The sequence below is a fragment of the Companilactobacillus halodurans genome, from assembly GCF_009600995.1.
Lineage (GTDB): Bacteria > Bacillota > Bacilli > Lactobacillales > Lactobacillaceae > Companilactobacillus > Companilactobacillus halodurans.
In genome coordinates this window covers 1-57,671 of the sequence record NZ_VDFO01000008.1, presented here as the reverse complement: position 1 = coordinate 57,671, position 57,671 = coordinate 1, and the positions used below count along the sequence as shown (strand labels likewise).

The following is a 57,671-nucleotide window of genomic DNA, read 5'->3' as shown; positions in this document are numbered from 1 at the left end:
GTCATAAAACAGCCACGACTTTGGAAAAATCGATTAATCATCAATTAAAAGATTTATACATGCCTAATGCTAAATTTGGAGTATCGTTTGTTTCCGGTGATGAATCATTGGCTGATAATGGGATTGATCAAATTCAATTCGATTTGAAGACTAATGTTGGTGAAGACTACAAGCCATTGGTTAAAGTTGCCTCTGGCGGTGAGCTTTCTCGAGTGATTTTAGCTTTCGAAGCAATTATTGCCGAAAAGATGAATGTGGAAACGATTGTTTTTGATGAAATAGATACTGGTGTCAGCGGCCGTGTTGCACAAGCCATTGGCGATAAAATCTATAAAGTTTCACAATCATTGCAGGTTCTTTGCATTACGCACTTGCCTCAAGTGGCAGCAATGAGCGACTTACAATTTGAGATAAAAAAAGAGACCGTTAAGGATAAAACTGAAACAAAAGTTTCATTACTTAACGATCACCAAAGAATTGAAGAGATATCATTGATGTTAGCAGGGACTAAGGTAACTGACTTAACCAGAGAACATGCCCAAGAATTGTTGGAATTAGCTCAAGGCGAACAAAAACGCTTAGATTAAATTGATCGACTTAACTAAATTTAACGAAACGATGCTAAAAAGCTTGGAATTGACCTGAAAAACGTATTTATTTTGATTAACTTGTGAAATAAATTTGCCTTGAACTTGTTTGTCGTTTAACATTGTAATAACGACAGAATAATTTTTTTGGAAACTTTGTTCTGCAAAAATTTCTAATTGCATTAAAGGCATTTGCTTTATTTTGATTTTGGGTGCAGTTTTGATGTTAAAATCAAAATTGTTATTAATAAAATTGGTTGTATTGTTGATTAAATTTGCAGTGAAACGATTACGTAATTGTCTTGCTTGCATTTTTAAGCCCCCGAACACTTGTTTGTACTTACATTATACGAACCTGTGTTCGAAAGAGCAACTTTATTTTGTTATTTCTTAAGTAATTTTTATCATGTAAAAGCCTAAAGTCTTGAAAAACATATGAATTTATTGCATGATAGATAACATATTATAAATAGATAGTAGGGATATTTTAATTATGTCAAGGGGAATGTTAATCGTTTTATCAGGTCCATCTGGAGTAGGTAAAGGAACTGTTCGCAAAGCAATGTTAAAGAATTCTTCAATTAAATTTGATTATTCTGTTTCGATGACTACTCGCCAAATGCGTCCCGGAGAAGTCGATGGAGTCGATTATTATTTCCGAACAAATGATGAATTTGAAGAAGAAATAAAAAATGGCGGAATGCTTGAATATGCTAAATACGTTGATCATTACTATGGAACTCCTTTAAAGTACGTCAATCAAAAGCTAGATGCTGGAATTGACGTTTTATTGGAGATTGAAGTTAATGGTGCAATGCAAGTCCGTGAAAAGATGCCCGATGGCGTGTTTATTTTCCTTACGCCACCTGATTTGACTAGCTTAAGAGATAGAATCACTCATCGTGGAACTGATGATGAAAAGACTATTGATAAGCGCATGGAAAAAGCCAAAAAAGAAATTCAAATGATGACAAGCTATGACTATGCCGTCGTTAATGATAAAATACCTAATGCAGTTGAAAAAATTGAAGGTATAATTAGAAGTGAACACTTAAGAGTGCCACGTGTAATTGATAAATATAAAAAAATAATAGGAGATTGATAAGTTATGATTATTTATCCATCCATTGATAAACTTTTAGATCGAGTTGATTCTCGTTACTCACTAGCAGTTTTAGCTGCTAAGAGAGCTCACCAATTAGAAGCTGGCGATATTGAATTATTGAACAAGTATGAATCACCAAGAACAGTTGGTCGTGCTTTTGAGGAAATTGCTGATGACAAGATTGAAATAGATCCTAATTCAATTCTTCTTGAAAAAGAAGCCGAAAAGGTTGAAGAAGAGAAAAAAGAAGAAAACGAATAAAATTATTCCTTCACTGATTTTCGAATTAGTGGGGGCTTTTTTATTCTTAAGTGAAAAATTTAAATAGGTGGTTTTTATGTCAGTAGCTGAAGTGATTGTTGATGTACCTACTATGCAAACTAATCGACCATTTGAATATCAGATACCAGAAGCATTAGAAGATGTAGTTGTTGCCGGTATGAGGGTGGAAGTCCCATTTGGTCGAGGTAAAAGAAGAATACAAGGATTTGTCATGAAGGTTAAAGATACTAGTGACTTTCAAGGCAAATTAAAACCTATTATACGTGTGATCGATTTAAAGCCAGTTTTATCTAAAGAAATGTTGGACTTATCTTATTGGCTAGCTGATCGGACGTATTCTTTTCAGATATCCTGTTTACAGACTATGTTGCCAAGCGTAATGCGGGCTAAATATAAAGAATATGTGATTCCATTAGATGATGCTAAAAACGATTCTGAAGTGGAAAATTTGCTAAATGGAGCCCAAACTCTAGAGATAACTAATCAAACTGATGAAAAAACTGTCAGGAAAATTAATAAACTACGAAAGGCAAAAAAAGTAGATATTCAATATGTTGTGGAAAATCACGCTTTACAAATAAAGCGTCAGGCTGTGACGACAGATTTGAATGTGATTCAACTCCATGAACAAAAGAGTAAATTACGTGCTAATGCTAAAGCACAAATAAAATTGCTCGACTTTTTAGCCAACCATTTAGGAGATCTTCCAGTCGAATTTAATGTTTTGCAAAAAGAATATGGAATTTCAAGAGCAGCAATCAAGACAGCTGAAAAAAATAATTTAGTTAAAGTAGTTGAAGTCACTAAATTACGTAAACCAGTTGGAATAAATGCTAAGAAAACTACAAATTTAGATTTAACTCCTGAACAAAAAACTGCCGTCGATAAAATTAATAGCTCGATTGTTAAAGAAGACCCACAGACTTACTTGATTGAAGGAGTCACAGGGAGTGGTAAGACAGAAGTTTATCTCCAGGCAATTGAAAAAGCTATTAAAAAGGGAAAAACGGCTTTGATGCTAGTTCCAGAAATTTCCTTAACGCCACAGATGGTCAATCGAGTGGTTGGTCGTTTCGGTGATCAAGTGGCGGTCCTACATAGCGGTTTATCTAGTGGCGAGCGTTATGACGAATGGACTCGGATTGAAAATCATCGTGTAAAAGTGGTTGTTGGCGCTAGAAGTGCCGTTTTTGCTCCCTTAGAAAAAATCGGTTTGATTATAATTGATGAGGAACATGAGGCTAGTTATAAACAAGACGATAATCCTAGATATCATGCAAGAGACGTAGCGTTGTGGCGAGCACAAGTCAACAAATGTCCAGTGGTCTTAGGAAGTGCGACTCCGTCACTAGAATCAAGAGCCAGAGCGCAAAAGGGCGTTTATCACTTGATTAGGATGACCAAGAGAATCAATAACCAAAATTTGCCACATGTACAAATCGTCGATATGCGGGATGCTGAAAATTCTGCAGTTAAAGGTGATTTTTCACCAGCCTTAAAAGAACATCTACAAGAAACTTTAAATCGGCATGAACAAGCAATCGTTTTGTTAAATCGTCGCGGTTATTCATCATTCATGATGTGTCGTGAATGTGGATTTGTTTTGAAGTGTCCCAATTGTGATGTTTCGCTGACTTATCATAAAGATTTACGTCGAATGAAGTGTCATTATTGCGGTCATGAAGAACCCGTACCAAATTCTTGCCCCAATTGTGGCAGCAAGAAGATTGGCTTTTATGGGACTGGCACACAAAATATTGAACAACAACTGAATGATTTGTTTCCTGAAGCAAGAATTTTACGAATGGATGTCGATACGACTAGAAGAAAGGGTGCTCATGCAAAAATTCTAGCCAAATTTGGCCAACATCAAGCTGATATTTTGTTGGGCACGCAGATGATTGCTAAAGGCTTAGATTTTCCAGATGTTACCTTGGTTGGAGTAATCAATGCTGATACGACTTTGAGTTTGGCAGATTTTCGAGCCAGTGAGAGGACCTTTCAACTTTTAACGCAGGTCAGTGGTCGAGCCGGTCGAGCTCAAAAGCCTGGTAAAGTAGTAATTCAAACGTTTAATCCTGATCACTATGCAATTAAGGATGCCGCCAAGCAAGACTACGAAACATTTTTCAAACAGGAAATGTTTATCCGTCATCAATCCAATTACACGCCATACTATTTCACGACTTTGATTAGTGTTGCTAATCAAGATGAAGGAAAAACTTTGAAACAGAGTTATTGGTTAAAAAAGCAGCTCCAAGGGGCATTGTCTAAGGATGCGATTCTTTTGGGACCTAGTCCGACGATGATTTCAAGAAAACAAAATAAATATTATTATCAAATTATTGTAAAATATAAACATGAGCCAAATTTACATCAACGATTGCTTGAAATTCTAAATGAAACGCAAGCTGATGCTAAACAAGGATATACAATTGCAATTGATAACGAACCACAACATATTGATTAAGCGAGGGTGATTGAATGACAAAAGTAATATTTTTAGGAACACCAGAATTTTCCGCTACTGTGCTTCGGGGACTTCTTAAAGAAGGGTATGACGTTATAGCGGCCGTAACGCAACCAGATAAGCCAGTTGGACGCAAACAAAAACTTCAAAAGAGTCCAGTTAAATTAATTGCTGAAGAAGAGAATATTAAATTATATCAACCAGCAAAATTGCCTGGTAGTCCAGAAGTTGAAGAGTTAAAAGAATTGAAGGCTGATTTGATTATCACAGCTGCTTACGGACAATTCTTGCCTACAAGTTTTTTGAATTCAGCTAAAGTTGCGGCAATCAATGTGCATGGCTCACTTTTGCCAAAATATCGTGGTGGCGCTCCAATCCAATGGTCGCTCTTAAATGGTGATAAGGAAACAGGGATTACCATTATGTACATGGTCAAGGGAATGGATGCCGGCGATATTATCAGTCAAGAAAAATTGCCAATTTCAAAAGACGATGATAATGGCAGTTTGTTTGAAAAATTAGCTATTGTTGGTCGTGAATTATTGCTAGATACGATTCCTAAGATTTTAAGCAATGATATTACGCCTATTAAACAAGATCCAGATAAGGTTGTTTTCTCACCCAATATCTCCAAAGAACAAGAAAAAATTGATTTTACTAAATCAGCACAACAAGTTTTCAACCAAATTAGAGCTTTAAGCCCTGATCCGGGTGCTTGGACAATGTTAGATGGTCAACGGACTAAGTTATACAAGACTGAAGTCGTGGACATCGATACTGACCAAGATGTTGGAACCGTTTATGATTTGGGCAAGAAGAAACTTATTATTGTTGCAGGTGACAAAAATGGCGTTTCAATTAAAAAGATTCAACCAGCCGGTAAAAAAGAAATGGATATTGCCAATTATATGAACGGATTAGGCAAAAACTTAGAAAAAGGACAACAAGTTATCAATGAAAAATAATCCCCGTGAATTAGCTGTGGAAGCATTAACTAGAATCTTTCAAAATAGAGCTTATTCAAATATCGAAATCAATAATATTTTAAATAAGGCCGATTTGTCAGATGCTGATAGTCGTTTGATGACAAATATTGTTTATGGCGTGATTCAAAATAAATATGTTTTGGAATATCAATTGGAACCATATTTGAAAGATAAGAAATTAGACTTGTGGCTAGATTTATTATTACAAACTGCGATTTACCAACTGGTTTACTTAGATAAAATTCCAGCTCATGCGGTTTTAAATGAATCGACTGAAATTGCTAAAGTAAAAGCCAATCGTGGTGCCGGTAATTTAGTTAACGCGGTTTTACGTAATTTTCAACGTAATGGCTATAAACAATTGCCAAAAAGTAATTCAGTTTACGATTTAAGTCGCTTATATAGCGTGCCACGTTGGTTAGTAAGTCAATTTATTGAGCAGCAAGGCTTAGCTAAAGCTAAAGAAATTTTGAAGTCGATCAATCAAGCTTCCAGCGTCTCGATTCGCGTTAATACTAATAAGACAACTGTGGCGGATTTGAAAAAGATTTTAAATGATAAAGGATTTGAAGTTCATCAAAGTAAAATTTCTTCAGTTGGACTAGTTTGTGATGGCGGCAATTTGGTCAATACGGATGAATTTAGGGATGGACTATATACGATTCAAGATGAGAGTTCAATGTTGGTTGCTCCAGCATTAGATATCAAGCCTGACAGTCACGTACTAGATGCCTGTGCTGCTCCTGGTGGCAAGACTACTCATATTGCCAGTTATATTAAAGATGGCGAAGTTACAGCTTTGGATATTCACAAACACAAAACTAAGTTGATTCGTGATAATAGCCAAAGAATGGGTTATAGCGATATTATTAGTACCGGAGCAATCGATGCTCGAAAAGCCAAGGATGTCCTCAACACAAAATTTGATCGAATTTTAGTTGATGCTCCTTGTTCTGGGTTAGGTTTGATTAGAAGAAAACCTGAATTAAGATACTTCCGTCAAGAAGAAGATCTTTTAAACTTACAAAGAGTACAGTTGCAAATTTTGGATAGTTTAGTTGATTTATTAGAAGTGAATGGAAAATTAGTTTTCAGTACTTGTACTTTTGATGAAGAAGAAAACGAAATGGTCGTAAAGAAATTCTTAGCAAAGCATGATAATTTTGCGATAGAGCCAGTTAAGCATGAAGCTGTGCTGGATAAATCAGTTAAAGATGGTATGCTCAAGGTATTACCTAGCGATTACTTTACAGACGGATTCTTTATAGCAACATTCGTTAGAAAAAATTAAAGAGGTAAGGTTGGAACTGATGGAATATGCGTTATTAACTGATGTTGGAAAACTCAGAGAAAACAATCAAGATTATGTGAATGTCTTTAAGAACAAAAAGGGCATTGTTTTTGGAATCGTGGCTGATGGTATGGGCGGACACCGTGGTGGTGACGTTGCTTCTGATATGGCTGTATCCCATTTAGGACATAACTTTGAAGAATCTGAAGTAGACAACATCGATGAGCTTCGCGAATGGATCATTCGCGAATTGAGTAAGGAAAATGACAGAATCGTTTCCGTTTCGAATCAGTTCGATGATTTGAGCGGAATGGGGACCACTATGGTTGGCGTTTTCTTTGTTGGTGGCAAAATGATGGTCGTAAATGTCGGTGATTCAAGATGTTATATCTATACTGACGGCGATTTGAAGCAATTGAGCGTCGATCATTCATTAGTTCACGAATTATTGGAGACAGGTCAGATCAGTCCTGAGGAAGCTAAGAACCATCCTCAGAAAAATATTATTACTCAAACATTAGGCGTTTCTCAAACTGTACAGCCGCGAGTTAAAGACTTCGACTTAGTAGAAAATGCTATTATTTTGTTATGTACCGATGGTTTGACTAACATGGTACCAGAACCAGAGATTAAAAAGATTCTCTCAGAAAAAATAAGTTTGGAAGCTAAATGTCATCTGTTAGTTGACAAAGCTAACTCTGCTGGTGGAAGAGACAATATCACCGCCTTACTCTTTTCTACAAAAGATAACGGAGGTAATCATTAGATGGAAAAAGGTTACCTAGTAGGCGGTCGTTATGAGATTCTAGGTACACTTGGTGAAGGCGGAATGGCTAATGTTTATTTAGCCAATGACACACTGTTAAATCGCAAAGTAGCAGTTAAAGCGTTGCGATATGATCTTCAAGATGACGAATCAGTTAAACGGAGATTTGGGCGTGAAGCCAAGGCAACTAGTGGTCTCTCGAATCCAAACATAGTAAATGTTTTAGATGTTGGTAATGACAACGGAGTGCAATACATTGTAATTGAATATGTCGATGGACCTAATTTGAAGAAATATATCCGGATGCATTTTCCAATTCCGTATCACGAAGTTGTCGATATAATGAAGCAAATTTGTATGGCAGTTTCAGATGCACATGAGCACGGAATTATTCATCGTGATTTGAAACCAGAAAATATTCTGGTCGAAGAGAAAAAAGATCCGATACAAGTCAAAGTGTCTGATTTTGGAATAGCCCTAGCTTTAAGCGAACGTTCGATTACGCGTACGAATTCGCTTTTAGGTTCAGTGCATTATATGTCGCCAGAACAAATCAAAGGACGCTCAGCAACCGTTTTGTCCGATATCTATGCTTTAGGAATAATTTTATTTGAATTATTGACCAAGCATGTACCTTTTACTGGTGACACAGCCGTAACAGTCGCATTGAAGCATTCTAAAGAAGAAATGCCTGACTTGAAAAAAATTGATCCTAATATTCCCCAGCCGCTGGAAAACGTTGTCTTAAAAGCAACAGCTAAAGACCCAGATCAACGTTACCAATCGGTCAAGGAAATGGGTGAAGATCTTAGCACTTGTTTAATGCCAGAACGTTCCCAAGAACCTAAATTTATCCCAACTCCAATAAATGATTTAGAGGAAACTCGAGTAATGGAGCCTTTGGATGAATCAAAGGATGAATCTACTTCGCAAGAAGAGCGTCCCAAGAAGAAAATGAGTCGTAAGAGAAAGATTGTTTTATTAGCGTCACTTGTGCCAATAGTATTGATATTGTTTGTGATAGCGATGGTAATTAAAAGCAATCAAGAGACGACAGTCCCTGATTTATATAATTTGACAGTCAAACAAGCTGGAGTCATGTTGAAGAGCTCGAATCTGTCGACCGGCGATGTTTCAAAAGAAAATGATGATGATATTGAAGCAGGTCATGTCATCAAATCAATTCCGGTCAAAGGTTTAAAATTGAAAAATGGCGCTAAAGTTAATTTGGTTGTTAGCTTGGGTGCTAAGTACTATAAAGTCCCTAAGCTGGTTGGTAAACAATATGACGACGTTTCTGATAATTTGGAAAAACGTGGTTTTAAAGTCAAATTGAAATATAAAGCTACGAATGATTATTCTGCAGGAACAATTATTAAGCAAAGTATTCCTGGTGGCAAAAAAGTCGTTACCAAGAATAAATCTTTGACATTGACGATAGCTAAAGTTAAAACCGTCAAACCGAAGATGGTCAAAGTACGTGATTTGACGGGTTATAATTTAAAGAGCATTCAAGATTATGCAGATGAAGCTGGTTTGACCTTGAGTACTTCTTATGAATATTCAGATGAAACTGAGGAAGGAATCTTGATAAGTCAAACTCCTTCCGCAAATAGTACTATTGCTAAAGGTGGCACATTATCAGTCGTTATTTCTAAGGGCCAAGATGAAAGCAAGTCTAATTCAAGCGATAAAGATAGCGACAGTGACAGCGATAGTAATAGCAGTAATGACAGCAATAATAGCAATAGTTCGTCAAGCACGACGACGGTAAATAAAGAAATCACGGTTCCTTTTGATAGCAATGGCGATAATGAAGTGACGATTTATATTTCTGATGCGACCCACAGTATCAATACGCCGTATAAGTCAATGACGATAACAGCAGATACACCAGTAACATTGAGTTTCAATTTAAGAGATGGACAAACTGGATCCTACGTAGTTGAACGTGATAACAAGACAGTTCTAGGCGGTTCAGTAAATAGGTGATGTATGGAAAAAACAGGTAGAATTATAAAATCAATCAGTGGATTTTATGATGTCTTAGATGATGAAAGTGAAGAACTGATTCGCACGCGTGCCAGAGGCAATTTTAGAAAACGTAAGATTAAGCCTTTGGTCGGCGACAAAGTTAAATTTGATGCCACCGGCGATTTAGGCTATATTTTAGAAATTTTGCCTCGTGACAACAGTTTAGTTCGTCCACCAATTGCTAATGTCGATCAAGCAATCGTGGTTACTTCATCAGCTGAGCCTAATTTTTCGAGTAATTTATTAGATAAAATTTTGCTTAATATTGAGCATAACGGGATTACACCTTTGATTTATTTAACGAAGGCTGATCTCTTAACAAATGAGCAATATTTAGAATTAAAACAAACTTTATCGGGTTATCATGAGGCAGGATATCAAGTATTTGATGACCAAGACAGTTATAATGAAAAGCAGGTCGATAAACTCAAACAAACTTTTGCTAATAAAGTGACTGTTTTTACAGGTCAATCAGGAGCTGGCAAATCAACTTTGTTGAATCATATTGATAAAGATTTGGGACTAGCTACAGCTGCAATCTCACAAACCTTGAATCGTGGGAAACATACAACTAGACAAGTTTCACTATTCGATATTTTTGACGGATTAGTGGCTGATACGCCCGGATTTTCATCGATTGACTTACAAACAATCACTCCAGAAGAGTTACCAACGTTATATCCTGAGTTTTTGAGATACAGTGGCGAGTGCCAATTTAGAGGCTGTCGTCATGTTAATGAACCAAATTGTAAGGTTAAAGAAGAACTTGCCGAGGGTAAGATAATGCAGAGTCGTTATGACAATTATCTATACTTTTTAAACGAAATTAATTCGTACAAAAAAAGATATTGAGGAGTTGAATTATATGACAGTAAAGATTGCACCATCAATTTTATCTGCAGATATTATGAATTTAGAGCGTGACGTGAAAGCAGCTGAACAAGCTGGAGCAGACTTATTCCATATTGATATTATGGACGGTCATTTTGTTCCAAATATGTCCTTTAGTCCTAGCGTGGTCGAAGGGATGTGTAGAGTCACTGATAAACCATTAGATGTACATATGATGATTGAAAATCCAGATGCATATGTTAAACCAATGGTCGATGCTGGTGCCGATACGATTTTAGTTCATGCTGAAAGTACGCAACATATTTACCGTTCAATTGATTTAATCAAGAGTTATGGCGTTAAAGCTGGAGTAGTCGTTAATCCGGGAACGCCTTTAGAAACAGTTAAAGAGTTATTCCCAGTGATTGATCAGATTCTTGTTATGACAGTTAATCCAGGCTTTGGCGGTCAAAAATTTATTCCTAATATGATTAAGAAAATTCAACGTTTGGATCAACTTCGTCAAACAGCAGCCGACGACGATTTTGAGATTGAAGTTGATGGTGGAATCAATGCTGACACAATTGCTAAATGTTCCAAAGCAGGAGCAGATATTTTTGTAGCCGGCTCATATCTTTTCAATGGTCAAGATGGACTGAAGGATAGGATCGACAACTTGAAGAAATTGGCAAAGAAAGAGGAATAATGAAACGAGTTAATATCCTCTTAGGCGGTCCTGAAAGTGAGTACCCTGATGAATTGAGCCAAAGTATCAAAGCTATTCCTGGACCATGGGTTGGTGCCGATCGTGGAGGCTTGCATCTTTTGGCTAACGGCATCATTCCAGAAATTGTTATCGGCGATTTTGACTCGATTGGGAAAAAGGAACAAAAACTCTTACGTGATAACGTACCTGATTTTGAGAAATTTCCACCAGAAAAAGATGATACCGATTCAGAATTATGTTTGTTAGCAGTTAGGGAAAAATTCAATCCTCAAGAATATTATGTTTATGGTGCCACGGGCGGAAGAATTGACCATTTTTTAGTTAATTTGTTCTTGCCCTATGACCCAAGATTTTTAGACTTTTTTGATAAATTGTATTTTAAAGCAGCTACGAATACGATTAGATTCTTTCGTCCCGGTCGCTATACGATTTATCACGAAAATAGCATGCAGTATGTGGCTTTCGTAAACCTGGGACCAGTGACGCATTTGAATTTGTTCGATGCTAAATATAAATTAAAAGATTTCAGCGCTGGTCACCCAATCAGTTGGGCCAGTAATGAATTTGTCAAAGGAACGATTGATTTCAGCTTTGAAAGTGGAATTGTCGCTGTCATCCAAAGTAAAGACAAAAAATAAAAATAAGTATTTCATAATCGTTTAATTTTTTTCGATATGAAATACTTATTTTTTTATTTCATAAGAGAATTGCTCTGTGAAATTTTCATGAACTTAAATAATGATAGAGGATTGTTAACCTCACAATTTGTCCTGTGTTTATAATTATTACACAGAGAACATTACTAGAAGATAAAAATGGAGAGAGGGAGCAATCTATTATTCTATATAATATTTTTCTTTAGTTATGTAATTATTTGCTTAATAATTTCAACAATTAAAACACTGGCGGGGCGTTTAATAACGGGGAAGAAAAAACATTCAAAAAAACTTTTTAGATAATTTTTTAAAAATCTTAGATCCAACAAAATGGATTTATTTATTTTTATAGAGAAACTAATAAATTTATCTATAAAACTACTTAATTAAAAAATTAAAAGTTTTTTTGAATTATTATTGACAAGATGAGTTTATAGGCGTAGATTTATCATCAATCAAACGATTAAAACTTATTTAATTTCATTAGGCGTTGAAGAGAAGAGTAGATCAATTATTAGTTTAGATAGTGACCGCTATTTAGTGAAAAGGCGGGACGAAAGTTGATTGAAGATGAGCTTGGAGTCTTACTGAGGTGAAAGCCAAAGTACGCAAGGATGCGATATCATCCCGGACATGTTAGTGTCGTTGAGGTATCTTGTATGAGCAAGATATGAATTAGGGTGGTACCACGGTGATCGTCCCTACATTGCAGAGTTAGTTTGTGTGCAGTGTAGGGGCGATTTTTGCGTTCTCTTAGTGGTTTCACCACTTAGAGAACGCAAACGGGGGCGTCTAACTGACGCCCGTGAATCATATTTCATAAAATCCATTTCCTTAATTTTAAGCACTTCAATTCAACCACCAAACCAATTCCTACCAACCAAGAACTACCACAAAAATACCACAAAAAAGCTGGTGGGAATTAACCAATAGAAATTAAATAAACCACATCAAACGAGGAGGCTTTACATGTTTGAGTTTTGGCTGATGCCAAACTGAAAAATTAGAGTTTGATTAGAACAATCGAGGGGGAGAATCATGAAGAATTCAAAAAGGATATTATTTTCAATCGTTTTAGCATTATCGGTGTTCTTATTAGTTGGCTGTGGCAAACAAGCTAAAGCAACTGAGGAAGGTAATGTGGTGATTGGTTCGCAAGGCTCAGACTTAAATATCTGGGAACATATTGCTAAGAGTCCACAAGCTAAAGATTTAGGCTTGAATATCAAGACCAAAGAGATTACTGATGGAGCTCAATTAAACAAAGCTACTACCGAAGGTGAAGTTGATGTCAATGCCTTTCAATCCTGGTCTTATTTCCAAGCTTACAATAAGCAAAATCCTAAAGGTAAATTAGCAGCTTTAGGTACAACTTACTTGGAACCTTTAGGAATTTATTCAAAGAAATATAAGAAAGTGAGCGATATTCCTGATGGTACGACCATTGCTATCGCTAATAATCCAGCCAATACATCACGTGACTTATTGTTATTGCAAAAAGCTGGTTTGATTACCTTGAAGAAGAATTTCAATGCTTTAGGCAATACCAAAGATATCACTGCTAATCCTAAGAATTTGAAATTCAAGGAAATCGATGATACTACCGGACCAAGAGTTTTGAATGATGTGCCAGTTGTTTTGATTTCTAACACAGTTGCTCTTGAAAGTGGTTTGCATGTTTTGACTGATTCGATTTATCACGAAAAAGTTGACCAAAGCACTCAAGATAACATCAACATCTTGGCAACAGCCAACAAGAATAAGAACAACAAAACTTATCAAAAACTTGTTAAGTTGTACCACAACAAGAAGATTCAAAAGTATATTCAAAGGAAATACTACGGAACAAAGATTGAGGTTAATAAATCAATCTCAGATTTAGATAAATAAAAATTTAGGAGATATTAATTATGGCAAAAGTTGAAAGTTTTACATTGGATCACACAAAAGTAAAGGCACCTTACGTTAGATTGATTACTGAAGAACATGGAGAAAAGGGCGACGCTATTTCAAACTTTGATTTGCGTTTAGTTCAACCAAATGAAAATGCAATTCCTACCGCTGGCTTACATACGATTGAGCATTTACTAGCTGGACTACTTAGAGATAGATTAGATGGCGTGATTGACTGTTCACCATTTGGCTGTCGTACAGGTTTTCACTTAATTACTTGGGGTGAACACTCAACAACCGAAGTTGCCAAAGCTTTGAAAGGCTCACTTGAAGAAATTGCCGATAAGGTTGAATGGAAGGACGTTCAAGGAACAGACAAGTACAGCTGTGGTAATTATCGTGACCACTCACTATTCTCAGCTAAGGAATGGTCAAAGAAGATTCTTGACGAAGGTATCTCTAACGACCCATACGAACGTCACGTAATCTAGTCAAAAGAAGGTAGAACAATGAGTCTATTTACATCCTTAGAAAAAGAAATTGTTCTTGTCACAGGTGGTTTTCAAGGGATTGGTCGACAAGTCGTTGAAACCTTCCAAGATGAGAAAGCAATTGTGATAGCGGCTGACTTAGCCTACCAAAACACGCAATTGGAACAGAAGAATGATCAAGAATATCAAATCAAGTTAGACGTCAGCAATGAAAAAAGCGTTCAGAATCTCGCTGAACAATTGAAATCGCAAAATCTAACTCCAAATATTTTGGTAAACGTTGCCGGAATTTCAACTATGGACTATTTGGTCGATAGTAAAACTTCTGACTTCGATAAGACAATTGCTGTCAATACTCGTGGGACTTATCTAGTGACCAAATATATCGTCAAATTGATGGTCGCAAAGAAACGTCCTGGAAAAGTTGTTTTGATTGCTTCACAAGCCGGTAAGAATGGTTATCGAGCTATGTCAGCCTATGTAGCTTCAAAGCATGCCGTTTTAAGTTTGACCAAGACCTTAGCGATTGAAGTTGCTAAAGACCAAATCAACGTCAATGCTGTCTGTCCCGGAATCATCGAAACTTCCATGAAGCACCGTGAAAGAAAAGATGGAGCAAAGATTCGTGGGTTATCACCAGATGACATTGAAAAAGAAGACAATAGTCAAGTTCCACTGGGAAGAACTGGAACTCCTCAAGATGTCGCTAACGTAGTGTTGTTTTTGGCTAGTCCACTGTCAGATTATATGACAGGACAAGGAATCAACGTTACTGGCGGCATGACGATGAATTAAAGATTTTTACTTATAAAATTCAAAAGTACGCACAGGATGCGAGTCATCCTAGATAATAGAATTTATTGAAATATTTTGTGAGAACAAAATATAGGGTGATGTCGCATAAAATGCGTCCCTATATCGTAGATTAACGATGTAGGGACGCATTTTTTTCAAATTTTTCTACCACGATTAAATTTTTGAAAAAGCAGAATATAAGGGGAAACTAGGGATGAAGAATTCAAAAAGGATATTTTTAGTAATTGGTTTAGCATTATCGATTATTTTATTGGTCGGCTGTGGCAAACAATCGAAGGCAGCTTCAGAAACAGGCACGGTCACGATTGGTTCGCATACTTCAGATTTACAGATTTGGGAACATATTGCTAAAAGTCCTCAAGCTAAAAAACTAAATTTGAAGATTAAAACTAAAGTAATTTCTGACGGAGCACAATTAAATGCTGCCACAAGCGATGGTCAAGTCGATGTCAATGCTTTTCAGTCGTATTCATACTTTGAGGCCTATAACAAACAAAATCCTAAGGGTAAATTAGCAGCCCTTGGAACGACTTATTTGGAACCAATGGGGATTTATTCAAAGAAATATAAAAAAATTAATGATATTCCTGACGGTACAACGTTCGCAATTCCTAATGATCCGGCTAATACTTCGAGAGCCTTGAAATTGCTGGAAAGTGCTGGTTTAGTCACATTAAAGAAAAGCTTCAATGCTTTTAGCGATATGAAAGATATTAAATCTAATCCGAAGAATTTGAAATTTAAAGAAATTGATGATGGTACAGGACCACGTGTTTTAAATGACGTACCGGTTGTCTTAATCGGAAACAGTATCGCTCTTGCTGGGGGATTGCACGTCTTGCAGGATTCAATTTATCATGAAAAGATTGACCAAAGCACTAAAGTAAATGTTAATGTTTTAGCGACAGCGCAGAAGAATAAAAATAATCCCACTTTCAAGAAATTAGTCGAGTTATACCACGATAAGGAAATTCAGAAATATATTAGTAAAAAGTATTATGGAACTAAAGTCGACGTTAATAAATCAATTTCATATTTGAATAAATAGGTTTGAAAACATTAAGAATTTAGTTATTCAGAAATAAAAAATGAGCAACTTCCAAACCTTTTGGCTTGTAGGTTGCTCATTTTTGTAAAAGCTTTTAAATCATTTTTTCAAAATTTATTAAGCTAATTCGTTAACGATAGCTTTGTTGAAGGCATCCAAATCATCAGGTGTGCGACTTGTGATCAAATGACGGTCGATAACAACTGGTTCGTCTTTGACGATTCCACCAGCATAGTAAAGGTCTGTTTGAACTGTTTCATATGAAGTCAAAGTTCTACCTTTAACGAGACCTGTTTGCATCAACAATTGTGGGCCGTGGCAAATTGAGAAGACGGCTTTGTCAGTCAACATGAACTTCTTAGCTAATTCTACGAAACGGTCATCGCTACGTAGATTGTCAGGTGAGAAGCCACCAGGAATCAAAAGTGCATCGTAATCGTCAGCCTTGATGTCATCGATACCTTTGTCAGTTGTAAATTCAGTACCGTGCTTACCAGTTAATTTTTCATTAGCGTTAGCACCAACTAAAGTAACTTCGTTACCTGCATCTGTTAAAGCCTTGGCAGGGGATGTATATTCGATATCCTCGACATCGTTTGCCATTACTGCAATAATTTTACTCATTATTCATACTCCTTCATTAATCAATAATTATAATTCTACTAGTAGTTAAAGGGATGAATCAAATATTTTACCTTATAAATAAAATTATTGTTAATATTAGAGGCGTGTGAGAGATAATTTGATGTTTTTGGTAAATCGATTAAGGAGGAAAAATATGACAGAATTCGATACGAAATTAGTTCATGGAAAACCACAAGATGATAATAATACAGGGGCGGTCAATGTCCCAATCTATAACTCTTCAACTTATATTTATCCATCGGTGGAAGCTGATGTGAAATATGATTATGAACGTTCAGGTAATCCAACTAGAAATTACTTGGAGGAGCAAGTGGCGCAATTAGAAGATGGTTATGGAGGATTTGCCTTTTCATCTGGTTCAGCAGCAATTCACGCTGTTTTAGCAATCTTTAAACCTGGCGACCACTTGATTATTGGAAAAGAGATTTACGGTGGCACTTTTAGAATCATCAATGAATTTTTTAAACGCTGGCAAATTGAATTTACTGCTGTGGATACACAAAATCCTTCAGAAATTGAACAGGCTATTAGACCAAATACTAGAGCAATTTATTTCGAGAGTTTTACCAATCCACTGTTACACGTCACAAGTGTCAAGAAAACGGCAGCAGTCGCCAAAAAGCATCAATTGTTAACGATTGTTGACAATACTTTCTTATCGCCTTACTTGCAACGTCCCTTAGATTTAGGAGCTGATATTGTGATTCATTCGGCTACTAAATATCTCAGTGGCCATTCGGATGTCATTGCCGGTATAGCTGTTGCAAAAGATAAAGCGATTGCTGATCGAATTTATTTCAATCAAAACAGTATCGGTTCGACTTTATCGCCGGAAGATTCCAATCTGGTTCGTCGTGGGATTCAAACATTAGCCGTTAGAATGGATCGACACCTCAGTAATGCTAAAAAAATCGTCGAATTCCTTCAAAAACGACCAGAAATTGAAAAAATTTACTATCCAGGCATCAGCGGCACGAAAGACCATGAAATAGCTCAAAAAGAGGCTGATGGCTTTGGTGGGATTGTCTCATTCGAGTTAAAAGAAGGATTAGATACAACCAAGTTTGTTGAAGGGACAAAATTGATTCAGTTAGCAGTCAGTTTAGGGGCTGTCGAGAGTTTGATTGAGTTGCCATATAAAATGACTCATGCAGAACTTTCGCCTGAAGAACAATTAAAGGCTGGCATCACGCATCAATTAGTTCGTCTATCAGTTGGAATTGAAGATCCTAAGGATTTGATTTCTGATTTAGCTCAAAGTTTAGACAAATTATAATTTAAAGTATGAAACAAAAAAGGCACTCGCAATTTAAAAATTGTGAGTGCCTTTTAATATTTAATCAGTTGGTGGTCGTCTGCCATCAACTAAAATTCGAGATGCTTCATCAAATTTGAAATGGATTCTTTGTGATTCCGGTTCAAAGTTATCCACCGCAAAGCTGCTCTTGAGAATTCTGATTTGAGGAGAATTCCTAATAAAAATTAAATCTTGGCCAATCATTTCTGAAGAGCTTTTAACAGCCAAATCATTTTTATTGAGAGTTTTCGTAGAATCGACAGTCAAATTCTTGAAGAATAATTGTGAGTGACGTCTTAATTCCAATTTATGAGCCACAAAAGAATTTCTCAAAAAGACGGTCGAATTCTTTTGGAACAACAATTGAAAGAAAGTACTGTCCGCAAATAATTGACTGTTCTCAAGCGAAAGTCCAATGGCTTTAGTTTTAGCACCGGTCAAAATATTGGAGTCTTTAAATGAAAAGGAGGCATTTTGACCATAGATTGTATCCCAATCATCAGAAGTATTGCGGTCAATAGTGATGTTATTGCCGTATACCTTAGCTCCATCATAAGCAGATAGGGTATTATCAGAATCTGCCGTATAATTAATGGTGAGATTTTTAAAAATTACCAAGCAGTCGGCGCCAATTGTAAAGCTGCAATATAATTTAACGGCACCTTTAGTATTTGATTTGCCGACAATGGTTATATTTCGTCTAACGGTACAAATAAAGGGATTATTTTTTGAAAAATATTCTCCAGGCATTAATTCGATTATGTCGCCATCTCGAGCATTGACGATAGCTGAAGAAAGCAGTTCATCAGTGTTATTTTGATTGCCAATTGTGATTTTCATAAAAATCCCTCCTTGATCTACTACTATTGTAAAATAAAAGAGACCAACAACTTAAGTGTTAGTCTCTTTTAAATTATTAAGTGATAATTATACACGAGTAACTTTTCCTGATTTCAATGCTCTAGCTGAAACCCATACACGTTTTGGCTTACCATCAACCATGATACGAACTTTTTGCAAGTTTGGCTTCCAAGAACGTTTTGACTGGTTAAGAGCGTGTGAACGTTTGTTACCGAACACTGTTTTACGGCCTGTAATAATATCTTTTGCCATGGGACCGACCTCCTTTGGCTACATGTTTTTTCTTTAAAATATCACCTGACTAATTTACCATAACTAGAAACCTAAATCAATAGAATAATTAGGGATTAATCTGCTTTTCTGTGGTTTAAATCTTTAATTAGAATTGTTGCTATGATAGAATTTTATTGTTTATGATAGATTTAGGTCCAAAGAATAGGAGGATCCAGAAATGGCAGTTACAATTAAAACAAAACATGGTGAAATTGATGTTTCAACAAATACTGTTGCCACAATCGTTGGTGGCGCTGCATCTGATATCTACGGTATCGTAGGGATGGCAAGCAAGAATCAATTGCGTGATGGCATGAATACAATTTTGAACCGTGAAGATTTTTCTAGAGGTATAGTGATCCATCAAGAAGATGGTAAACTGGCCGTTGATGTCTACATAATCGTTGGATATGGCATTAAAATATCTGAAGTAGCAAAAAATTTAAAAGAAAAAGTAAAATACAACCTAGAAACAATGCTTGGTACACCAGCTGGCACTGTTAATGTTTACGTTCAAGGAATTAAAGTTTTGGACGATATTGAATAGATAAAGCTGGTTGGAGGGGAAACTTTTGAGCAAAGAAACAATTACAAAAAAAGAATTTTCAGATATGGTGCGAGTTGCATCCCATAGACTGGAAAAGAATGCTAAGTTTGTTAACTCATTGAACGTCTTTCCGGTTCCTGATGGCGATACCGGAACTAATATGAGTTTGACAATACAAAGCGGTTTTAAAGCTGTTAATGAATCAGAAAGCGATCACGTCGGTACTTTGGGAAAAGCTCTGGCAAAGGGAGTTTTGATGGGTGCTCGTGGTAATTCTGGAGTTATTACATCACAAATTTTCCGTGGCTTTTCAAAAAGTATCGAGAAAAAGGATAGCTTAACGGCTATGGATTTAGCTAAAGCTTTTGACGATGGGGTCAAGACGGCTTATAAGGCTGTTATGAAACCAGTTGAAGGAACTATCTTAACAGTCGCACGTTTTGGTGCCGAAGCTGGAATGAAAAAAGTTAAAACGACTAACGATTTAGTTGAAGTGATGAAGGCAGTTGTTAAGGGTTCTAAAGCCGGTTTGGAGAAAACTCCATCATTGCTTCCAGTTTTAAAGGAAGTTGGCGTAGTTGATTCAGGTGGACAAGGATTAGTCTTTATCTATGAAGGCTTCTTAGAAGGCTTGAGTGGCGAAAAGGCCAGTGACGAAGAATATATCCCTGATGAAAGAGATATGACTGAGATGGTCAATGCTACGCATCATCAATCAGTTCAAGGTCAATTCAATACCGATGAAATCAAAAATGGTTTCTGTACTGAAATGATGGTTGAATTGGGTAAAGATGCTACGACTGATGAAAAATTCGATAATGATACATTACGCAATTATTTAGATAAAATTGGTGATTCATTAATTGTTGTCTCTGATGATGAAGTCGTCAAAGTCCACGTTCACACTAACTATCCTTATAAAGTTTGGGAAGCTGGTCGAAAATATGGTGCTTTAACTAAAATCAAGATTGATAATATGAGATTGCAACACGAAACAATCGTTGATGAAGATGAGCCAGTAACTCCAGAAACTAATGCACAGCCAATTGATTATGCGGTGATTGCAGTTTCATCTGGTGAAGGTCTAACTAAATTGTTTGAGAGTTTAGGCGTAACTAGCGTTATCAGTGGTGGTCAAACAATGAATCCATCAACGAATGATATTGTTGATGCAATCAATAAATCTAATGCTAAGCGTGCTTTGGTCTTGCCAAATAATGGAAATATCATTATGGCTGCAAAACAAGCGGTTGATTTAGTTGATATTCCAGTTGCTATCGTTGGTTCTAAGACAATTTCACAAGGAATGACAGCTATGCTTTCATTCAATCCTGAAGCTGAACTAGAAGAAAACGAAGAAAACATGGAAGATTCATTGGACACGGTTAAGAGTGGTCAAATCACTCAAGCTATCCGTGATACTGAAATCGACGGTTTGAAGATTACTAAAGGTCATTACATGGGCATCGTTGACGGCAAGATTTTAGTTGATGATGAAGACATCATTGATGGTACTGAAAAAATGCTCGATCAAATGATCGATGAAGACAGTGAAGTTATTACGATTTTGGTGGGTCAAGATGGTGATAAGAAAGATGCACAAAAAGTTGCTGATTACTTAGATGATAAATATTCAGACTTAGAAACTGAAATTCATCAAGGTGACCAACCCGTATACCCATACTTAGTTTCGGTTGAATAATAAGGAGGAGGCTGTGATGAAACGATTCGTTTTGTCATGGTCTTTTTATTTTCTAAGAGCTTTTTAGAGAAAAGGAGGGAAAATGTATGGATCTAAGAAAAGTGTCACTCTCGGTTTTGCCCGGTGTTGGTCCAAAGAGATTAGAATCGCTTCAGTCTCTAGGAATCAATAATGTCTATGATTTGTTGTTCTACTTTCCTTTTCGCTATGAGGACATGGAGGCAAAGTCATTAGACCAAGCCGCTGATCAAGAAAAAATACTCTTAAAAGGAGTCGTTGCTAGTGATCCCGCGGTGTTTAGATTTGGTTATAAGAAAACTCGTTTAAATGTGCGCTTGTTAGTTGAGAACGAATCAATTATGGTGACTTTTTTCAATCAACCTTGGTTGAAAGATAAATTTGAAACTGGCAATGAAGCCGCTGTTTATGGCAAATGGAATGAGAACCGCCGGTCTTTGACGGGGATGAAGGTCATTGATGTCAATTCTGATGACTCGATTGATTCAGTTTATTCAGTCAATAAGAGTATTCATCAAAAAACTTTGGTCAATTTGATTAAAGCAGCTTATGAAAAATATGCTGACGAAATTGAAACCATCATTCCTGATTATTTGCGTGAAAAATATAAATTGTTAGATGATCGTCAAATCGTTTCTGGAGTTCATTTTCCAAAGAGTGAAGAACAAAGCGATGCGGCCAGAAGAAGTGCTAAGTTTCGAGAGTTTTTCTTATTCCAATGCGGTTTACAGAGTATTAAACTAGAAGATGAACAAAAAAATATTGGCATCGAAGAAAAATATGATCAGACCTTTATTGATAAATTTGTTCAAGGGTTACCTTTTGAATTGACTGAAGCTCAAAATCGAGTCGTTCAAGAAATTTTAAATGATATGGCATCAAAACATCATATGAATCGTCTCTTGCAAGGTGATGTTGGTTCTGGTAAAACTATCGTTTCAGTCATTGCCATGCTAGCTTCAGTGACAGCCGGATATCAGGCTGCAATTATGGCGCCGACTGAAATTTTAGCTCAGCAACACTTTGATAAAATTAGTAAATTGTTGACGCCTTTAAAAATGCGAACAGCATTATTGACTGGTTCGCAAACAAAAAAAGAACATGATTTTATTACTGGCGATATTAAAAATGGCAAAACGAATGTTATTGTTGGAACCCACGCTTTGATTCAAGATAGCGTCGATTTTAAGAATCTGGGCTTGATTGTAATTGATGAGCAACATCGATTTGGGGTTAATCAGCGTAAAGCAATGCGTGAAAAGGGCGATAATCCAGATGTTTTAGCGATGACAGCGACACCGATTCCTCGAACCTTGGCTATCACGACTTACGGTGATATGGATGTTTCAAGAATTGACCAATTGCCAGCTGGACGTAAGAAAGTTGAGACATATTGGATTAGAAGTCAAAAAGTCGAACAAATGTATCATTTTGTTGAAAAAGAATTAACGACTGGTGCTCAGGTTTATGTGGTTACACCCTTGATTTCGGAATCTGAAAAAATGGATTTAAAAAATGCTGAGTTGATTTATGACAAATTCACGGAATTATTTGGCGATAAATACCAAATTGGGCTCTTGCATGGACAAATGCCAAATGATCAAAAAGAAAGCGTCATGAACGATTTTAGCGATAAAAAAATTGATATTTTGGTTTCAACCACAGTCATTGAAGTTGGAGTCGATGTTCCCAATGCTTCGGTAATGGTAATTTATGATGCCAATCGATTTGGTTTGTCGCAACTGCATCAATTGCGTGGTCGAGTTGGACGAGGAAAAAAGCAATCGTATTGTATCTTGATAGCAGATCCTAATAATGAAGCCGCGGTGGAACGGATGAAAATTTTGACTTCGACAAATGATGGTTTCGTCTTAGCCGAAGAGGATTTGAAGATGCGTGGTGCTGGAGATCTGTTAGGTAATCGGCAATCAGGTTTGCCTGAATTTAAGGTCGGTAATCCAATCAATGATATTAATATACTAGAAGTTGCTCAAGAAGAGGCCACGAGATTATTTACTGACAAGAAGTTGTTAAATAGTCCAAAGACCAAAGCACTTAAAACGTTTATCGGACAAGAGTTCGATCAATTAAATAACTTTGATTAAATTTAAGAATAATTAAGGAAAAATCTTGCTTTTTGGTATCTCGTTTTGAATTGTAAGGATACACTTAAGATATTGGATTTTTTCAAGCTAAATCTAAATAGGTGAGGAAATAAAATGAAAATAGCAGTTGACGCTATGGGTGGAGATAACGCTCCCCAAGTAGTCGTTGAGGGAATTGAAAAAGCTCGCGATGAATGGTCAGATTTAGAATTTACTTTGTATGGTAAAGAATCAGAAATAAAAAAATATTTAAAAGATGATAAGAATATCAAAATCGTTCATACTGACGAACAAATTTTGGGAACAGATGAACCTGTAAGAGCGATTCGTTCGAAAAAGAATGCTTCAATGGTTTTAGCAGCTAAGTCAGTTAAAGATGGCGAAAATGATGCTTTGTTTTCTTTAGGTAATACAGGTGCTTTATTAGCAGCTGGAATCTTTGTCGTTGGCCGAATCAAACAAGTTGCTAGACCAGCTTTAATGCCAACTTTGCCAGCTACCAATTCAACACGCGGGGTCAATATGTTAGATGTTGGCGCTAATGCTGAAGCTAAGCCCGCCTATTTACAGCAGTGGGCAATCATGGGGTCGATTTATGCACATGATGTTAAAAAAATCGACAATCCACGAGTTGCTTTGTTGAATAATGGGGCTGAATACGACAAGGGCGATAAGTTGCATAAAGAGACTTATCAACTATTAAAAGAGACCAAGGGCATCAATTTTATTGGTAATTTAGAATCGAATAATATCTTAGCTGGAAAAGCTGATGTCATCGTTACTGATGGCTTTACTGGAAATGCGGCTTTGAAGGCAACTGAAGGAACCGCTACGATCTTGTTGAAACAGCTTAAAGATGCCTTGCTAAATAATGGTATCTTTACTAAAATGGGTGCAGCTATCGTTTCTCCATCGCTTAAAGGTATGAAGAAAATGTTTGATACTTCGCAAGCTGGTGGAGCTGTTTTACTCGGTTTAAAGTCACCAGTGATTAAAGCTCACGGTGCGGCTGACAGTAGAACGGTCTATTATACTGTTAAACAAATTTATGATATGTTATCTAACGATACTATTAATAAAGCAAATAAATATTTTGAACAAATGGATCAAGAAGAAAAATAAGGGAGAACCTCTATGACAGAACAAGAAGTTTTTGACAAAATCGTTTCATTGATTGCAGATAAATTTGAAGTAGAACCATCGACAATTACTAAGGAAACATCTTTCACCAAGGATCTTGATGCTGATTCAATCGACCTTGTTGAATTTGTTTTGGAACTTGAAGATGCTTTCGGTTCAGAGATTCCAGATGACGATGCCGAGAAGATTACGACTGTCGGCGAAGCAGTCAGCTATATTTCATCACATCAAAAATAAGGCCATGAGGTCTTATTTTTTTATCCAACGAATTATTTAAGTAAAAAGTTTAGTATAATTAGTATTATTGGAAAGGGGACACGTTATGTTAGATCCAAAATTCTTAGAATTTTTAGATGAAAAATACGGAATTAAATTTGACAATAAAAAATTAGTCGAAAGAGCAATGACTCATTCTTCTTTTGACAATGAACATAAAGAATTAGGTATCGGTGACTATGAAAGATTGGAATTTTTGGGGGATGCTGTCCTAGAAATCAATATCTCACGTTATCTATTTGAAAAATATCCTGACTTGCCCGAAGGTAAATTGACTCGCTTAAGATCAGATATCGTCAGAACGGATAGTTTTGCCCGTTTTGCCAAGGAAATCAATATTGATAAGTATCTATTGATTGGTAAAGGTGAAGAAAAACAAGGCGCTCGTCAAAGACATACTTTACTTGAAGATATCTTTGAAGCCTTCAACGGTGCTCTTTACTTAGATCAAGGCAATCAAGTAGTCAACGATTTCTTGAAAAAGGTCGTTTATCCACATATCGATTCAGGGGAATTTTCTGAAGATACTGACTTTAAGACTCACTTGCAGGAAAGATTGCAACAATCTGGAGAAGTTGAAATTGATTACAAAGTAATCGATGAAGAAGGTCCTGATCACGATAAGAAATTCAAAGTTGAATTAATCGCTAACGGAAAGATTTTATCTAAGGGCTTAGGTTACAGCAAGAAGCACGCCGAACAAATGGCAGCTAAGAGAGTATTAGAAGAATTATAGGAGTTTTGAATTTATGCCATTAAAATCATTAACGATCAATGGGTTCAAATCATTTGCTGATAAAACAAAGATTGATTTTACTAGTGGAATTACTGGTATCGTCGGACCCAACGGGAGTGGAAAATCAAATATTACTGAAGCTATTCGTTGGGTCATGGGCGAACAATCAGCAAAGAGTTTACGTGGAGACAAAATGGTCGATGTGATTTTTGCTGGGAGTGCCACACGTCCGCAAATGAATCGTGCAGAAGTGATTTTAGAATTTGATAATCGTAATAAAGAATTAAAATCAGAACAAGAAAATCTCAATATTTGTCGTCGTCTATTCAGAAATGGCGATACTGAATTTTTAATTAATAATAAACAATGTCGCTTGCGTGATATTACTGAATTATTTATGGATTCAGGAATGGGCAAACAGTCATTCTCAATTATTTCTCAAGGTCGAGTTGAAGAAATCTTTAACAGTAAACCAGTCGAAAGAAGAAGTATCATTGAAGAGTCAGCTGGAGTTTCTTTATTTAAGCAAAAGAAGCAACAAGCTGAAAACAAAATGACCGAAACCACAGATAATTTGCATCGTGTCTCTGATATCGTTTCAGAATTATCGAAGCAAGTTGAACCATTGAAGAAGCAGGCTAGTATTGCTCGAGATTATAAAGATCAAAAGCAAAAATATGACAGTATTTATCAAAAGATTTTGACGATTGAAATCAAAAATTTGTCGGCTCAAAAACGTCAAGTTGAAAAAGATTTGCGTGAAGTTAAGATGAGTTTGCAAAATATCTCTTCAGAAGTTACGAAGTCTAATAAACAAGTTGAAGAGAATAATATTGCTATTCATGAGCTGACGGATAAAATTGATGCCGAACAATCTAAATTGATTGAATCAACTAGGAAATTAGAAGTTTTTAATGGTCAAATTGCCGTTGCAGACCAAAGAACTGACTTTAATTCGACTAATAAACAAACTTTAAGCAATCAATTAGAGACTTTGCAGCAACAAAAAGAAGCCAATCAAAAGAAATTAATTGCTTCAAATCAGAAAATGACCTCATACAAGGAACAAATTGCTGATTTTGAAAAGCAGTTGCGAGAGATTCAACAACTTAAAAAGAAGACTCCGGAAGATATTCAAAAAAATATTGAAGACCTACGGAATTCTTATGTTAATTTGTTGCAAGATCAAGTCTCAAATAATAATGAGCAAAAATTTTCTAATCGCCAATTAACACGAGTTAAGGCTAATTTAGATGAACAAAATTCAAGATTAGCTGGGATTCAAAATGATTTAGCTTCTTCTGAAACTGATAAACAGGGAACTAGTCAAAAAATTCAAGCTTTAATCAATGACAATCAAAGTTTGATTAAGCATGATCGAGAATTGACCAATTCAATTGAAACAATCACTGAAACTGGTAAAAAAGAGAATCAAAATTATTTAAAGATTTTAGAGAATCTGCAGGAAATTAAGGCACGTAAAAAAGTTCTCGAAAATATGGAACAAGAGCATGCTGGTTTCTTTGAAGGTGCTAAGCATGTTTTAAACAACAAAGATAAGATTGCAGGTATCGTTGGAGCCGTAGCTGAATTAATTCGTGTTCCCAAAGAATATCAGCTAGCAATCGAAACGGTAGTCAGCAATCAATTGCAATCCATCGTAACTGAAAATGAAACTGCTGCTAAAAAAGCGATTGCTTTTTTGAGACAAAGTCGTGGCGGTCGCGCAACTTTTCTACCAATCAATATTATTCAACCGCGAAACATTTATACTAATGACTTGAACAAAGCTAAAGCAGTCGCAGGTTTTGTTGGTGTCGCTAGTGAGTTGGTTTCATACGATGATAAGGTTTCAAATATTGTTCGAAATATTTTGGGGAATTTATTGGTAGCAAAAAATATTGATCAAGCTACCAAAATTTCTGCTGCGGTCAGTCGAAAATATCGGGTAGTTACTTTAGATGGTAATGTCGTCAATGCTGGGGGTTCTTTAACTGGTGGTCAACAGCGTCGAGTCAATTCTAGTATTTTGACTAGAAAAGATGAGCTGGCCTCTTTAACTAAAGAATTATCGAAGCAAGAATTGTTGATGGATCAAAAACAAAAAGCTGTGCAAGATTTGCGCAATGAATTGGTTAAAGTTAATGCTGAAAAGAAGACAGTCGATGAAAAATTGGCTAACTTTAATCAGCAAAAGAATCAACTGGAACAAGCTGACTCAACTTATCAAAATGAAGTAAAGCATTATAATGAACAAATTGAAGTTATTAAATATAACTTGTCGCAAAATCAAACTGAACAAACTGAATTAGAAAAGAACTTAAAGCAACAAAATGAAACTGCTGAAAAAATAAAAGCTGAAATTGAGCAGACTCAAAAAGAAATCAATCAAAAGCAAAAACTCTTGACTGACTTTGACGCTGAATTAAGTTCTGTCAATGAAAAGCAACAAGATAAACAAACTAAATTGGCTGTTTTGAAAAATAATTTTGCTAATGAAACAACGCAAAACAATGATTTGACTGATTTATCAAATAAAACTCAAAAACAAATTGCTGATATTAAGAGCAGATTGGAAACTCTGGATTCTGAAAAGAGTCAATTGGATTTAAGCAATGCTGAAGTGAAAACTCAGATTACAAAACTTCAAAAAGAAATTGCCACTTCTAAAGAAAGTTTAGCTTCTTTGAAGGATAAAAGAGCCAAAGAACAAGCTAAGTCGAGTGATTTGAACAATAATGCGCAACGTAGTTTTGATTTGCAAAAAGCTGCTTCTGACCAACAGGAAAGTCTGGCAATCAAGAATACAAAGTTCTCTAACCAAATTGATTCAAGGCTTGATACTTTGTCGCAGGATTATCAAATAACTTATGAGGCATCGTTACAACAGCTGAAACAGGCTGATTATGATGCTGACGAGTTACAAAAAGAGGCTCGGTTGTTGAAGATGGGAATCGATGAGTTAGGAACGGTCAATTTATCATCAATTGAAGAGTATGATAAAGTTAAAGATCGTTATGAATTCTTGACTCAGCAACAAAATGATCTTTTGCAAGCTCGAGCTCAATTATTAGAAACAATGACTGAAATGGACAAGGAAGTAACGACTCGTTTCAAGAAGACTTTTGATCAAGTCAGCGATGCTTTTGAGGATATTTTTCCACAGATGTTTGCTGGTGGACGAGCCAAATTGGTTTTAACTGAACCGAATAACTTGTTAGAATCAGGTATTGAGATTATTGCTCAACCACCTGGGAAGAAATTCCAGCGAATGAGTTTATTATCTGGTGGCGAAAAAGCCTTAACGGCGATTACGCTCTTGTTTGCTATCATAAAAGTTAAACCTGTGCCATTTTGTATCTTAGACGAGGTTGAAGCTTCGCTTGATGACGCCAATGTCTATCGTTTTGCAAATTACCTAAATCAATATGACAATAATACAGAATTTATCGTGATTACTCACCGTAAGGGTACAATGATGAATGTCAATCGTTTATATGGGGTCACGATGGAAGAGTCCGGTGTTTCAAGGATGCTGTCTGTTAAAGTTAAAGAATAGGAGTTAAATATGGGATTATTTGATCGAATTAAAAAAGCCTTTACTGGTAAAGATGATTCAAAAGAAGATTTAGAAAAAAAATCTCAAGAAGAGGAAGCTACAAAAGAATCTGCGGAATCTGAAAATAATCGATCTGACCAAGAAAAGTCTGACCAAAAAGAAGAATCCAGTGATACTGCTTCTAAAAAAGAATTAAATGAAAATAATGCACCAAAAGAATCTGCAGAAGAATCGACCAATGAAACTTCAGATGAATCAAATGATGAAGGTACTAGTAAACCAGCAGATGATAATAAGGAAACTGAACCAGTAAACAAATCTGTCGAAGAGGCATCTGAAGAAAAGACGGTTGAAACTTCTGAAGATACAACTAAAGAGTCAAAACCAGAATCAGAAACAAAAGAGTCTGTTGAACCTAAGTCTCAAGTTGAAGAAGAAGCAAAACCAGAAGCAAAAGCAGAGTCACAAACTCAAACTACAGATGAATCTGAAGAAACAACGAAGACTTCAAAGCAAGCAGAAAACCCAGATAAAAATGAAAATCAGGTTTCTGAATTTGAAACTGAAGCAAAAGAGCAACAAGATGACATCGAAGAATACGATAAGGGTCTCAAAAAGAGTCGTAATTCATTCAGCGCTCGGTTTAATCGTTTCATGGCTAATTTCAGAAGCGTCGATGAGGACTTCTTTGATGACCTTGAAGAATTATTGATTGAATCGGATGTCGGGTATGAAACAGCTATCAAAATTTCTGATGAGTTGCGTGAAGAAGTTAAATTGGAAAATGCCAAGAAACGTTCCGATGTTTCTAATGTCATTGTTAAAAAATTAGTCGATATGTATGGCGAAGAAGGCAAAGAAGAGGATAATTCCTTAAAATTCAGTACCGACAAAACGCCTACAGTCTTCTTGTTCGTTGGAGTTAATGGTGCCGGAAAAACAACGACTGTTGGCAAGTTAGCTCACAGATATCAACAAGAAGGTAAAAAAGTGCTTTTGGCAGCTGCTGATACTTTCAGAGCTGGTGCGATTGAACAGTTGCAAGAATGGGGCAAACGTGTCAATGTACCCGTTCAAGCAAGTAAAGCTCACACTGATCCTGCTTCAGTTGTTTATGATGCCGTTCAACGTGCTCAAAAAGAAGATTTCGATATCCTCTTAGTAGATACAGCTGGTCGTTTACAGAATAAACAAGGCCTGATGAGAGAACTTGAAAAAATCAAACGAGTTATCAGCCGTGAATTGCCACAAGCACCTCAAGAAGTTTTATTAGTCTTAGACGGTTCGACCGGACAAAATGCCTTGAGTCAAGCAAAGCAATTTAAGGACACGACTGACGTAACCGGAATTGTTTTGACTAAACTGGATGGAAGTTCTCAAGGTGGTATCGTTTTAGCCATCAGAAACGAACTGCATTTAGCAGTCAAATTAGTTGGTCTTGGTGAACAAATGGACGATTTACGCGACTTTGATCCTGAAAAATTCATCTATGGATTGTTCAAGGAATTGATTGTCGGGTCATCTGATAAATAGCTATGGATATAGATGAGACGACACGAGTAAATTTGTTGTATAATTTTTATCAATCACTATTGACCAAGAAACAAAGTCGGTACATGGATCTTTATTATGTAGAAGATTTTTCTTTAAGCGAGATAGCAGAGCAACTAGAAGTATCTCGTCAGGCGGTTTTAGACAACTTGCATCGCTCGGTCAATTTGTTAGAATCGTTTGAAAAAGAATTGGGTTTAGTTGAAAAAACTCAAGAAATCGATGATATTTCGGAACAATTGGATCAGTTAGTTCAAAAAAAATATCCACGTGATAAAGAACTATTAAAACTAGTAAAAAGAATTTCTAAAATAAATGAAATGTAGGAGTAGAATATGGCTTTTGAAGGATTAAGCGAACGTTTACAAAAAGTGTTCTCTTCTTTAAAGGGAAAAGGTAAGCTCTCTGAAGAAGATGTTCGTAAAGTAATGCGTGAAGTACGTATGGCTTTACTTGAAGCTGATGTTAACTTCGATGTTGTAAAAACCTTTGTCAAAACAGTTCGAGAACGTGCTCTAGGCGCTGAAGTTATGGAAAGCTTGACGCCTTCGCAACAAGTTATCAAAATCGTTGACGAAGAATTAACCAAATTAATGGGACAAGAAGCTGTTCCGTTGAATAAAGCACCACATATTCCAACAATCATCATGATGGTTGGTCTTCAAGGTGCTGGTAAAACTACCACGGCTGGTAAATTAGCTAACCGTTTAAAGACGACTCAAAAAGCTCGTCCATTATTTATCGCTGGAGATGTTTATCGTCCCGCTGCTGTTGAACAATTGAAAACGATTGGTCAACAATTAGATGTTCCGGTTTATGATGAAGGAACTGAGCACGATCCAGTTGATATTGTTAAAAATGGGCTCAAACAAGCGGCTGAAAATAAGAATGACTATGTCATTATTGATACCGCTGGACGTTTGGAAATCGATGAACAATTGATGAATGAGCTTCAAAGAATCAAAGATTTAGCTCATCCAAATGAAATCCTTTTCGTAGCTGACTCAATGACTGGTCAAGTTGCTGCTAAAGTTGCACAAGGATTTGATGAACAACTCGATATTACTGGTGTCGTCTTAACTAAGTTGGATGGTGATACCCGTGGTGGTGCTGCTCTATCAATTCGTTCTGTCACTGGTAAACCAATCAAGTTCATTGGACAAGGTGAAAAATTAGACCAATTGGATGTCTTCCATCCTGATCGTATGGCTAACCGTATCCTCGGTATGGGTGATATGTTGACCTTGATTGAAAAAGCTCAAACTGATTACGATGAAAAGCAAGCTAAAGAAGTTGCTGAAAAAATTCGTGAGAACAGTTTCGACTTCAATGACTTTATCGACCAAATGGACCAGATTCAAAAAATGGGACCTTTGGATGAAATCATGAAGATGATTCCAGGAATGGCTAATAATAAAGCTTTGGCAAATATCAATATCGGTGAAAAAGATATTGCTCATTTGAAAGCTATCGTTTATTCAATGACGCCTAAAGAACGTGAAGACCCTGACCTTTTGAATCCATCAAGACGACGCAGAATCGCTAAAGGTTCTGGTCAAAGCGTGCAAAATGTTAATCGGATGATTAAACAATTCAAGCAATCACGCGACATGATGAACAAGATGAGTAAAGGTAACATGTCTGGCATGGACCAACTAATGGGTAATGGTGCTTCTGGTCGTTTGGTTAAAATGGCAATGCACTCTATGGTTAGAAAGAGCAAGAAACGTAAGAAGAAGCGCTTAAAGAAGATTAAACGTTTTAAATCATAAAAAAATCCGATGGTGTAAAGAAAAAAACTTTACAGCACCTATTTTTTTGTGTATACTAACGAAGTTAAGTATTTAGGAGGAAACAAACATATGTCAGTTAAAATCAGAATGAAACGTATGGGTAGTAAGTTAAGACCATTTTATAGATTAGTTGTTGCAGATTCACGTTCACCACGTGATGGCCGCTTCATCGAACAAGTTGGTTACTACAACCCAATCTCACAACCAGAAGAAATCAAATTAGACGATGACAAGATCGTTGAATGGTTAAACAAAGGTGCACAACCTTCAGATACTGTTCGTCACTTGTTGAAACAACACGGAATTATGCAAAAGTTCCACGAAAGCAAGTATACTAAATAGTAATTTATGATGGGACCAGACATGTTTGTCGCGGTCCTATTTTTATTCACGGAGGAAAAATGACCGAAAAATTATATCGAGTTGGTACAATCGTCAATACTCATGGTATTAAAGGCGAATTGCGAATAGTCCCCATTACAGATTTTCCAGAAGATCGTTTTAAAGCTGGTGCTAAGCTTTATTTGAAAAATAAAGAACAGATCAGTGAATTTACCGTCGAATCATCACGTCCACATAAAAATTTTGTTTTATTGAAATTTAAAGGCTATGACAATATCAATGACGTTGAAAAATATGTTAAGTCAGAATTATTTGCTAGCGGTGAAGAAACCCCTAATTTAAATGAGGGCGAATTTCTCTACAAACAGATAATTGGTTTAACAGTTATCGACAAAGATTTGGGCGAAGTTGGTAAAGTAACGGAAATTATGGAATTAGGTTCAAACGACGTTTGGGTCGTCAAAGGTCCTAAATATAAAGAGGTTTTATTGCCTTATATTGAAGACGTAATTAAAAAAGTCGACCTTGATAAGGGAATTGTCAAAGTCGAAATACCGGATGGATTGATAGACTAATGGATATTACAATTTTAAGTATTTTTCCAAGAATGTTTAATGCACTAAACGAATCTTTGATTGGCAAGGCGCAAGAAAAAGAGCTTGTGAATATTGATGTCGTGGATTTTCGCAAGTTCACGACTAATAAACAAAATCATGTGGATGATTCGCCATATGGTGGTGGAGCAGGGATGCTCTTGCAAGCTCAACCAATTTACGATGCAATGGATTTTGTTGAAAAAGAAAAGCCAGGTAAAAAACGGGTCGTTTTGTTAGACCCAGCTGGAAAAACTTTTAACACAAAAATGGCACAAGATTTTGCTAAAGAAGACCAATTAGTCTTTATCTGTGGGCATTATGAAGGCTTTGACGAACGGGTCAAAGATTTAGTTACCGATGAAGTTTCCATTGGCGATTACATCCTAACAGGTGGAGAATTGCCTACCATGAGCATGATCGATGCTACTTTGCGCTTTGTGCCCGGAGTATTAGGTAATTCATTTTCGGCAGAGGAAGAATCATTTTCCCATGGACTGTTAGAGTACCCTCAATATTCGCGTCCAGCCGATTTCCGTGGTAAAAAGGTGCCCGAAGTATTAACTAGTGGGGATCACGAAAAAATCCGTCTCTGGCGTTTAACGCAAGCTTTGAAAAAAACCCTAGAGCGTCGTCCTGATTTATTAGAGTCTACAGACCTGACAGATGAGGAACAAAAGCTCTTGCACAAAATTCGTCAGAATTATTAGTTTACAATTAAGTTCAAATAAAGTATCATATTAAGAGTGTTTGAACGCACATATTAACGATATTCCGCTGTATGTCAGAGATATATAAGAGTGTCGGCAGGGAGAAATTATTTATGAATAAATTAATTCAAGATATTACAAAAGAACAATTACGTTCTGATATTCCTGACTTCCGTAGTGGTGACACTGTTCGTGTACATGCTAAGGTTGTTGAAGGATCACGTGAACGTATCCAACTATTCGAAGGTGTCGTAATCAAGAGACATGGTACAGGTATCAGTGCTACTTATACTGTTCGTAAGGTAAGTAATGGTGTTGGTGTTGAAAGAACATTCCCATTGAACACACCTCGTGTAGAACAAATCGAAGTTATCAGACATGGTCGTGTACGTCGTAGCAAGCTTTACTACCTACGTAACCGTACAGGTAAGGCTGCACGTATTAAGGAACTTCGTCGTAACTAATACGTTAGTAAATTAACTTGATAAAAATAAACTGTCATGCTCGTAAAAGAGATGACAGTTTATTTTTTTACGCAAAATATATCAATTTTATATATTAAAATTGATAAAAATTCTCTTAATTTTTCAAAGACTTTGCTTTATTGACTATTAAATGGCAAACTAAATCATGTTAAATAAAAATTTTTAGTATTTTATTTTTCCATTAGTAAATACGTTTGAAGACCTCACACAAACAAGGAATCTCATCATTAAATTCCTTGCCAGATTCTTGGTATTCTTTTCTAAAAAAATCTTCATGGACTTTACGCCAATAAGTTAAGGTTTTGTCACCTTCGCCTTCATGGTAGGCATGTTCAGCACTGACGTATTTAAAAGGAACGACTTCAGTAACGACAGTTTTTGTAATGCAGATAGGATTTTCTTGACCGTCCAAGATGATGTTATAATCTCCAACTTGAGGCAAGTACTCATTAGGCTCATATAAATCGTAAGATGATGTCGTTGCGGTTTTTACGCCATCACAAACTAGATTGGCTAATTTATCTGGTTCAGCACCAAAAGACGAAATATCTCCTAATGGGTAATAGAGTGAATTCTTGTCTTGCAAAAAATTGAACCAATAATCGTGGATTTTTTCTTTGTCCATACTGCGCACCTCATAATATCAATATATTTTTATTAAAACACACCTTAATAAAAAGATAAATTTAATTAGGAATTTTGATTTATGGGTATTTGAGTATCAAACTGAATAATAAATAAATTTAGGATGGATTATATTATGAAGCAAATTATAACCATCGATGTTGGTGGAACTAGCATCAAATATGGTTTATGGAATCATAAGTATCGAAACCTAAGCTCAAAAGGAAAAATTAAAACACCTGATAATCTTGAAGATTTTTATCAAGTGCTAGAAATAATCGTTGCTAATTTCAGCGATGAACAAATTGATGGCGTTGGTCTCAGTATCCCTGGTGCTGTTGACCAAAGACGAGGCATGATATGCGGAATCAGCGCTTTGCCATATATTCATAATTTTCCCATTCAAGCAGCTATTGAAGAACGTTTAGGCTTGCCTGTAACAATGGAAAATGATGCTAATTGTGCAGCTTTAGCGGAGATTTCGATGGGCGTTGCTACGCATATGCAAAATATTATTTTCGTAGTAGTTGGAACTGGTGTTGGCGGGTCAGTAGTAGTCCATCGCCAAATTGTTCATGGAAGCCATCGCTTAGGTGGAGAGTTTGGTATGATATTAGGGCATGGAAATAAGCGTTTGAGTTTTCTTGGAACCGCGGTCCACATGGCACAAGATTATAATCGGGCTAACCAAACTAATTTAACCGGCAAAGAAGTGCTCCAATTAGCTGAAAATGGAGATAAGAAAGCTCAAAAGTATACTAAAAGCATGTTTTATAATCTTGCTAAAGTAATTTATAATTTACAATTTGTGATTGATCCAGAAGCAATCGTCATCGGTGGTGGCGTGTCAGAGAATCAATATTTCCTCGATACTTTGGAATCAACGATCAAAAATTTAGTTGAAAATATTGAAGACATCAAATTGATTCCTCATCTAATTCCCGCAAAGTATCACAATGATTCTAATTTAATAGGTGCAGCTTATAATTATTTTTATGGTTAAGAGTATAACTAGCTTTTGAGTATTAAGACAGATAACTTAAGATAAAGTGTAATATGACGTCCTCCATAGCAAAGCAAATTTGGCTGGAACGAAGTGGGCACGACTTTAAGCCTTTGCCAAGATTAGGCAAAGTCTTAAAGCTCGGCCTTATTCTAAGCAATAAATTGCTAAGAATAATTTCACATCTGAGCCAATTTGCTTTGCTATTCCGGACTAGATAGTGGTTTTGTTTTTAAATCAAATAGCAAAAGCATTCGTTTAGATAAGAGAGTTTATCGACTTTATATTTAAATGAATGCTATTTATGATTTGAAAATATTAGAATAGACGGTAAGTGACATTATCCAATCGGGAGTATCAATGATTCATAAATTTTTAAATACGACCCCTCAAAAAATAAAAGAACTAGGCACAATTAAATGTAAAAAAATCGGTTACCAATAATTATGAGAACATCATGTACAAAATGATGTTGGCAGGATACTCAGATACGATCATTTTCTTGTATGTATTGAGTAAGTGATATGATAAAAATCAAACAACGTTTTGGTCCTGCATGTACACTATTGGTAAAAATAATTTCAAGGGTGAGAAACAGAGGGTTAACACCACTTAGTTCTAGAATCAAGATATCCAAAAGATATCACTATAATTAAATATAAATGTATGATAAACAATTTACTAAAAAATGATCCAATGACTATAAGTACAAAGATATTATTGAATCTAATTTTCCAATAATTAAAAAGTTTTCGGAAATTTATTCTGCAATAATGAGGACCAATGTAAAGGCAATATATAATTTTGTAAAAAAATATAGTAAGTCCGAAATATCTTCATTCATTAACTCTGGTTTCGTTGAAGGCAATAACAACAAAGTCAAACTTATGGGACGAATTGTATACGGTGAAACTAATTTTGACAATTTATTTAAGAAATTTAGGCTAGTCCTTTTGGGAACATCAGATGAATTAAATATAGATGAATTCCTTAATTGAATATGTCCCTTTATTAAAGTAACCAACCTCTTCCATGAATCGATAAATCGCTAAGTACAATTTCAGTACTGATCATTCACAAAGCTGCCACTGCCGATTGGATAACGTCATTCATTATTTATTTCAAGTAATTCCAAATCAAATAAGCATCTATCTAGATAGTCGACAAACTGTTATCTAGACAGGTGCTTTTTGCTTTAAGATATTAAAAATAAAACCACTATCCAGTCCGGAATAGCAAAGCAAATTGGCTCAGATGTGAAATTATTCTTAGCAATTTATTGCTTAGAATAAGGCCGAGCTTTAAGACTTTGCCTGATCTTGGCAAAGGCTTAAAGTCGTGCCCACATCGTTCCAGCCAAATTTGCTTTGCTATGGAGGACGGCATATTACACTAACTAAAATGAAAAATACCTTGATTTTAATTACCTTTTCTTACTCGATTTAAGCAAGAAAAGATATGTTATGTTTCAAAATTTTCAATACAATTGATTATAGTATTCGAGGTAAAATTCGTTTGTCTTAGGTAAGACGGTGATTTTGGAAATACTGGTGTTGCGCGGTTCTGGTAAGGCCATCACATCTTTAGGCTGTAAAATATCTAAAGCTGCCGCCTTAACAGTAAAACCATGCGTAACACAAATTATTTTCTCATTAGGATATTTATTGGCCATTTCTTTAATGAATTCATCGACTCGTTTGATAACATCATCAAAAGTCTCACCATCGGTAGCATATTTAACATACATTGGTAAGACATCATTGAGATAGTCGTTATAAGCATCGGGATGGATTTTTCTAAGATCAGCATTTTTTTGACCATCCCATTGGCCGTAAGAAATCTCCACTAAGCGCTTATCGTAACTGACTGGCAGGTGAGCTGATTGGTTCAAAATAGCTGTCGTTTGCTTAGTTCTCTCTAATGGACTAGAAATTACACGGTCGGCAAAACTGATATCAAAGTTGTCGGCTAATTTTTGAGCTTGCTTTTGACCATTTTCATTAAGATAAGTGATTTCTGTGTTGATAGTTCCTTGTTTCATCTTCATCACGTTGGCTTTAGTCTGTCCGTGACGAATAAAATAAAATTCTGTCATTTTTATTCCTCTTAAGTTGTTTTTACAATGAATACATTAAGCAAATTATACAATATTTACTCCATTGATAGTTGACAATTAAAAATGAAATGTTAAAGTGTCTTTAAGTTAATTGGAGGTATTTTAATATGATAAAATTTAATATTAATAATTTAACAGTCTCCTCCAAGTCTACACGTTATACATGTAGGCTTATTAACTGACACAATAAACCTCATGTATGTAAGACAATTACATCTGTGAGGTTTCTAAAAATTAGAATTAATAATCCTCACAGAATATTGTCTGTGGGGATTTTTATTTTAATTTAAAAGGAGCTTTTGAATATGGAAGTATACAATTTTTCAGCAGGGCCAGCGACTTTGCCCAACTCAGTGATTCAACAAATTAAAGATGATTTGCCATCCTATAAAAATTCTGGAATGAGTGTTATGGAAATCTCTCATCGATCAGAATTGTTTGAAGAAATTATTCAACAAGCTCAACAAGATTTACGAGGTTTATTACAGATTCCTGATAATTATAGTGTGCTCTTTTTTCAGGGTGGCTGTACCTTGCAATTTAGTGCTGCACCATTAAATTTAGCAATAAAATATCATCGAATTGCTCTATTAGATAGTGGTCACTGGGCAATTAGAGCGATGGAAGAAGCTAAGAAAGTCAAAACTACGGTTGATATTTTAGCTTCTACAAAAAAGAACCATTATTCAAGATTGCCAACTTTGAGTGATTTTCCTCAAGATGAGTACGATTATCTACACATTACAACTAATAATACGATTGAAGGGACAGCTTATAAAAAAATTCCCCAAATAGGACAGACTCCTGTGGTAGCTGATATGTCATCTAATTTTCTTGGACAAAAATATCAAATTACGGATTTTGGATTAGTAATGGCAGGAGCTCAAAAAAACCTTGGAATAGCTGGTTTAACCGTTGTAATCGTCAAAAATGATTTATTTGCTCATGCTAAAAATTTGCCAAGTATGTTAGATTATCAACTTTTTTCTCAAAAAAATTCCATGTTCAATACGCCACCAGTTTTTGCAATTTATGTTGCTGGATTAGTTTTACGATGGTTGAAGCAACAAGGTGGAGTTTTGGAAATGCAAAAGCGTAATCAGAAAAAATCTAATTTGTTATACGATTTTTTGGATGAATCAAAACTTTTTACAGCACCTGTGAAAAAAGCAGACCGTTCTTTAACAAATGTTGTTTTTGTAACTGGTGATAAGTCAATCAATAGTCAATTGATAGCCCAAGCAAAAGATTATGGACTTTTAAATATTAAAGGTCATCGATTAGTCGGTGGAATGCGAGCCAGCTTGTACAATGCTATGCCTTATGCAGGAGTTGAAAAGTTGGTCAGCTTTTTAGGAAAATTTGAAAAAGATTATTGGGGGAAACACTAATGTATCAAGTTAAAACTTTTAATGCGATTGCCAAAAGTGGTTTAGAAATTTTTACAGATGATTTTCAAATCAATCAAACAGATAATCCTGATGCTTATTTGATTCGTTCGGTTAACTTATTGAATCAAAATTTGCCTCAGAACTTAAAAGCCATTGTTAGAGCTGGTGCTGGAGTTAACAATGTTCCTTTGAAACAAGCAACTAAAAAAGGAATAGCTGTTTTTAATACACCAGGCAGCAATGCAAATGCAGTTAAAGAATTGGTGATTTCCTTGATGATTGCTACCACTAGAAATCTTTTTTCAGCAAATGAATATTCAATAGCCCATGCTCAAGCGGATATTTCACAAAGAACCGAAAAAGATAAGACCAAATTCAACGGCAGTGAATTGGCTGCAAAAAAGTTAGCTGTGATTGGTCTGGGTCATGTTGGATCATTGGTGGCAAATGCAGCCATGCAATTAGGAATGAAGGTCATTGGTTTTGATCCTTATTTATCTACTAATGGAGCCTGGCGAATTGATAATAAAGTTAGGCGAGTCGATTCGATAAAAAAAGCTGTTCAAAATGCTGATTTTGTGACTGTTCACGTACCCAAAAATGATGCAACAATCGATTTAATTGGGACTAAAGAAATCGATGAAATGAAGGAAAATGTCATTTTATTTAATTATTCAAGATTAGGGATAATTAATAATAAAGCAGTTGTAAAAGCACTTCGTCATCAAAAAATCAGTCATTACTGTACTGATTTTGGAGAACCTTTGATTGCAGGAAATTCTTCGATTACAATCACGCCTCATATTGGAGGTTCAACAATTGAAGCTGAATCTAATGGTGCCACTCAAGGAGCAAAAACGGTAATGGATTATTTGGAATCAGGGGATACTAAACATTGCGTCAACTTGCCGAATCTTGAAGTTCCATTTGAAACAGAATTTAGAATTACGGTGATTCATCAAAATATTCCTAATATGGTTGGTCAGATCAGTACCCAAATCGCCAATAAAAAAATCAATATAGAGAATATGAGTAATGCAGCAAAAGGAGAAATTGCTTATACGATTGTTGATGTTGACAATTTAAAAACAAATGATATCGACGAATTGAAAAATGCTTTAGAGTCGGTTACAGAAGTTTATCGTGTTCGTATAATTAAGCATCAGTAAAAAATACGAAAAAAAAGATTGCTAACTTTTCAATCAGCAATCTTTTGATAGTTTTAAAAAATTTGTGAACGGTATAAGCCAACAACTTTGCCGAGAATTTCAACATTATCCAAAATGATTGGATCCATGGTATCATTTTCTGGTTGAAGGCGATAATGACCGTGTTCTTGATAAAATCTCTTACATGTTGCTTCGATGTCTTCAGTCATTGCAATAATGATTTCGCCGTTATTGGCAAAATTTTGCTCATGGACGATGACGTGATCGCCATCGTAAATTCCAGCATTGATCATACTTTCACCGTGAATCTCAAGCATGAACAATTCGCCAGAATCACGATTCAAGTCAGGTGGAATTGGGAAATAACCGTCAGGGTTTCTTTCAGCGGTAATTGGTTGACCAGCGGCAACAGCACCCAAGATAGGGATTTGTTTTGACTTGATTCCAATAGAGTTTAGACCGGCACCAGTTAACTCGATTGCTCGAGGCTTGGTAGGGTCACGTTGAATGAATCCTTTTTTTTCAAGACGAGATAGGTGACCATGAACCGTTGATGTTGAAGATAAATCTACGGCTTCGCAAATCTCTCTTACAGTTGGCGGATATCCATGTTCATCTAAATAATCATAAATGCATTGTAAAATTTTTGACTGTTTAGAGCCTTCAGCTTTTGACATTAGAACACCTCATTGTTAATATCTTAAATAGATTGTATCAAAATTTGAATACAAGTTCAAACAAGTGTTCGATGTAATGAGGAGAGACAAAGTTATGAACGAACAAGATGAGTTGTTAAAGAAGATTAACGAACTAGCTCACAAGGCTAAAGCTGGTACTATTACTAAAGAAGAAGAGGACCAACAAGCTCAATTGCGTAAGGAATACCTCAAGAATTTCCGTGCAAGTTTTAAGTCTCGATTAGAAATGTTGAGAGTTTATAATAAAGAGGGGGAAGAAGTTACTCCGGAAAAAGTTCGCGAAATTCAACGCAAAAAGGGATTACGTGACGATTAAGGCTTTCAATTAGGGAGTTTTTTTTGTAATATTAATAGATGTATGGAAAGGGTGAAACATAAATGGGAACAACTATAGTCGTTGGTATTTTAGCTCTATTGGTTGGTTTAGTTGGTGGTTTCTTCGCTGCCAGATGGTACATGAAGAAATACTTCCAAGATAACCCACCAATCAGTGCGGATATGATTAAGCAAATGATGGCTCAAATGGGACAAAAACCATCACAGAAGAAACTTAATCAATTGATGAGTACCATGAAGAATTCACAAAAGAAGAACAAGTAAGATATTATTTAGGATAATAGTTTTTGATTATTTTCTTAAATTGAAAAGGACTTAAAAATCGTATAACGATTTTTAAGTCCTTTTTTTTTTTGCATAAATCAGGAGAATATCTTTATATTAAATCATTAATTAATTCCGAACTTTAAACTGTATTATTTAAATTAAATTACAAATGAAACCGATAAGTACGAATAATTATTAAAAATAAAAGTATAAAATTCGTATTTACCGTTGAAACCTAACGCATATCTTGGTAAACTTTGAATACCAAAGCAAGAAAGGTGGAATTTTTAATGAGTGATGTCGCAATCGTAATGGGCTCGATTTCTGATTTAAAAGTTATGCAAAACACGATCGATGTCTTGGATGAGTTGGGTGTAAGTCACCAAACCAAAGTTATTTCAGCACATCGAATGCCTCAAGAAATGTTAGATTTTGCAAAAAAAGCTGTGGATGATTTCCAGGTAATTATTGCTGGTGCTGGTGGGGCAGCGCATTTGCCGGGGATGATTGCTTCTTCGACAGTCTTACCTGTAATTGGAGTTCCGGTTCCTTCTAAATATTTAAAAGGAATGGATTCATTATTATCAATTGTTCAAATGCCAGCTGGAGTTCCAGTAGCAACAGTTTCGATTGGTGAGGCAGGGGCGAAGAATGCCGCGATTCTTGCTACAAAAATTTGTGCTTTGAAAAATGAAGCTTATCAAAAATCCTTAGTTGATTATCAGCAACAAATGCACGATAAGTCACTGGAAAGTGGGAAAAATCTTGACTAAAAGCATATTGCCTAATTCCACGATTGGAATTATCGGTGGCGGTCAATTAGGTCAGATGATGGCTTTTGAAGCTAAAGCTATGGGTTATAAAGTTATTATTCTTGATCCTCAAGAGAATTGTTCCGCTGCCCAAGTTTCTGACGACCAGATTGTCGCCAATTATGACGATTTAGAAAAATTGATTGAACTAGCTAAGCGTTGCGATGTCTTGACATATGAGTTTGAAAACGTTGATGCTAAAGCAATTAATGAAGTTAAAAAATATACTCAAGTTCCTCAAGGTACCAAAGCTTTAAGCGTGACGCAAAACCGTGTTTCTGAGAAAGATTTTATTGAACAAAGCGGCTTTCAAACTGTTCCTCACGTCGTAATTAAAAATATCTTCGAATATCATCGAGGCATCGAAAAATTAACTGCTCCCGTAATCTTAAAGACCATTAGAGGCGGCTATGATGGGAAAGGTCAAATACTAATCGAAGATCCAGATGACGTTTGTTATGCCGATATTGAAGAATTGTTGATGCAAGGTCCATGCATGTTAGAGAAGAAGATCAATTTGAAAAAAGAAGTTTCAGTTGTAGTTTCTGCTAATAGTGATGGTCAAACTTCAATTTTTCCCATTATTGAAAATGTTCATCGTCACAATATTTTGCACCTCAGTACTTGCCCAGCTCAATTGAGCGAACAAGCCAGTCAACACATTTACCAAGTTGGCGAGACTTTGGCTAAGGAATTGGAACTAGTGGGTACGATGTGTATTGAATTTTTTGTTTCAGATGACGATGAAGTGTTTGTTAATGAAATTGCACCGCGACCACATAATTCCGGTCATTTAACGATTGAAGCTTGCAATATTTCACAATTCAATAGCCATATCAGAGGCGTCTGCAACTTACCAATGCCTGAGGTCGAACTATTTAAACCAGCTTTAATGGTTAATTTATTAGGACAGCACTTAGAAAATGCGAAAGCTGAATTGAATTTGCATCCGGAATGGAACTTCCATGATTATGGAAAAGATGCCATTAAAGAAAATCGTAAGATGGGACATATCACAGTTTTAAGCGACAATTTAACACAAGCAAAACAAGCTATCGAAAATAATCCAATTTGGAGAGTGTAAATTATGACTGATGAGAAGTTGCTCTATGAAGGAAAAGCCAAGAACGTCTACCAAGCAAAACAGGCTGATGAAGTTTTGATGGTTTATAAAGACCAAGCTACTGCTTTTAATGGTAAGAAAAAAGAACTTGAACCAGGCAAGGGCGTTTTGAACTGCAAAATATCAAGTTTAGTTTTTGATTATTTAATTAAAAATGGCATCAAAACTCATTTAGTAAGAAATGTTTCAGATCATGAACAATTGGTTAAAAAAACTGAAGTCTTTCCTCTGGAAGTCGTTTTAAGAAATATTACAGCTGGAAGTTTTGCTAAGAAATTCGATGTCGAAACTGGAACGCACTTAGAAGAACCTATCATCGAATTTTATTACAAGAGCGATGCTTTAGATGATCCCTTTATCAATGAATCACAGATTCACGCCTTGAAAATTGCTGACAAACAAGACATTCAATATATCAAAGAATTAACTTTAAAAATCAATCAGTTGTTGATTCCATTTTTTGCTCAAGGCAATTTTGATTTGGTCGATTTTAAATTAGAATTTGGCAAAATTGGTTCAGAAATTATTTTAGTCGATGAATTTTCACCTGACAATTGTCGTCTTTGGGATAAACAAAGTCACGATTCAATGGACAAAGATGTTTTCAGAAAGCATGAAGCAGATTTAGTAACAACTTATCAAAAAGTTTTGGATCGCTTAGTATCGCAAGAAAATTAATTAGGAGAAGAAGATGAAATTAGTTAAAGTTTACGTTACCTTGAAAGAATCTGTTTTGGACGCGCAAGGAGAGGCAATTAAGTCTGCCATTCAAACTATGGGTTACAACCAAATCTCTGATGTCCATATGGGTAAATATTTTGAATTGAAATTTGAAAATGATTACGCAAATTTGGAAAAAGATGTTGATTTGATTTGTGATGATTTACTCGCCAATCCTAACGTGGAAACTTATCGTTATGAGATTTTGGAGGGAGAATAAATGAAGTTTGCGGTCATTAATTTTCCCGGTTCTAATTGCGATATGGATTTATATTATGCCATTCGCGACGGAATCAAAGAAGAAGTTGAATTAGTTGATTACAGAAAGACTAGCCTAGAAGGCTTTGATGGTGTTTTGATTCCAGGTGGCTTTTCTTATGGCGACTATTTAAGAAGCGGTGCAATTGCAGTTCATGCACCAATCGTGAAAGAAATTATTCGTTTTGCAAATGAAGGAAAAGTTGTTTTCGGAGTTTGCAATGGTTTTCAAATTTTAACTGAATTAGGACTTCTTCCTGGGGCTTTGATTAAAAACGAACAAGGACGTTTTATCTGTGAAACAGTCGCTTTGAAAGTTATCAATGATCAGACGCCATTTACGAATCTTTATCAAGCTGGTAAGAAAATCAGAATTCCCGTAGCTCATGGTGAAGGTCGTTATTATTGCGATGAAGCTACTTTAAAAGAATTGAAAGAAAATAATCAAATTGCCTTTCAATATGGCGACAATGTTAATGGCTCCGTCGACCAAATTGCTGGGGTTTTGAATAAGCAAAAGAATGTTTTAGGAATGATGCCTCACCCAGAACGAGCAATCGAAAAAATTCTTGGTTCTGACGATGGCTTAAAACTTTTCCAATCGATTATCAATTATCAAGTAAAGGTGAATAATTAATGGCTGAACCTACTCCAAAACAAATCAAAGACCAAAAATTATATCAACAATGGGGCTTAACAGACTCTGAATATGACTTAATCAGTGAAAAAATCCTTCAAAGATTACCCAATTACACTGAAACTGGTCTCTACTCAGTTATGTGGAGTGAACACTGTTCTTATAAGAACTCGAAAAAGGTTTTACGAAAAATGCCTAATAAGAGCAGCCGCGTTCTAGCAGGTCCTGGTGAGGATGCTGGGATTCTTGATATTGGCGATAACCAAGCGGTCGTTTTCAAGGCTGAAAGTCACAATCACCCATCAGCTGTTGAACCTTATCAAGGTGCAGCGACAGGTGTTGGTGGAATTATCAGAGATATTTTCTCAATGGGCGCTCAACCAATTGCACTTTTGAATAGTTTGAAATTTGGACCAATGAATAATGGTCATACGAAGCACTTGGTCAATGAAGTAGTTGCTGGAATCGGTGGTTACGGAAATTGTATTGGTTTGCCAACAGTGGGTGGCGAAATCTCTTTTGAAGATTGCTATGAACAAAATCCACTTGTTAACGCCATGTGCGTGGGTTTATTGAACAATGTCGATTTCAAACCAGGAACTGCTAGCGGCGATAATAATTTAATCATCTATGTTGGAGCAAAGACTGGACGTGATGGAATTCATGGTGCAACTTTTGCTTCTGACGAATTTACAGATACCAAGAATAAGCAACGTTCTGCCGTTCAAGTTGGTAATCCTTTTATTGAAAAATTATTGATGGATGCCTGTGTCGAAATTATTGCGAAACATCCAAACTGGGTCTTAGGAATTCAAGACATGGGAGCAGCTGGATTAGTTTCTTCAACTGCTGAAATGGCTTCAAAAGCTGGCAGCGGTCTAGTTTTGAATTTAGACAAAGTGCCACAACGTGAAACTGAAATGACGGCTTATGAAATGATGCTTTCAGAATCACAAGAAAGAATGGTCTTGTGCGTTAAGCCAGAATTTGGCGATGAGGTTATTCGTTTCTTTAAAAATTATGAATTAGATGCCGTTATTATTGGTCGAGTAACTAGTGATAAGCAGTATAAGATTTATCATCAAAATATTTTGGTCACTGATATTCCAGTCGATAGTTTGACAGAAGACGTTCCTGAATATGATCGAGCAGAAAAACAACCGGCAAGAATTGATCAAGATAAAGATTATCATTTCATTCCTGAAGTTAATTCACTGGAAGAAACTTGGAACAAGATGTTGCGACGTCCAAATATCGCCAGTAAAAAACACTTCTATCAAACTTATGACTCACAAGTTAAGGCTAATACCTTGATAAGGCCTGGCGGCGACAGTGGCGTCGTTCGAATTCGTGGAACAAAAAAAGCTATTGCGATGACTAACGATAGCAATTCCAAATATGTTTACCTCGATCCATACGTTGGTGGCCAAATCGCCGTAATGGAAGCTGCCCGAAATATTGTTGCCACTGGAGCATTGCCAATCGGAATAACCGATTGCTTGAATTATGGAAATCCCGAAAATCCTGAAGTCTTTTGGGAACTGGACCAAAGCGTTCAAGGAATCGCTAGTGCCTGTGAAGCAATTGATACACCAGTAATTTCAGGTAATGTGTCACTCTATAACGAATACAACGATGTGGCAATTTATCCTAGTCCGATGGTTGGAATGGTCGGCCTATTGACAGATATCGACGATTTAATGACGAGTGATTTCAAATCTGCCGGCGACTTAATTTATCTTTTTGGTAAGACAGAAGATGATTTCAATGGTTCAGAGATTCAAATGGAACAATTGGGTGAACTAAAAGGTGGACTTAGAGATCTTGATTTGAACCGAGAACGACTTCACCAAGACTTAATTAGACGCGCAATCAGTCAAAAATTGGTCAAGAGCGTTCATGATGTTTCGGAAGGTGGATTAGCGATTGCTCTTTCAGAATCTGCTTTTGACAATCATTTGGGCTTTGAAATCTCAACTGGCTTAACATCAGCCCAACTGTTCTCAGAATCACAATCTCGCTTCTTAGTTTCAGTAGCTCCAGAAGACCAATTTAAATTTGAAAAATTAATTCAACAAAATTTTGAATGTTTAGGAAAAGTTACTAACGAACCAATTTTTAACGTTAAAACTGCTAATGAAGCTGTCATGATTGATGGCAAAAAGGCAGCAACTAATTGGAAAGAGGCGATTGCGTGCTCAATGAAGTAAAGAGTTTAAATGAAGAATGTGGGGTTTTTGGCGTCTGGGGCGCTGAAAATGCGAATTACCTAACTTATTTAGGTTTGCACAGTTTGCAACATCGTGGTCAAGAAGGGGCCGGAATCGTTGCTAACGATGGTAAAAAATTGCGAACTTATCGTAATTTAGGATTGTTGACACAAGTTTTTTCTAAGCCTGAATATTTGAATAGTTTAGTGGGGAATTCTGCTATTGGCCACGTTCGTTATTCAACAGCAGGTGAAAACAAGATTGAAAATGTGCAACCTCTACTATTCGATTTTACCGATAGCCAGATTGCTTTAGCTCATAATGGTAATCTAACAAATGCTTTTACTCTAAAAAAAGAACTCGAAGAAAAAGGTCATATCTTTAAATCGAGTTCTGATTCAGAAGTATTGATTCATTTAGTTAAACAATCCAATCAACCAACTTTACACCAGCGCTTGATTGAATCGCTCAATAAGATTCAAGGTGGCTTTGCCTATATCTTGCTTACAAAAGACGCTTTGATCTTAGCTTTAGATTCACATGGATTTCGTCCTTTATCAATTGGAAGATTAGATAATGGCGGTTACGTTGTAGCCAGTGAAACTTGTGCTTTGGATGCCGTTGGAGCAACTTTTGTTAGAGATGTGTTGCCTGGTGAATTGATTACCATTACTGATCAAGGGATGGATATCGACAAGTGGACAGATAAAACACAATTGGCTATCTGCTCTATGGAATTCATCTACTTTGCTCGACCAGATTCCAATATTTTAGGAATCAACGTCCATTCAGCTCGTAAACGTATGGGGGCTAATTTAGCTAAAGAAGCTGATGCACTTGGAGATATCGTTGTCGGCGTTCCTAATTCTTCATTGTCAGCCGCTAGTGGTTACGCTGAAGCAAGCGGTCTGCCTTACGAAATGGGCTTAATCAAAAACCAATATATGGGTCGAGAATTTATTCAACCAACTAAGGAATTACGAGAAAAAAGCGTTCGTCAAAAATTAGCAGCCGTTAAAGGTGTCGTTGAAGGAAAACGCGTAATTTTAGTCGATGACTCAATAGTTCGAGGAACAACCTGTGCTTATATCGTGCAATTATTGCGTGACGCCGGAGCAACTGAAGTTCATCTAAGAATTGCCTCACCAAGATTTATGCATCCTTGTTTTTATGGAATCGACATCCAAGAAAAAAGCGAATTGATTGCGGCTCATAAGAGTATTGCTGAAATGAATGAAATGTTTGGCTCCGATTCCTTAGAATTCTTGAGTGAAAAAGGTTTGATCGATGCTATTGGGATGAATGCCGATGCACCATATACTGGCCTTGACATGTCTTATTTCAATGGTGATTATCCAACTTATCTCTATGATTATGAGTCAAAAAAATAAGGAGGACGAAAAATGTCTAATCCCTATCAAGATGCTGGCGTGAATGTTGAGTCAGGCTATAAGATTTCTAAGTTTGTCAAACAGCACACCAACAATAATGGAAACATCGGAAATTTCGGTGGTATTTATGAAATTCCCGAAGGTTATCAACATCCTGTTCTCGTTTCAAGCGATGATGGCGTAGGAACGAAATTGCTCTTAACTAATCAAGCTAAGAAGTGGGACACGATTGGAATCGACTGTGTCGCAATGTGCGTCAACGATATCTTGTCTCAAGGGGCAACGCCGCAGTATTTTCTTGATTATATTTCTACTGGTAAGGTTGACCAAAAAGTTGAAGAAATCCTTAAAGGCGTGATAGCTGGCTGCAATTTGGCTAATGCTAATTTAATTGGCGGAGAAACAGCTGAAATGCCTGGCGTATATGGCAAAAATGATTATGATATTGCTGGATTCAGCGTCGGTATTTGTGAAAAGGACGACCTTTTGCAAAAAGAAAACCTCAAAGCTAACGATGTTTTGATTGGTTTGAAATCTAGCGGGATTCATTCCAACGGTTATTCGCTTGTGAGAAAGATTTTCTTTGAAGACCATGATTTCACGATGGAAAACATTTTGCCAGAAGCACCTAAGAAAACTCTTGGTGAAATGCTGTTAACCCCAACGAGAATCTATGTTCAAGACATCGTTCCCTTATTAGATGAAAGATTGATTAAGGGAATATCTCATATTACTGGTGGCGGATTTTACGAGAATATTCCTCGGATGTTGCCGGATGACTTAGCAGCAGAAATCAACGTTGATATTTGGCCTGAACTTGAGATATTTAATATCTTGCAAAAATATGGTCAATTAAAACTGGACGATATGTACCATATTTTCAATATGGGTATCGGGATGGTTTTAGCAGTTGATAAATCAAAAGAAATCGAAGTTCTAGATTTATTGAATGAAAATCAAACTGTCGCTTACACGATTGGCGAGTTAGTTCCAAAAACAAAAGCTAGTTTAGTTTTAAAGGGGGAAAAACTGTGAAAGTAGCAATTTTTGCCTCTGGAAATGGCGGCAACTTTGAAGCTATTGCTAGTTCAAAAGAACTGAAAGCTGCGGGACTACAAATTGAAATCTTAGTTTGTGATCAGCCGAATGCACATGTCATTCAACGAGCAGAAAAGTATCAAATTCCGGTCTTTGTTAATAAATTGTCTGATTATGACAACCGGGGCCTTTATGAAAAAGCCATTATTGAAAAGCTTCAGCCTTATCAAGTGGATTATATTTTGTTAGCAGGCTATATGAAAGTAGTTACAAAGGTTTTACTGGGAGCTTATCCTAATAAAATCATCAATATTCATCCATCGCTCTTACCAAAATATTCTGGTTTAGAAGCAATTGAACGTACATTTGCTGCTGGAGAAGATGGGGGCGTGACGATTCATTATATTGATGAAGGAGTCGATACTGGTCCTATCATCAAACAAAATCGCGTGATTCGTTTACAAGGTGATACCGAAGAAAGTTTTGAACAACGAATTCACCAAACGGAACATCAGATGTATCGCAGAGTAATTCTTGATCTATTAAATAAAAAATAATGGAGTAGATAAATAATGAAGAGAGCATTGATCAGTGTTTCAGATAAAACAGGTGTTGTGGAATTTGCTAAGGGCTTAATTGCTAATGGTTATGAAATTATTTCAACTGGTGGTACTTACAAGAAATTGCAAGAAAATGATGTTGATGTAATTGAAATTGACGAAGTAACTAAATTCCCTGAAATCCTCGACGGTCGTGTTAAGACGCTTCATCCAGTAGTACATGCTGGTTTACTTGCTAAGCGCGACAATCCTGAACACATGAAGACTTTGGAAAAATTGAATATTGAAACGATTGATTTAGTTTGCGTTAACTTATATCCATTCAAGGAAACTATTTCTAAAGCTGACGTAACACCAGAACAAGCCATTGAACAAATCGATATCGGTGGTCCCTCTATGATTCGTTCCGCTTCAAAGAATTTCAAGAGCGTTTACGTTGTGATCGATGCTAATGATTATGAAACAGTGCTAGAAAGTATCAAGTCAAATGATGACGATTTAGTTTTGAGACGTCGTTTGGCTGCTAAAGCATTTAGACATACAGCTGAATATGACAGTATCATTGGTCACTACTTGACTGATTTGAATGGCGACGAATTCCCTGATGTAGAAGTTTTAGGTTACGATTATCACCAAGAATTACGTTATGGTGAAAACTCTCATCAAAAAGCTGCCTTTTATAAGAGTGCGATGCCATTTGAATATTCCATCGCTTCAGCTAAACAATTGCACGGTAAAGAATTATCATTCAATAATATTAAAGATGCTGATGCTGCTTTAAGAATCGTGGCTGACTTCAAAGAACCTTGCGTGGCCGCTTTGAAACACATGAACCCTTGTGGCGTTGGTGTCGATGACGAATCAATTTATCAAGCCTGGAGAAAAGCTTATACCGCTGATACGATGTCGATTTTTGGTGGAATCGTAGCTGTTAACCGCGAAGTAACTAAAGAAATTGCTGAAGAAATGCACAAGATTTTCCTTGAAATCGTGATTGCACCAAGTTTCTCAGATGAAGCACTTGAAATCCTTGAGGCTAAGAAAAATATTCGTCTATTAACTTTGGACTTCTCAAAAGCTAAGGATGCTCAAAAGCATGAATACGTTTCAGTTATGGGTGGTTTATTAGTTCAAGAACGTGATACGACCGTTGATCAATTATCAGAATTTAAGGTTGTTACTGAAAAGGCCCCAACTGATGAAGAAATGAAAGCTCTCTTGTTTGGTCAAAGAATCGTTAAGCATGTTAAGAGTAATGCGATTGTTATTTCAACAACTGATAAGACTTTGGGAATTGGCGCCGGTCAAATGAATCGAATCGGTTCCGTTAAGATTGCTATCGAACAAGAAGAACAAGCTACACAGCATTCACCGCTTGTTATGGCTTCTGATGCCTTCTTTCCCATGGATGACTGTGTCCAATATGCAGCTGAACATAATATCACTGCTATTGTCCAACCTGGTGGTTCCATCAAGGATCAAGATTCAATCGACATGGCCAATGAACATGGCATCGCTATGGTCTTCACAGGCAGAAGACACTTCAAACACTAAGAGGTGATTTAATGAAGATACTAGTTATTGGTTCCGGAGGTCGAGAAGATGCAATTTGCAAAACTCTTTTGAAAGAACCAACTAATACAGTTTTTTGTGCTCCAGGAAATGATGGCATGCGCTTATCAGGAATCAAAACTATTTCAATCGATGAAGATGATTTTTCTCATTTGACCAATTTTGTTCAAACTAACAATATTGATTTTACGATTGTGGGTCCAGAAGAGCCATTAGTTAACGGCATTGTTGACTTTTTTAAAGAAAGAAAATTAAAAATTTTTGGCCCCAATAAAAAAGGCGCTCAAATCGAAGGATCCAAGTCGTTTACTAAAAAAATAATGGCTGATGCTAAAATTGCCACAGCCAAATATCAGGAATTTACTAAACTCGAAGATGCGATTGAGTATTTGACAAATGAAGCAGATTTTCCGATTGTCATTAAAGCAGACGGTTTAGCTGCCGGTAAGGGAGTTTATATTTCCCAAAATCTTGCTGATGCTAAAAATACCGTTAGTGAATTATTGGATGGACATAAGTTCAATACGAGAAAAGTTGTTATTGAGGAATTCTTGTTGGGTGAAGAATTTTCATTAATGGCCTTCGTTGACCACAAAAGATTTTATCCCATGCCAATTGCACAAGACTATAAGAAAATCTATAACGATGACCAAGGTCCAAATACTGGTGGTATGGGGGCAATTTGTCCGGTGCCTAATATTTCAACACAAATCACGCAACAAGCAATCGATGAAGTATTAGAACCCTTTGTCAAAGAATTATATCAACAAGGTATTAAATATACCGGGATAGTTTATGCTGGTTTGATTTTGACAAAAAAGGGCATCAAGGTAATTGAATTCAATGCTCGTTTTGGAGATCCGGAAACGGAAGTCGTTTTGCCAAGATTGAAAACTAGTTTGACTGAAATAATCGTTTCTATTTTGAATCACAAAAAGATTTCTCAAATTGATTGGGAAGAAAATAATTTGAATTTAGGAGTCTTTGCTGTCAGTAAAGGTTATCCTCAAAAACCTATCTTTGGTGATTTAGGAAGCGTCGATGATTTTAAAAATTGTCCATTGTCAATCAACTTTGCTGGCGTTAGAAAAGAAAATCACCGTTTAATCAGTAATGGTGGTCGTCTTTATTTAATGCAAACAAAGGCTAAAACTTTAAAAGATGCACAAGATTTAATTTATCAGAATTTAGAAAAAATGAATCAAGAGAATATTTCTTATCGAACCGACATCGGTAAAAATGCTCTTTAAACTAAAAAAGCCGCTAATTCTATTAGAATTAACGGTTTTTTTGATGGTTCAAAAGTTTTTTTATTGTTATATAATAAATTAATGTTTCTTTTTAGGTGGGACATAATCAAAATCAGGATTGATTTCTTGATCAATTTGGTCCCAAGCTTTTTCCATGTCATCATTGACTTGTTTAGTTTGTTTCTCATCTAATTTAGCTTTGAAATCAAAATCGATTTCTGGTCCAATTCCGACGGTAATTTTTTGATGCTTCAATAGGCCGCCGAAAGTTAAGGGTCCTTGATAAACAAAGGGCACCAAAGGTGCTTTTGACAATTTGGCAATTAATGAAGCACCGCCCTTTAATTCTTCCGAGTAGCGGGTACCAGATGGAAACATGATTAAGACTCGACCTTGTTTTTTTAAGGCCTTAACTGGTATTTTGATAGCTGATGGTCCAGGGTGTTTTCGGTCAACCGCAAAAGCGTGAGCGTGAAGTAAAATGAAACGCAAGATTGGATTTTTAAAAAGTTCTTTTTTTGCCATAAATGTGGCATCACGTGGTGCAATTACTAGTGCGAAGAAAATTGGCTCCCACCAAGTTCTATGTGGAGCAACTAAAATATAAGGTTTGTCAGGCAAGTTTTCTTTACCGACAACATCAAAGTGACCGTTTAATAGGAAAATTAGGCCACGGACAAATATACGAATAGCTTTATAAAACATAAAAATATCATTCTCCCAAAAATAATTTTCACTTATTTAAAATACCACAAAGAAGGTGCAGCATGTCGATTAATTCTCAAGATATTATTTCCAATAGCGGAATTATCATTAATCAGGATAAAAAACTTTACTCATTTAATCTTGATACTATTTTACTCTATAATTTTGCTAAACCAGCAAAAAAAGGCAAAATTGTTGATCTATGTTCAGGAAATGGGGCAATTGGTCTCTCACTAGCTTCAAAAACTAAGGCTCAAATTTATTTAGTTGAAATTCAAAGCCAGCTGTCAAAATTAGCCAGTCAAAGTATTGAAGATAATCATTTGCAGGACCAAGTTCATTCGATCAATGATGATTTAAAAAAGTTACCGCAATATTTTGACCATGACACGATTGATACGATTGTCTGCAATCCACCATATTTTAAAGTTTCCAAACAAACAGTCTTAAAAGATAATCAAGTTTTGGCGATTGCTCGACATGAAATTAAAACTAATTTAGAAATTATTCTAACGACAATTAAGATTATGTTGAAAGAAAACTCGCATGCTTATTTAGTTTATCGCCCAGAACGCTTAAGCGAGTTGCTGACTATTATGGCACAACAAAAGATTCAAGCCAAACGGATGCGTTTTGTTCGTTCGAAAAAAGATCAGGATGCCAATTTAGTTTTAATAGATGCTGTTAAAACAGTTAAAGAGGCTTCGTTAAAAGTTGAACCAGATTTAGTGATTTATGATGATAATCATCAATTAAGCAAAGAGGCCAGTTTATTAATCAATGGAAAATAATCAATATTTTGTCTATATATTATTATGTAGCGACCAAACTTTTTATACAGGTACGAGCAATGATGTAAAAAAACGGGTCGCAACTCACAATGCAGGCAAGGGTGCTAAGTATACCAAGACTAGACGACCAGTTAAATTAATGTATCAAGAAAAATTAGCCAATAAGTCGCAAGCATTGAAACGAGAAATTGCTATAAAAAAATTGTCGCGCCAACAAAAGGAAAGCTTGCTAAAAAGTAATGGAATAAATTGGCGTGACTACTTGATTTAACGATAGTCTTCCCTTATAATATTTGTTTGTATTGAATACACACACTTAATGATTCGGTTGACGGTGCGCGAGTCGCGTTTTGATCGAATAAGATTTAAGTGGAGGTAAAAACCAGGAGGAACTTTTTATGTCAGTTATTTCTATGAAACAACTTCTTGAAGCCGGTGTACATTTCGGTCACCAAACAAGAAGATGGAACCCAAAGATGAAGCCATTTATCTTTACACAAAGAAATGGTATTTACATCATTGATTTACAAAAGACTGTACGCATGATTGATGATGCATACAACTATATGAAGGCTGTTGCCGGTGATGATGGTATTTTCCTATTCGTTGGTACTAAAAAACAAGCCCAAGACGCTATTGCTGAAGAAGCAACACGTGCCGGTCAATACTACGTTAACCACCGTTGGTTAGGTGGAACTTTGACTAACTGGAACACAATCCAAAAACGTATCAAGAGATTAAAGGACATCAAGGCTATGTCACAAGATGGTACTTTTGATCGTCTACCTAAGAAGGAAGTTGCTTTGCTTGAAAAGCAAGAAGCTAAGTTAGAGAAATTCCTTGGTGGTATCGAAGATATGCCAAGAATCCCTGATGTTATGTTTATTGTTGACCCTCACAAGGAAAACATTGCTGTTAACGAAGCTAAGAAACTTAATATTCCTATCGTAGCTATGGTTGATACAAACACAGATCCAGATCCTATCGATGTTATCATTCCTTCAAACGATGATGCTATTCGTGCCGTTAGATTAATCACATCTAAGATGGCTGATGCAATCGTTGAAGGTAAGCAAGGTGAAGAAAACATCACTGATGCTGATTTTAAAGATGGTAAGAAGGATGATGCAAAGGATTCAAACGATGATGCTGCTGATGCAAAATCAATCGAAAATCTTGAAGAATCAAAAAACACAAGTAATAATGAAGACAACAAATAATAAATAATATCCGTAAAATAGAGTCATCTGTGCAAGATGGCTTTATTTATACGACTGGAGGATTTACGAATGGCTAAAATTACTGCTGCTCAAGTTAAAGAATTACGTGATAAGACAAGTGTTGGTATGATGGATGCTAAAAAAGCATTGGTTGCTGCTGACGGCGATATGCAAGAAGCTATCGACAAACTTCGTGAAAAAGGTATTGCTAAAGCTGCTAAGAAGAGTGGAAACATCGCTGCTGAAGGTTTAGCACATATCGAAGTTTCAGGTAACAAAGCTGCTATTATTGAAGTTAATTCAGAAACTGACTTTGTTTCAACAAATGATAAGTTTAAAGACCTTGTAAATAAGATTGGTAAAGTTATCGTTGAAAACGAACCAAAGACAATGGACGAAGCTATGGCTTTGAAGCTTGATGATGGAACTGTTAACGATGCTATCACAGGCTTAACAGCTGTTATCGGTGAAAAGATTTCCTTGAGACGCTTCAAGGTTCTTGATAAGACTGACTCACAAGTATTCGGTTCATATCTACACAATGGTGGTTTGATCGGTGCTATCGTTACTCTTGAAGGCTCTGATGAAGATGCTGCTAGAGACGTTGCAATGCACGTTGCTGCCATCAACCCTGAATACATGACTCGTGAACAAGTTCCTAGCGATGTTCTTGATCATCAAAAGAAGATTTTCACTGAAGAAACAAAGTCTGAAGGTAAACCTGAAAAGATTATTCCAAGAATCGTTGAAGGCCGTGTAAACAAGTACTTGTCAGAAATTAGTTTGGCTGACCAAGAATTTGTTAAGGATTCAGATATGACTGTTCAACAATTTGTTGAATCAAAGAATAGTAAATTAGTTTCATTCGTTCGCTTTGAAGTTGGCGAAGGAATCGAAAAGAAACAAGAAGACTTTGCTGAAGAAGTAAAGAACCAAATGAAGTAATAAATCATACATTTTTGAGAAAGGTCGCTTAATTCATTGTGAATTAAACGGCCTTTTCTTGTATAAAGGGTTGTATCTTCGCTTTTTTTATTGGCTGTACGATAAATAAAGTTGATAGGTATTTTGCCATCAACTTTATTTTTGTATACCATTTATTAGTAATAACCATTTAAGAACACCAAAAAAGGACACCATTCATGCCCTTTAGATGTTCGACCC

General features: G+C 36.1%; 59 protein-coding genes (1 of these 59 running past the window's edge). 51 read left to right on the top strand and 8 right to left on the bottom strand.

The features are described from left to right. A protein-coding gene (gene recN / locus FHL05_RS03150) for a DNA repair protein RecN (protein WP_153384462.1) crosses the window boundary here: on the top strand, positions 1-587 show its final stretch. It extends 1,108 nt beyond the left edge of the window; only the last 587 of its 1,695 coding nucleotides appear in the window; its start codon lies off the left edge, out of view; the stop codon is at positions 585-587. Here the strand turns inward: recN and FHL05_RS03145 are convergent. After that, on the bottom strand, positions 579-899 hold the full coding sequence (locus tag FHL05_RS03145) for a hypothetical protein (protein WP_153521990.1): 321 nt from the start codon (positions 897-899) through the stop codon (positions 579-581). The genes recN and FHL05_RS03145 overlap by 9 nt on opposite strands. A 178-nt stretch (positions 900-1,077) precedes the next feature. Here FHL05_RS03145 and gmk point away from each other — a divergent pair, with 178 nt between their 5' ends. The 14 genes from gmk (at position 1,078) to FHL05_RS03075 (ending at position 15,983) form a co-directional block, all read left to right on the top strand. Beyond that, a complete protein-coding gene (gene gmk / locus FHL05_RS03140; RefSeq protein ID WP_162000188.1) occupies positions 1,078-1,689 on the top strand; it encodes a guanylate kinase in 612 nt (203 codons plus the stop codon). 6 nt (positions 1,690-1,695) lie between these two features. After that, positions 1,696-1,953, top strand: coding sequence for a DNA-directed RNA polymerase subunit omega (gene rpoZ, locus FHL05_RS03135; protein ID WP_153384465.1), 258 nt, complete (start codon positions 1,696-1,698; stop codon positions 1,951-1,953). A 76-nt stretch (positions 1,954-2,029) separates the two neighbouring features. Beyond that, positions 2,030-4,444, top strand: coding sequence for a primosomal protein N' (gene priA / locus FHL05_RS03130; RefSeq protein WP_153384466.1), 2,415 nt, complete (start codon positions 2,030-2,032; stop codon positions 4,442-4,444). A 14-nt stretch (positions 4,445-4,458) separates the two neighbouring features. After that, positions 4,459-5,409: a methionyl-tRNA formyltransferase gene (gene fmt / locus FHL05_RS03125; RefSeq protein WP_153384467.1), complete on the top strand. Its 951-nt coding sequence runs from the start codon at positions 4,459-4,461 to the stop codon at positions 5,407-5,409. Next, positions 5,399-6,721, top strand: coding sequence for a 16S rRNA (cytosine(967)-C(5))-methyltransferase RsmB (gene rsmB, locus FHL05_RS03120; protein ID WP_153384468.1), 1,323 nt, complete (start codon positions 5,399-5,401; stop codon positions 6,719-6,721). The genes fmt and rsmB overlap by 11 nt, the downstream gene beginning before the upstream one ends. Before the next feature lie 19 nt (positions 6,722-6,740). After that, the gene (locus FHL05_RS03115; RefSeq protein WP_153384469.1) at positions 6,741-7,487 is read left to right on the top strand and encodes a Stp1/IreP family PP2C-type Ser/Thr phosphatase; all 747 of its coding nucleotides are present in this window, start codon (positions 6,741-6,743) and stop codon (positions 7,485-7,487) included. Then, positions 7,488-9,479, top strand: a complete 1,992-nt coding sequence (gene pknB / locus FHL05_RS03110) for a Stk1 family PASTA domain-containing Ser/Thr kinase (RefSeq protein ID WP_153384470.1) — start codon at positions 7,488-7,490, stop codon at positions 9,477-9,479. Between the two features lie 3 nt (positions 9,480-9,482). After that, positions 9,483-10,373: a ribosome small subunit-dependent GTPase A gene (gene rsgA, locus FHL05_RS03105; protein ID WP_153384471.1), complete on the top strand. Its 891-nt coding sequence runs from the start codon at positions 9,483-9,485 to the stop codon at positions 10,371-10,373. A 13-nt stretch (positions 10,374-10,386) separates the two neighbouring features. Beyond that, the gene (gene rpe / locus FHL05_RS03100; RefSeq protein WP_153384472.1) at positions 10,387-11,058 is read left to right on the top strand and encodes a ribulose-phosphate 3-epimerase; all 672 of its coding nucleotides are present in this window, start codon (positions 10,387-10,389) and stop codon (positions 11,056-11,058) included. Further along, the gene (locus tag FHL05_RS03095; RefSeq protein ID WP_153384473.1) at positions 11,058-11,717 is read left to right on the top strand and encodes a thiamine diphosphokinase; all 660 of its coding nucleotides are present in this window, start codon (positions 11,058-11,060) and stop codon (positions 11,715-11,717) included. The genes rpe and FHL05_RS03095 overlap by 1 nt, the downstream gene beginning before the upstream one ends. Before the next feature lie 1,056 nt (positions 11,718-12,773). Next, a complete protein-coding gene (locus FHL05_RS03090; RefSeq protein ID WP_153384474.1) occupies positions 12,774-13,625 on the top strand; it encodes a MetQ/NlpA family ABC transporter substrate-binding protein in 852 nt (283 codons plus the stop codon). A 20-nt stretch (positions 13,626-13,645) separates the two neighbouring features. After that, the gene (locus FHL05_RS03085) at positions 13,646-14,119 is read left to right on the top strand and encodes an S-ribosylhomocysteine lyase (RefSeq protein ID WP_153384475.1); all 474 of its coding nucleotides are present in this window, start codon (positions 13,646-13,648) and stop codon (positions 14,117-14,119) included. 18 nt (positions 14,120-14,137) lie between these two features. Then, positions 14,138-14,914: an SDR family oxidoreductase gene (locus FHL05_RS03080; protein ID WP_153384476.1), complete on the top strand. Its 777-nt coding sequence runs from the start codon at positions 14,138-14,140 to the stop codon at positions 14,912-14,914. Positions 14,915-15,128: 214 nt separating this feature from the next. Beyond that, positions 15,129-15,983, top strand: a complete 855-nt coding sequence (locus FHL05_RS03075; RefSeq protein ID WP_153521987.1) for a MetQ/NlpA family ABC transporter substrate-binding protein — start codon at positions 15,129-15,131, stop codon at positions 15,981-15,983. A 117-nt stretch (positions 15,984-16,100) separates the two neighbouring features. On the opposite strand, the gene FHL05_RS03070 is transcribed toward FHL05_RS03075, so the two are convergent. After that, positions 16,101-16,607 (bottom strand): type 1 glutamine amidotransferase domain-containing protein, encoded by a 507-nt coding sequence (locus tag FHL05_RS03070; RefSeq protein WP_153384478.1) that lies wholly within the window; start codon positions 16,605-16,607, stop codon positions 16,101-16,103. A gap of 154 nt (positions 16,608-16,761) precedes the next feature. Between FHL05_RS03070 and FHL05_RS03065 the strand changes: the two genes are divergently transcribed. Then, positions 16,762-17,904 carry a trans-sulfuration enzyme family protein gene (locus FHL05_RS03065; protein WP_153384479.1) on the top strand — a complete coding sequence of 381 codons (1,143 nt, stop codon included), beginning with the start codon at positions 16,762-16,764 and terminating at the stop codon, positions 17,902-17,904. A 60-nt stretch (positions 17,905-17,964) separates the two neighbouring features. Here FHL05_RS03065 and FHL05_RS03060 read toward each other — a convergent pair whose 3' ends face one another. Next, positions 17,965-18,765: a DUF1565 domain-containing protein gene (locus FHL05_RS03060; RefSeq protein WP_153384480.1), complete on the bottom strand. Its 801-nt coding sequence runs from the start codon at positions 18,763-18,765 to the stop codon at positions 17,965-17,967. A gap of 87 nt (positions 18,766-18,852) precedes the next feature. Then, positions 18,853-19,038, bottom strand: coding sequence for a 50S ribosomal protein L28 (rpmB, locus tag FHL05_RS03055; RefSeq protein WP_010019437.1), 186 nt, complete (start codon positions 19,036-19,038; stop codon positions 18,853-18,855). A 199-nt stretch (positions 19,039-19,237) separates the two neighbouring features. Between rpmB and FHL05_RS03050 the strand changes: the two genes are divergently transcribed. From FHL05_RS03050 to rplS, 14 genes are all read left to right on the top strand, one after another. Further along, positions 19,238-19,606, top strand: coding sequence for an Asp23/Gls24 family envelope stress response protein (locus tag FHL05_RS03050; protein ID WP_102195136.1), 369 nt, complete (start codon positions 19,238-19,240; stop codon positions 19,604-19,606). A gap of 64 nt (positions 19,607-19,670) precedes the next feature. After that, the gene (locus tag FHL05_RS03045; RefSeq protein WP_162000187.1) at positions 19,671-21,308 is read left to right on the top strand and encodes a DAK2 domain-containing protein; all 1,638 of its coding nucleotides are present in this window, start codon (positions 19,671-19,673) and stop codon (positions 21,306-21,308) included. Positions 21,309-21,394: 86 nt separating this feature from the next. After that, positions 21,395-23,431: an ATP-dependent DNA helicase RecG gene (gene recG / locus FHL05_RS03040; protein WP_153384482.1), complete on the top strand. Its 2,037-nt coding sequence runs from the start codon at positions 21,395-21,397 to the stop codon at positions 23,429-23,431. 114 nt (positions 23,432-23,545) lie between these two features. Then, entirely contained in the window at positions 23,546-24,553 is a 1,008-nt protein-coding gene (gene plsX, locus FHL05_RS03035; protein ID WP_153384483.1) for a phosphate acyltransferase PlsX, read from the top strand. 12 nt (positions 24,554-24,565) lie between these two features. Continuing rightward, positions 24,566-24,808, top strand: coding sequence for an acyl carrier protein (acpP, locus tag FHL05_RS03030; RefSeq protein ID WP_153384484.1), 243 nt, complete (start codon positions 24,566-24,568; stop codon positions 24,806-24,808). 85 nt (positions 24,809-24,893) lie between these two features. Then, the gene (rnc, locus tag FHL05_RS03025) at positions 24,894-25,583 is read left to right on the top strand and encodes a ribonuclease III (protein WP_153384485.1); all 690 of its coding nucleotides are present in this window, start codon (positions 24,894-24,896) and stop codon (positions 25,581-25,583) included. A 13-nt stretch (positions 25,584-25,596) separates the two neighbouring features. Beyond that, the gene (gene smc, locus FHL05_RS03020; protein ID WP_153384486.1) at positions 25,597-29,142 is read left to right on the top strand and encodes a chromosome segregation protein SMC; all 3,546 of its coding nucleotides are present in this window, start codon (positions 25,597-25,599) and stop codon (positions 29,140-29,142) included. 9 nt (positions 29,143-29,151) lie between these two features. After that, positions 29,152-30,675: a signal recognition particle-docking protein FtsY gene (gene ftsY / locus FHL05_RS03015; protein ID WP_153521985.1), complete on the top strand. Its 1,524-nt coding sequence runs from the start codon at positions 29,152-29,154 to the stop codon at positions 30,673-30,675. Positions 30,676-30,677: 2 nt separating this feature from the next. Continuing rightward, positions 30,678-31,019: a YlxM family DNA-binding protein gene (gene ylxM / locus FHL05_RS03010; RefSeq protein WP_153384488.1), complete on the top strand. Its 342-nt coding sequence runs from the start codon at positions 30,678-30,680 to the stop codon at positions 31,017-31,019. 9 nt (positions 31,020-31,028) lie between these two features. Continuing rightward, on the top strand, positions 31,029-32,465 hold the full coding sequence (gene ffh / locus FHL05_RS03005) for a signal recognition particle protein (RefSeq protein ID WP_153384489.1): 1,437 nt from the start codon (positions 31,029-31,031) through the stop codon (positions 32,463-32,465). 90 nt (positions 32,466-32,555) lie between these two features. Next, complete coding sequence (gene rpsP, locus FHL05_RS03000; RefSeq protein WP_057740148.1) at positions 32,556-32,828, top strand: 30S ribosomal protein S16; 273 nt, start codon at positions 32,556-32,558, stop codon at positions 32,826-32,828. A gap of 59 nt (positions 32,829-32,887) precedes the next feature. Next, the gene (rimM, locus tag FHL05_RS02995; RefSeq protein ID WP_153384490.1) at positions 32,888-33,403 is read left to right on the top strand and encodes a ribosome maturation factor RimM; all 516 of its coding nucleotides are present in this window, start codon (positions 32,888-32,890) and stop codon (positions 33,401-33,403) included. Then, positions 33,403-34,131, top strand: a complete 729-nt coding sequence (gene trmD, locus FHL05_RS02990; protein WP_153384491.1) for a tRNA (guanosine(37)-N1)-methyltransferase TrmD — start codon at positions 33,403-33,405, stop codon at positions 34,129-34,131. The genes rimM and trmD overlap by 1 nt, the downstream gene beginning before the upstream one ends. A 113-nt stretch (positions 34,132-34,244) precedes the next feature. Then, positions 34,245-34,595, top strand: a complete 351-nt coding sequence (gene rplS, locus FHL05_RS02985; protein ID WP_153384492.1) for a 50S ribosomal protein L19 — start codon at positions 34,245-34,247, stop codon at positions 34,593-34,595. A gap of 202 nt (positions 34,596-34,797) precedes the next feature. Here the strand turns inward: rplS and FHL05_RS02980 are convergent, their stop codons facing one another. Next, complete coding sequence (locus FHL05_RS02980; protein WP_153384493.1) at positions 34,798-35,241, bottom strand: ASCH domain-containing protein; 444 nt, start codon at positions 35,239-35,241, stop codon at positions 34,798-34,800. 135 nt (positions 35,242-35,376) lie between these two features. Here FHL05_RS02980 and FHL05_RS02975 point away from each other — a divergent pair, with 135 nt between their 5' ends. Next, positions 35,377-36,243: an ROK family protein gene (locus FHL05_RS02975; RefSeq protein ID WP_153521983.1), complete on the top strand. Its 867-nt coding sequence runs from the start codon at positions 35,377-35,379 to the stop codon at positions 36,241-36,243. Positions 36,244-36,959: 716 nt separating this feature from the next. Then, positions 36,960-37,241: a transposase gene (locus FHL05_RS12805; RefSeq protein WP_420838729.1), complete on the top strand. Its 282-nt coding sequence runs from the start codon at positions 36,960-36,962 to the stop codon at positions 37,239-37,241. A gap of 479 nt (positions 37,242-37,720) precedes the next feature. On the opposite strand, the gene FHL05_RS02965 is transcribed toward FHL05_RS12805, so the two are convergent. Next, on the bottom strand, positions 37,721-38,338 hold the full coding sequence (locus tag FHL05_RS02965; RefSeq protein WP_153384496.1) for a histidine phosphatase family protein: 618 nt from the start codon (positions 38,336-38,338) through the stop codon (positions 37,721-37,723). 326 nt (positions 38,339-38,664) lie between these two features. On the opposite strand from FHL05_RS02965, the gene serC reads away from it, so the two are divergent. Continuing rightward, positions 38,665-39,750, top strand: a complete 1,086-nt coding sequence (gene serC, locus FHL05_RS02960; RefSeq protein ID WP_153384497.1) for a 3-phosphoserine/phosphohydroxythreonine transaminase — start codon at positions 38,665-38,667, stop codon at positions 39,748-39,750. Continuing rightward, positions 39,750-40,919 carry a 3-phosphoglycerate dehydrogenase family protein gene (locus FHL05_RS02955; RefSeq protein WP_153384498.1) on the top strand — a complete coding sequence of 390 codons (1,170 nt, stop codon included), beginning with the start codon at positions 39,750-39,752 and terminating at the stop codon, positions 40,917-40,919. The genes serC and FHL05_RS02955 overlap by 1 nt, the downstream gene beginning before the upstream one ends. Before the next feature lie 53 nt (positions 40,920-40,972). Here the strand turns inward: FHL05_RS02955 and lexA are convergent, their stop codons facing one another. After that, complete coding sequence (gene lexA, locus FHL05_RS02950) at positions 40,973-41,596, bottom strand: transcriptional repressor LexA (RefSeq protein ID WP_153384499.1); 624 nt, start codon at positions 41,594-41,596, stop codon at positions 40,973-40,975. A gap of 94 nt (positions 41,597-41,690) precedes the next feature. On the opposite strand from lexA, the gene FHL05_RS02945 reads away from it, so the two are divergent. The 13 genes from FHL05_RS02945 to purD all read left to right on the top strand — a co-directional run bounded on the left by FHL05_RS02945 (position 41,691) and on the right by purD (position 53,791). Then, positions 41,691-41,933, top strand: a complete 243-nt coding sequence (locus FHL05_RS02945) for a DUF896 domain-containing protein (RefSeq protein WP_153384500.1) — start codon at positions 41,691-41,693, stop codon at positions 41,931-41,933. A gap of 62 nt (positions 41,934-41,995) precedes the next feature. Then, a complete protein-coding gene (locus FHL05_RS02940) occupies positions 41,996-42,217 on the top strand; it encodes a YneF family protein (protein WP_153384501.1) in 222 nt (73 codons plus the stop codon). 293 nt (positions 42,218-42,510) lie between these two features. Continuing rightward, a complete protein-coding gene (gene purE, locus FHL05_RS02935) occupies positions 42,511-42,993 on the top strand; it encodes a 5-(carboxyamino)imidazole ribonucleotide mutase (RefSeq protein WP_153384502.1) in 483 nt (160 codons plus the stop codon). Further along, positions 42,986-44,116 carry a 5-(carboxyamino)imidazole ribonucleotide synthase gene (purK, locus tag FHL05_RS02930; RefSeq protein ID WP_238333938.1) on the top strand — a complete coding sequence of 377 codons (1,131 nt, stop codon included), beginning with the start codon at positions 42,986-42,988 and terminating at the stop codon, positions 44,114-44,116. Before purE ends, purK begins: the two co-directional genes overlap by 8 nt. Positions 44,117-44,119: 3 nt before the next feature. Next, positions 44,120-44,833: a phosphoribosylaminoimidazolesuccinocarboxamide synthase gene (gene purC / locus FHL05_RS02925; RefSeq protein WP_153384504.1), complete on the top strand. Its 714-nt coding sequence runs from the start codon at positions 44,120-44,122 to the stop codon at positions 44,831-44,833. A gap of 13 nt (positions 44,834-44,846) precedes the next feature. Beyond that, the gene (gene purS, locus FHL05_RS02920; RefSeq protein ID WP_153384505.1) at positions 44,847-45,095 is read left to right on the top strand and encodes a phosphoribosylformylglycinamidine synthase subunit PurS; all 249 of its coding nucleotides are present in this window, start codon (positions 44,847-44,849) and stop codon (positions 45,093-45,095) included. Then, on the top strand, positions 45,096-45,770 hold the full coding sequence (purQ, locus tag FHL05_RS02915; RefSeq protein WP_153384506.1) for a phosphoribosylformylglycinamidine synthase subunit PurQ: 675 nt from the start codon (positions 45,096-45,098) through the stop codon (positions 45,768-45,770). Continuing rightward, entirely contained in the window at positions 45,770-47,980 is a 2,211-nt protein-coding gene (purL, locus tag FHL05_RS02910; RefSeq protein ID WP_153384507.1) for a phosphoribosylformylglycinamidine synthase subunit PurL, read from the top strand. The genes purQ and purL overlap by 1 nt, the downstream gene beginning before the upstream one ends. Beyond that, a complete protein-coding gene (purF, locus tag FHL05_RS02905) occupies positions 47,965-49,371 on the top strand; it encodes an amidophosphoribosyltransferase (protein WP_162000183.1) in 1,407 nt (468 codons plus the stop codon). The genes purL and purF overlap by 16 nt, the downstream gene beginning before the upstream one ends. A 12-nt stretch (positions 49,372-49,383) precedes the next feature. Continuing rightward, entirely contained in the window at positions 49,384-50,406 is a 1,023-nt protein-coding gene (purM, locus tag FHL05_RS02900) for a phosphoribosylformylglycinamidine cyclo-ligase (protein WP_153384509.1), read from the top strand. Continuing rightward, positions 50,403-50,966 carry a phosphoribosylglycinamide formyltransferase gene (gene purN, locus FHL05_RS02895; RefSeq protein WP_162000182.1) on the top strand — a complete coding sequence of 188 codons (564 nt, stop codon included), beginning with the start codon at positions 50,403-50,405 and terminating at the stop codon, positions 50,964-50,966. The genes purM and purN overlap by 4 nt, the downstream gene beginning before the upstream one ends. A gap of 15 nt (positions 50,967-50,981) precedes the next feature. Then, positions 50,982-52,523, top strand: coding sequence for a bifunctional phosphoribosylaminoimidazolecarboxamide formyltransferase/IMP cyclohydrolase (gene purH / locus FHL05_RS02890; protein WP_153384510.1), 1,542 nt, complete (start codon positions 50,982-50,984; stop codon positions 52,521-52,523). 11 nt (positions 52,524-52,534) lie between these two features. Further along, positions 52,535-53,791 carry a phosphoribosylamine--glycine ligase gene (purD, locus tag FHL05_RS02885; RefSeq protein WP_153384511.1) on the top strand — a complete coding sequence of 419 codons (1,257 nt, stop codon included), beginning with the start codon at positions 52,535-52,537 and terminating at the stop codon, positions 53,789-53,791. A 78-nt stretch (positions 53,792-53,869) separates the two neighbouring features. Here the strand turns inward: purD and FHL05_RS02880 are convergent, their stop codons facing one another. Continuing rightward, on the bottom strand, positions 53,870-54,496 hold the full coding sequence (locus tag FHL05_RS02880; RefSeq protein WP_153384512.1) for a lysophospholipid acyltransferase family protein: 627 nt from the start codon (positions 54,494-54,496) through the stop codon (positions 53,870-53,872). Between the two features lie 62 nt (positions 54,497-54,558). Between FHL05_RS02880 and FHL05_RS02875 the strand changes: the two genes are divergently transcribed. The 4 genes from FHL05_RS02875 (at position 54,559) to tsf (ending at position 57,452) form a co-directional block, all read left to right on the top strand. Next, positions 54,559-55,287 carry a tRNA1(Val) (adenine(37)-N6)-methyltransferase gene (locus tag FHL05_RS02875; RefSeq protein ID WP_153384513.1) on the top strand — a complete coding sequence of 243 codons (729 nt, stop codon included), beginning with the start codon at positions 54,559-54,561 and terminating at the stop codon, positions 55,285-55,287. Next, positions 55,277-55,558 (top strand): GIY-YIG nuclease family protein, encoded by a 282-nt coding sequence (locus FHL05_RS02870; protein ID WP_153384514.1) that lies wholly within the window; start codon positions 55,277-55,279, stop codon positions 55,556-55,558. Before FHL05_RS02875 ends, FHL05_RS02870 begins: the two co-directional genes overlap by 11 nt. A gap of 127 nt (positions 55,559-55,685) precedes the next feature. Then, positions 55,686-56,507, top strand: a complete 822-nt coding sequence (rpsB, locus tag FHL05_RS02865) for a 30S ribosomal protein S2 (RefSeq protein WP_153384515.1) — start codon at positions 55,686-55,688, stop codon at positions 56,505-56,507. Positions 56,508-56,576: 69 nt separating this feature from the next. Beyond that, positions 56,577-57,452, top strand: coding sequence for a translation elongation factor Ts (tsf, locus tag FHL05_RS02860; RefSeq protein ID WP_153384516.1), 876 nt, complete (start codon positions 56,577-56,579; stop codon positions 57,450-57,452). Positions 57,453-57,671: the final 219 nt, after the last annotated feature.

Excerpts from the sequence above, each read along its gene's own strand:
- purQ (WP_153384506.1), top strand. The coding sequence starts at position 45,096 with ATGAAGTTTGCGGTCATTAATTTTCCCGGTTCTAATTGCGATATGGAT.
- FHL05_RS02955 (WP_153384498.1), top strand. The coding sequence starts at position 39,750 with ATGTATCAAGTTAAAACTTTTAATGCGATTGCCAAAAGTGGTTTAGAA.
- ylxM (WP_153384488.1), top strand. The coding sequence starts at position 30,678 with ATGGATATAGATGAGACGACACGAGTAAATTTGTTGTATAATTTTTAT.
- rnc (WP_153384485.1), top strand. The coding sequence starts at position 24,894 with ATGTTAGATCCAAAATTCTTAGAATTTTTAGATGAAAAATACGGAATT.
- FHL05_RS03070 (WP_153384478.1), bottom strand. The coding sequence starts at position 16,607 with ATGAGTAAAATTATTGCAGTAATGGCAAACGATGTCGAGGATATCGAA.
- FHL05_RS03060 (WP_153384480.1), bottom strand. The coding sequence starts at position 18,765 with ATGAAAATCACAATTGGCAATCAAAATAACACTGATGAACTGCTTTCT.
- recG (WP_153384482.1), top strand. The coding sequence starts at position 21,395 with ATGGATCTAAGAAAAGTGTCACTCTCGGTTTTGCCCGGTGTTGGTCCA.
- fmt (WP_153384467.1), top strand. The coding sequence starts at position 4,459 with ATGACAAAAGTAATATTTTTAGGAACACCAGAATTTTCCGCTACTGTG.
- trmD (WP_153384491.1), top strand. The coding sequence starts at position 33,403 with ATGGATATTACAATTTTAAGTATTTTTCCAAGAATGTTTAATGCACTA.
- rpoZ (WP_153384465.1), top strand. The coding sequence starts at position 1,696 with ATGATTATTTATCCATCCATTGATAAACTTTTAGATCGAGTTGATTCT.
- pknB (WP_153384470.1), top strand. The coding sequence starts at position 7,488 with ATGGAAAAAGGTTACCTAGTAGGCGGTCGTTATGAGATTCTAGGTACA.
- purC (WP_153384504.1), top strand. The coding sequence starts at position 44,120 with ATGACTGATGAGAAGTTGCTCTATGAAGGAAAAGCCAAGAACGTCTAC.
- FHL05_RS02980 (WP_153384493.1), bottom strand. The coding sequence starts at position 35,241 with ATGGACAAAGAAAAAATCCACGATTATTGGTTCAATTTTTTGCAAGAC.
- lexA (WP_153384499.1), bottom strand. The coding sequence starts at position 41,596 with ATGTCAAAAGCTGAAGGCTCTAAACAGTCAAAAATTTTACAATGCATT.
- FHL05_RS02875 (WP_153384513.1), top strand. The coding sequence starts at position 54,559 with ATGTCGATTAATTCTCAAGATATTATTTCCAATAGCGGAATTATCATT.
- ftsY (WP_153521985.1), top strand. The coding sequence starts at position 29,152 with ATGGGATTATTTGATCGAATTAAAAAAGCCTTTACTGGTAAAGATGAT.
- FHL05_RS02945 (WP_153384500.1), top strand. The coding sequence starts at position 41,691 with ATGAACGAACAAGATGAGTTGTTAAAGAAGATTAACGAACTAGCTCAC.
- FHL05_RS02975 (WP_153521983.1), top strand. The coding sequence starts at position 35,377 with ATGAAGCAAATTATAACCATCGATGTTGGTGGAACTAGCATCAAATAT.
- rpsP (WP_057740148.1), top strand. The coding sequence starts at position 32,556 with ATGTCAGTTAAAATCAGAATGAAACGTATGGGTAGTAAGTTAAGACCA.
- rimM (WP_153384490.1), top strand. The coding sequence starts at position 32,888 with ATGACCGAAAAATTATATCGAGTTGGTACAATCGTCAATACTCATGGT.
- FHL05_RS02965 (WP_153384496.1), bottom strand. The coding sequence starts at position 38,338 with ATGACAGAATTTTATTTTATTCGTCACGGACAGACTAAAGCCAACGTG.
- FHL05_RS03090 (WP_153384474.1), top strand. The coding sequence starts at position 12,774 with ATGAAGAATTCAAAAAGGATATTATTTTCAATCGTTTTAGCATTATCG.
- FHL05_RS03085 (WP_153384475.1), top strand. The coding sequence starts at position 13,646 with ATGGCAAAAGTTGAAAGTTTTACATTGGATCACACAAAAGTAAAGGCA.
- purM (WP_153384509.1), top strand. The coding sequence starts at position 49,384 with ATGTCTAATCCCTATCAAGATGCTGGCGTGAATGTTGAGTCAGGCTAT.
- rpe (WP_153384472.1), top strand. The coding sequence starts at position 10,387 with ATGACAGTAAAGATTGCACCATCAATTTTATCTGCAGATATTATGAAT.
- acpP (WP_153384484.1), top strand. The coding sequence starts at position 24,566 with ATGACAGAACAAGAAGTTTTTGACAAAATCGTTTCATTGATTGCAGAT.
- purL (WP_153384507.1), top strand. The coding sequence starts at position 45,770 with ATGGCTGAACCTACTCCAAAACAAATCAAAGACCAAAAATTATATCAA.
- FHL05_RS03045 (WP_162000187.1), top strand. The coding sequence starts at position 19,671 with ATGGTGCGAGTTGCATCCCATAGACTGGAAAAGAATGCTAAGTTTGTT.
- FHL05_RS03065 (WP_153384479.1), top strand. The coding sequence starts at position 16,762 with ATGACAGAATTCGATACGAAATTAGTTCATGGAAAACCACAAGATGAT.
- smc (WP_153384486.1), top strand. The coding sequence starts at position 25,597 with ATGCCATTAAAATCATTAACGATCAATGGGTTCAAATCATTTGCTGAT.
- FHL05_RS02870 (WP_153384514.1), top strand. The coding sequence starts at position 55,277 with ATGGAAAATAATCAATATTTTGTCTATATATTATTATGTAGCGACCAA.
- FHL05_RS03050 (WP_102195136.1), top strand. The coding sequence starts at position 19,238 with ATGGCAGTTACAATTAAAACAAAACATGGTGAAATTGATGTTTCAACA.
- FHL05_RS02940 (WP_153384501.1), top strand. The coding sequence starts at position 41,996 with ATGGGAACAACTATAGTCGTTGGTATTTTAGCTCTATTGGTTGGTTTA.
- ffh (WP_153384489.1), top strand. The coding sequence starts at position 31,029 with ATGGCTTTTGAAGGATTAAGCGAACGTTTACAAAAAGTGTTCTCTTCT.
- plsX (WP_153384483.1), top strand. The coding sequence starts at position 23,546 with ATGAAAATAGCAGTTGACGCTATGGGTGGAGATAACGCTCCCCAAGTA.
- purE (WP_153384502.1), top strand. The coding sequence starts at position 42,511 with ATGAGTGATGTCGCAATCGTAATGGGCTCGATTTCTGATTTAAAAGTT.
- FHL05_RS03075 (WP_153521987.1), top strand. The coding sequence starts at position 15,129 with ATGAAGAATTCAAAAAGGATATTTTTAGTAATTGGTTTAGCATTATCG.
- rplS (WP_153384492.1), top strand. The coding sequence starts at position 34,245 with ATGAATAAATTAATTCAAGATATTACAAAAGAACAATTACGTTCTGAT.
- tsf (WP_153384516.1), top strand. The coding sequence starts at position 56,577 with ATGGCTAAAATTACTGCTGCTCAAGTTAAAGAATTACGTGATAAGACA.
- FHL05_RS03115 (WP_153384469.1), top strand. The coding sequence starts at position 6,741 with ATGGAATATGCGTTATTAACTGATGTTGGAAAACTCAGAGAAAACAAT.
- rsgA (WP_153384471.1), top strand. The coding sequence starts at position 9,483 with ATGGAAAAAACAGGTAGAATTATAAAATCAATCAGTGGATTTTATGAT.
- serC (WP_153384497.1), top strand. The coding sequence starts at position 38,665 with ATGGAAGTATACAATTTTTCAGCAGGGCCAGCGACTTTGCCCAACTCA.
- FHL05_RS02880 (WP_153384512.1), bottom strand. The coding sequence starts at position 54,496 with ATGTTTTATAAAGCTATTCGTATATTTGTCCGTGGCCTAATTTTCCTA.
- FHL05_RS03145 (WP_153521990.1), bottom strand. The coding sequence starts at position 899 with ATGCAAGCAAGACAATTACGTAATCGTTTCACTGCAAATTTAATCAAC.
- rpmB (WP_010019437.1), bottom strand. The coding sequence starts at position 19,038 with ATGGCAAAAGATATTATTACAGGCCGTAAAACAGTGTTCGGTAACAAA.
- priA (WP_153384466.1), top strand. The coding sequence starts at position 2,030 with ATGTCAGTAGCTGAAGTGATTGTTGATGTACCTACTATGCAAACTAAT.
- purH (WP_153384510.1), top strand. The coding sequence starts at position 50,982 with ATGAAGAGAGCATTGATCAGTGTTTCAGATAAAACAGGTGTTGTGGAA.
- FHL05_RS03095 (WP_153384473.1), top strand. The coding sequence starts at position 11,058 with ATGAAACGAGTTAATATCCTCTTAGGCGGTCCTGAAAGTGAGTACCCT.
- rsmB (WP_153384468.1), top strand. The coding sequence starts at position 5,399 with ATGAAAAATAATCCCCGTGAATTAGCTGTGGAAGCATTAACTAGAATC.
- purD (WP_153384511.1), top strand. The coding sequence starts at position 52,535 with ATGAAGATACTAGTTATTGGTTCCGGAGGTCGAGAAGATGCAATTTGC.
- purS (WP_153384505.1), top strand. The coding sequence starts at position 44,847 with ATGAAATTAGTTAAAGTTTACGTTACCTTGAAAGAATCTGTTTTGGAC.
- rpsB (WP_153384515.1), top strand. The coding sequence starts at position 55,686 with ATGTCAGTTATTTCTATGAAACAACTTCTTGAAGCCGGTGTACATTTC.
- FHL05_RS03080 (WP_153384476.1), top strand. The coding sequence starts at position 14,138 with ATGAGTCTATTTACATCCTTAGAAAAAGAAATTGTTCTTGTCACAGGT.